The sequence below is a fragment of the Microbacterium sp. WCS2018Hpa-9 genome (assembly GCF_031843745.1).
Lineage (GTDB): Bacteria > Actinomycetota > Actinomycetes > Actinomycetales > Microbacteriaceae > Microbacterium.
The window spans coordinates 1-57,671 of the sequence record NZ_JAVTIY010000002.1; the positions used below are offsets into that span (position 1 = coordinate 1).

General features: G+C 68.9%; 47 protein-coding genes (1 of these 47 running past the window's edge). 12 read left to right on the forward strand and 35 right to left on the reverse strand.

Translation table 11 applies throughout. The annotated features are described in order from the left end of the window. Positions 1-395: 395 nt before the first annotated feature. The 8 genes from rocD to RQG82_RS03850 all read right to left on the reverse strand — a co-directional run bounded on the left by rocD (position 396) and on the right by RQG82_RS03850 (position 10,087). Positions 396-1,607, reverse strand: coding sequence for an ornithine--oxo-acid transaminase (rocD, locus tag RQG82_RS03815; protein ID WP_311257806.1), 1,212 nt, complete (start codon positions 1,605-1,607; stop codon positions 396-398). Further along, positions 1,604-2,491 carry a dimethylargininase gene (ddaH, locus tag RQG82_RS03820; protein ID WP_311257807.1) on the reverse strand — a complete coding sequence of 296 codons (888 nt, stop codon included), beginning with the start codon at positions 2,489-2,491 and terminating at the stop codon, positions 1,604-1,606. The genes rocD and ddaH overlap by 4 nt, the downstream gene beginning before the upstream one ends. 162 nt (positions 2,492-2,653) lie before the next feature. Then, complete coding sequence (locus tag RQG82_RS03825; RefSeq protein ID WP_311257808.1) at positions 2,654-3,700, reverse strand: NAD(P)-dependent alcohol dehydrogenase; 1,047 nt, start codon at positions 3,698-3,700, stop codon at positions 2,654-2,656. Between the two features lies 1 nt (position 3,701). Beyond that, the gene (locus RQG82_RS03830) at positions 3,702-3,932 is read right to left on the reverse strand and encodes a helix-turn-helix transcriptional regulator (protein ID WP_042541438.1); all 231 of its coding nucleotides are present in this window, start codon (positions 3,930-3,932) and stop codon (positions 3,702-3,704) included. Further along, positions 3,932-4,378: a hypothetical protein gene (locus RQG82_RS03835; protein ID WP_311257809.1), complete on the reverse strand. Its 447-nt coding sequence runs from the start codon at positions 4,376-4,378 to the stop codon at positions 3,932-3,934. The genes RQG82_RS03830 and RQG82_RS03835 overlap by 1 nt, the downstream gene beginning before the upstream one ends. 480 nt (positions 4,379-4,858) lie before the next feature. Further along, positions 4,859-8,566: a bifunctional proline dehydrogenase/L-glutamate gamma-semialdehyde dehydrogenase gene (locus RQG82_RS03840; RefSeq protein WP_311257810.1), complete on the reverse strand. Its 3,708-nt coding sequence runs from the start codon at positions 8,564-8,566 to the stop codon at positions 4,859-4,861. Between the two features lie 131 nt (positions 8,567-8,697). Next, positions 8,698-9,522 (reverse strand): hypothetical protein, encoded by an 825-nt coding sequence (locus RQG82_RS03845; RefSeq protein ID WP_311257811.1) that lies wholly within the window; start codon positions 9,520-9,522, stop codon positions 8,698-8,700. A gap of 4 nt (positions 9,523-9,526) precedes the next feature. Continuing rightward, entirely contained in the window at positions 9,527-10,087 is a 561-nt protein-coding gene (locus RQG82_RS03850) for an acyl-CoA thioesterase (protein WP_311257812.1), read from the reverse strand. 130 nt (positions 10,088-10,217) lie between these two features. Here RQG82_RS03850 and RQG82_RS03855 point away from each other — a divergent pair, with 130 nt between their 5' ends. Next, a complete protein-coding gene (locus RQG82_RS03855; protein ID WP_311257813.1) occupies positions 10,218-10,724 on the forward strand; it encodes a GNAT family N-acetyltransferase in 507 nt (168 codons plus the stop codon). 113 nt (positions 10,725-10,837) lie between these two features. Here the strand turns inward: RQG82_RS03855 and RQG82_RS03860 are convergent, their stop codons facing one another. The 3 genes from RQG82_RS03860 to RQG82_RS03870 are packed head-to-tail and all read right to left on the reverse strand — an operon-like array spanning position 10,838 to position 14,257. After that, on the reverse strand, positions 10,838-12,505 hold the full coding sequence (locus tag RQG82_RS03860; protein WP_311257814.1) for a cytochrome b/b6 domain-containing protein: 1,668 nt from the start codon (positions 12,503-12,505) through the stop codon (positions 10,838-10,840). Positions 12,506-12,507: 2 nt separating this feature from the next. Then, entirely contained in the window at positions 12,508-13,479 is a 972-nt protein-coding gene (locus RQG82_RS03865; RefSeq protein ID WP_311257815.1) for an electron transfer flavoprotein subunit alpha/FixB family protein, read from the reverse strand. 1 nt (position 13,480) lies between these two features. Continuing rightward, the gene (locus RQG82_RS03870) at positions 13,481-14,257 is read right to left on the reverse strand and encodes an electron transfer flavoprotein subunit beta/FixA family protein (RefSeq protein ID WP_311257816.1); all 777 of its coding nucleotides are present in this window, start codon (positions 14,255-14,257) and stop codon (positions 13,481-13,483) included. A gap of 131 nt (positions 14,258-14,388) precedes the next feature. Here RQG82_RS03870 and RQG82_RS03875 point away from each other — a divergent pair, with 131 nt between their 5' ends. Next, a complete protein-coding gene (locus RQG82_RS03875; RefSeq protein WP_311257818.1) occupies positions 14,389-14,925 on the forward strand; it encodes a MarR family transcriptional regulator in 537 nt (178 codons plus the stop codon). A gap of 75 nt (positions 14,926-15,000) precedes the next feature. Next, positions 15,001-15,444, forward strand: coding sequence for a YdeI/OmpD-associated family protein (locus RQG82_RS03880; protein ID WP_311257819.1), 444 nt, complete (start codon positions 15,001-15,003; stop codon positions 15,442-15,444). Between the two features lie 28 nt (positions 15,445-15,472). On the opposite strand, the gene RQG82_RS03885 is transcribed toward RQG82_RS03880, so the two are convergent. The 4 genes from RQG82_RS03885 to RQG82_RS03900 form a co-directional block, all read right to left on the reverse strand. Then, on the reverse strand, positions 15,473-16,249 hold the full coding sequence (locus tag RQG82_RS03885) for an enoyl-CoA hydratase (protein ID WP_311257820.1): 777 nt from the start codon (positions 16,247-16,249) through the stop codon (positions 15,473-15,475). A gap of 153 nt (positions 16,250-16,402) precedes the next feature. Beyond that, positions 16,403-17,305: a 3-hydroxyisobutyrate dehydrogenase gene (gene mmsB, locus RQG82_RS03890; protein WP_311257821.1), complete on the reverse strand. Its 903-nt coding sequence runs from the start codon at positions 17,303-17,305 to the stop codon at positions 16,403-16,405. Beyond that, positions 17,302-18,483, reverse strand: coding sequence for an acyl-CoA dehydrogenase family protein (locus RQG82_RS03895; protein WP_311257822.1), 1,182 nt, complete (start codon positions 18,481-18,483; stop codon positions 17,302-17,304). Before RQG82_RS03895 ends, mmsB begins: the two co-directional genes overlap by 4 nt. 31 nt (positions 18,484-18,514) lie before the next feature. Further along, positions 18,515-20,017: a CoA-acylating methylmalonate-semialdehyde dehydrogenase gene (locus tag RQG82_RS03900; protein ID WP_311257823.1), complete on the reverse strand. Its 1,503-nt coding sequence runs from the start codon at positions 20,015-20,017 to the stop codon at positions 18,515-18,517. Between the two features lie 169 nt (positions 20,018-20,186). Between RQG82_RS03900 and RQG82_RS03905 the strand changes: the two genes are divergently transcribed. After that, on the forward strand, positions 20,187-22,217 hold the full coding sequence (locus tag RQG82_RS03905; RefSeq protein WP_311257824.1) for a beta-galactosidase: 2,031 nt from the start codon (positions 20,187-20,189) through the stop codon (positions 22,215-22,217). Positions 22,218-22,299: 82 nt separating this feature from the next. Here RQG82_RS03905 and pulA read toward each other — a convergent pair whose 3' ends face one another. Together pulA and RQG82_RS03915 are read right to left on the reverse strand one after the other, a co-directional pair. After that, positions 22,300-28,308 (reverse strand): pullulanase-type alpha-1,6-glucosidase, encoded by a 6,009-nt coding sequence (gene pulA / locus RQG82_RS03910; protein ID WP_396653566.1) that lies wholly within the window; start codon positions 28,306-28,308, stop codon positions 22,300-22,302. A 539-nt stretch (positions 28,309-28,847) separates the two neighbouring features. Continuing rightward, the gene (locus tag RQG82_RS03915; protein ID WP_311257826.1) at positions 28,848-30,032 is read right to left on the reverse strand and encodes a thiolase family protein; all 1,185 of its coding nucleotides are present in this window, start codon (positions 30,030-30,032) and stop codon (positions 28,848-28,850) included. 201 nt (positions 30,033-30,233) lie between these two features. On the opposite strand from RQG82_RS03915, the gene RQG82_RS03920 reads away from it, so the two are divergent. After that, the gene (locus tag RQG82_RS03920) at positions 30,234-30,821 is read left to right on the forward strand and encodes an antibiotic biosynthesis monooxygenase (RefSeq protein WP_311257827.1); all 588 of its coding nucleotides are present in this window, start codon (positions 30,234-30,236) and stop codon (positions 30,819-30,821) included. A 192-nt stretch (positions 30,822-31,013) separates the two neighbouring features. Here the strand turns inward: RQG82_RS03920 and RQG82_RS03925 are convergent, their stop codons facing one another. Next, a complete protein-coding gene (locus RQG82_RS03925; RefSeq protein WP_311257828.1) occupies positions 31,014-31,913 on the reverse strand; it encodes a LysR family transcriptional regulator in 900 nt (299 codons plus the stop codon). 94 nt (positions 31,914-32,007) lie between these two features. Between RQG82_RS03925 and RQG82_RS03930 the strand changes: the two genes are divergently transcribed. Further along, positions 32,008-32,673 carry a type 1 glutamine amidotransferase domain-containing protein gene (locus RQG82_RS03930; RefSeq protein WP_311257829.1) on the forward strand — a complete coding sequence of 222 codons (666 nt, stop codon included), beginning with the start codon at positions 32,008-32,010 and terminating at the stop codon, positions 32,671-32,673. A 223-nt stretch (positions 32,674-32,896) separates the two neighbouring features. Here RQG82_RS03930 and RQG82_RS03935 read toward each other — a convergent pair whose 3' ends face one another. The 5 genes from RQG82_RS03935 to RQG82_RS03955 form a co-directional block, all read right to left on the reverse strand. Beyond that, positions 32,897-33,859 carry an aldose 1-epimerase family protein gene (locus RQG82_RS03935; RefSeq protein WP_311257831.1) on the reverse strand — a complete coding sequence of 321 codons (963 nt, stop codon included), beginning with the start codon at positions 33,857-33,859 and terminating at the stop codon, positions 32,897-32,899. Beyond that, positions 33,859-35,382, reverse strand: a complete 1,524-nt coding sequence (gene araA, locus RQG82_RS03940; RefSeq protein ID WP_311257832.1) for an L-arabinose isomerase — start codon at positions 35,380-35,382, stop codon at positions 33,859-33,861. Before araA ends, RQG82_RS03935 begins: the two co-directional genes overlap by 1 nt. Before the next feature lie 29 nt (positions 35,383-35,411). Next, the gene (locus tag RQG82_RS03945) at positions 35,412-37,013 is read right to left on the reverse strand and encodes an FGGY-family carbohydrate kinase (RefSeq protein ID WP_311257833.1); all 1,602 of its coding nucleotides are present in this window, start codon (positions 37,011-37,013) and stop codon (positions 35,412-35,414) included. Next, positions 37,010-37,729: an L-ribulose-5-phosphate 4-epimerase gene (locus RQG82_RS03950; RefSeq protein ID WP_311257834.1), complete on the reverse strand. Its 720-nt coding sequence runs from the start codon at positions 37,727-37,729 to the stop codon at positions 37,010-37,012. The genes RQG82_RS03945 and RQG82_RS03950 overlap by 4 nt, the downstream gene beginning before the upstream one ends. A gap of 368 nt (positions 37,730-38,097) precedes the next feature. Further along, entirely contained in the window at positions 38,098-39,111 is a 1,014-nt protein-coding gene (locus tag RQG82_RS03955) for a LacI family DNA-binding transcriptional regulator (protein WP_311257835.1), read from the reverse strand. Between the two features lie 57 nt (positions 39,112-39,168). Here RQG82_RS03955 and RQG82_RS03960 point away from each other — a divergent pair, with 57 nt between their 5' ends. Both RQG82_RS03960 and RQG82_RS03965 read left to right on the forward strand, forming a co-directional pair. Further along, entirely contained in the window at positions 39,169-40,014 is an 846-nt protein-coding gene (locus tag RQG82_RS03960; protein ID WP_311257836.1) for an NAD(P)-dependent oxidoreductase, read from the forward strand. 65 nt (positions 40,015-40,079) lie between these two features. After that, positions 40,080-40,793 (forward strand): hypothetical protein, encoded by a 714-nt coding sequence (locus RQG82_RS03965; protein ID WP_311257837.1) that lies wholly within the window; start codon positions 40,080-40,082, stop codon positions 40,791-40,793. Between the two features lie 39 nt (positions 40,794-40,832). Here the strand turns inward: RQG82_RS03965 and RQG82_RS03970 are convergent, their stop codons facing one another. Next, entirely contained in the window at positions 40,833-41,855 is a 1,023-nt protein-coding gene (locus tag RQG82_RS03970; RefSeq protein WP_311257838.1) for a LacI family DNA-binding transcriptional regulator, read from the reverse strand. Between the two features lie 187 nt (positions 41,856-42,042). On the opposite strand from RQG82_RS03970, the gene RQG82_RS03975 reads away from it, so the two are divergent. The 4 genes from RQG82_RS03975 (at position 42,043) to RQG82_RS03990 (ending at position 47,076) form a co-directional block, all read left to right on the forward strand. Next, positions 42,043-43,338, forward strand: coding sequence for a sugar ABC transporter substrate-binding protein (locus RQG82_RS03975; RefSeq protein WP_311257839.1), 1,296 nt, complete (start codon positions 42,043-42,045; stop codon positions 43,336-43,338). Between the two features lie 71 nt (positions 43,339-43,409). Further along, on the forward strand, positions 43,410-44,315 hold the full coding sequence (locus RQG82_RS03980) for a sugar ABC transporter permease (RefSeq protein WP_311257840.1): 906 nt from the start codon (positions 43,410-43,412) through the stop codon (positions 44,313-44,315). A gap of 5 nt (positions 44,316-44,320) precedes the next feature. Then, positions 44,321-45,211: a carbohydrate ABC transporter permease gene (locus RQG82_RS03985; RefSeq protein ID WP_311257841.1), complete on the forward strand. Its 891-nt coding sequence runs from the start codon at positions 44,321-44,323 to the stop codon at positions 45,209-45,211. Next, positions 45,208-47,076: a glycoside hydrolase family 127 protein gene (locus RQG82_RS03990; RefSeq protein WP_396653552.1), complete on the forward strand. Its 1,869-nt coding sequence runs from the start codon at positions 45,208-45,210 to the stop codon at positions 47,074-47,076. Before RQG82_RS03985 ends, RQG82_RS03990 begins: the two co-directional genes overlap by 4 nt. Before the next feature lie 17 nt (positions 47,077-47,093). On the opposite strand, the gene RQG82_RS03995 is transcribed toward RQG82_RS03990, so the two are convergent. The 11 genes from RQG82_RS03995 to RQG82_RS04045 form a co-directional block, all read right to left on the reverse strand. Then, positions 47,094-47,378: a WXG100 family type VII secretion target gene (locus RQG82_RS03995; protein ID WP_311257843.1), complete on the reverse strand. Its 285-nt coding sequence runs from the start codon at positions 47,376-47,378 to the stop codon at positions 47,094-47,096. Next, positions 47,378-47,773, reverse strand: coding sequence for a hypothetical protein (locus RQG82_RS04000; RefSeq protein WP_311257844.1), 396 nt, complete (start codon positions 47,771-47,773; stop codon positions 47,378-47,380). The genes RQG82_RS03995 and RQG82_RS04000 overlap by 1 nt, the downstream gene beginning before the upstream one ends. A gap of 101 nt (positions 47,774-47,874) precedes the next feature. Next, positions 47,875-49,188: a putative T7SS-secreted protein gene (locus RQG82_RS04005; protein WP_311257845.1), complete on the reverse strand. Its 1,314-nt coding sequence runs from the start codon at positions 49,186-49,188 to the stop codon at positions 47,875-47,877. Then, complete coding sequence (locus RQG82_RS04010) at positions 49,188-49,478, reverse strand: type VII secretion target (protein ID WP_311257846.1); 291 nt, start codon at positions 49,476-49,478, stop codon at positions 49,188-49,190. The genes RQG82_RS04005 and RQG82_RS04010 overlap by 1 nt, the downstream gene beginning before the upstream one ends. Before the next feature lie 217 nt (positions 49,479-49,695). After that, a complete protein-coding gene (locus tag RQG82_RS04015) occupies positions 49,696-50,733 on the reverse strand; it encodes an ABC transporter permease subunit (RefSeq protein WP_311257847.1) in 1,038 nt (345 codons plus the stop codon). Then, positions 50,730-51,797, reverse strand: a complete 1,068-nt coding sequence (locus RQG82_RS04020) for an ABC transporter permease (RefSeq protein ID WP_311257848.1) — start codon at positions 51,795-51,797, stop codon at positions 50,730-50,732. The genes RQG82_RS04015 and RQG82_RS04020 overlap by 4 nt, the downstream gene beginning before the upstream one ends. Continuing rightward, positions 51,794-53,401, reverse strand: a complete 1,608-nt coding sequence (locus RQG82_RS04025) for a sugar ABC transporter ATP-binding protein (protein WP_311257849.1) — start codon at positions 53,399-53,401, stop codon at positions 51,794-51,796. Before RQG82_RS04025 ends, RQG82_RS04020 begins: the two co-directional genes overlap by 4 nt. Positions 53,402-53,496: 95 nt before the next feature. Continuing rightward, complete coding sequence (locus RQG82_RS04030) at positions 53,497-54,498, reverse strand: substrate-binding domain-containing protein (protein ID WP_311257850.1); 1,002 nt, start codon at positions 54,496-54,498, stop codon at positions 53,497-53,499. Between the two features lie 180 nt (positions 54,499-54,678). Continuing rightward, positions 54,679-56,226: a sugar ABC transporter ATP-binding protein gene (locus tag RQG82_RS04035; RefSeq protein WP_311257851.1), complete on the reverse strand. Its 1,548-nt coding sequence runs from the start codon at positions 56,224-56,226 to the stop codon at positions 54,679-54,681. Next, the gene (locus tag RQG82_RS04040) at positions 56,223-57,242 is read right to left on the reverse strand and encodes a LacI family DNA-binding transcriptional regulator (RefSeq protein ID WP_042541402.1); all 1,020 of its coding nucleotides are present in this window, start codon (positions 57,240-57,242) and stop codon (positions 56,223-56,225) included. The genes RQG82_RS04035 and RQG82_RS04040 overlap by 4 nt, the downstream gene beginning before the upstream one ends. Positions 57,243-57,310: 68 nt before the next feature. Next, positions 57,311-57,671, reverse strand: partial view of a D-arabinono-1,4-lactone oxidase gene (locus tag RQG82_RS04045; protein ID WP_311257852.1) — the final stretch only. Its footprint extends 899 nt past the window's final position; only the last 361 of its 1,260 coding nucleotides appear in the window; its start codon lies beyond the right edge, outside the window — the gene reads right to left on this strand; it ends in the stop codon at positions 57,311-57,313.

Genomic DNA, 57,671 nt, shown 5'->3' on the forward strand with positions numbered 1-57,671 from the left:
TGCTCCCACGACCCAGTCATCACAACCAGGCCCGAAGGGCAACTTCTCTATCTTATCTTCGCATTTCAGGCTGTCAAATCGACACGCCGTAATGCTCAGAACCAGATCTGCAGCTCGGGGCTCAAGGCCGCCGAGGCAACTTCACTAGCTTATCCGTTCCGGAGTCGCTGTCAAATCGACCGCTTCTCCGTAGTGGAAGCTCCAGGTCAGACAGAAGTGTGTCTGCGATCTGCTCCGAGGAGCTGATCGAGTGGAGGTGGTTCTCCGCTTGAGGGGGGTGAAGCTCTCGGCCTCTCCGCTTCCCTGTGGGGCGAACAAGTAATAAGTTACGTGGGTTCCGGGGTTCCGGCAAATCCAGGCTGTCCGCCGGGCGTGTCGCCCGGCGGACAGGGGATTCAGGCCCCCAGGACCAGCTTCAGCTGCTCGACTGCCCAGTCGAGCTCGGTCGCCCGGATGACGAGCGGCGGTGCGATGCGGATGGTCTGTCCGTGCGTGTCTTTCACCAGCACCCCGCGGTCGAGGAGCTTCTCGGCGATCTCGCGCCCGGTGCCCTTGGCGGGGTCGATGTCGACGCCCGCCCACAGGCCGGCGATGCGCACCTCGGTGACTCCATGACCCAACAGCGGCTCGAGGCCGGCGGCCAGGTGAGCACCGAGAGCGCGGGCGCGCTCCTGGAACTCCCCCGACTCGAGCATCTCGACCACGCGCAGCCCGACAGCCGCGGCCAGCGGGTTGCCGCCGAACGTCGACCCGTGCTCACCCGGACGGATGACTCCGAGCACATCGGCGTTGCCCACCACAGCGGACACCGGCAGGATGCCACCACCCAGCGCCTTGCCCAGGAGATACAGGTCGGGCACCACACTCTCGCGGTCGCAGGCGAAGGTCTCGCCGACGCGTCCGAGTCCGGACTGGATCTCATCGGCGATGAACAGCACGTTCTTCTCGTCGCAGATCTCGCGGATGCGGCGCAGGTATCCCTCCGGCGGGATCACCACTCCGCCCTCACCCTGGATCGGCTCGATCAGCACGGCGGCGGTGTCTTCGGTGATCGCGGCAGCGACGGCATCCGCATCCCCGTAGGGGACCACGTCGAAGCCCGGCGTGTACGGGCCGAAGTCCGCCCGCGCCTGCTCGTCGTCGCTGAAGCTGACGATCGTGGTGGTGCGGCCGTGGAAGTTCCCGGCGGCGACGATGATCCGCGCCTGACCGTCGGCGATGCCCTTGACCCGGTATCCCCAGGCGCGGGCGACCTTGATGCCCGTCTCGACAGCTTCGGCGCCCGTGTTCATCGGCAGCACCATGTCTTTGCCTGCGAGCTTCGCGAGAGCCGCGGCGAACGGTTCGAGCCGGTCGCTCTGGAACGCCCGGCTGACGAGCGTGACCCGACCGAGCTGCTCGGTGAGCGCCGCGACGAGAGCCGGATGCCGGTGGCCGAAGTTCACCGCCGAGTAGGCGGCGAGCAGATCGAGGTAGCGCTTGCCCTCGACATCCGTCACCCAGGCTCCGTCACCGCGGGCGATGTTGACCGGCAGCGGGTGGTAGTTGTGGGCGACGTGCGGCTCAGCAGTCACCTCGGCACCGGCGCCGGCGTCGACGGCGGTCATGCCTCACCGCGCAGTTCGAGGGTGCAGCACTTGATGCCGCCGCCGCCGAGCAGCAGCTCGGAGAGGTCGACCATGATCGGGTTGTAGCCGCGCTCGCGCAGCTGCTTCTCGAAGCCGAGGGCGCGCGGCGAGATGACCACGTTGTAGCCGTCGCTCGCCGAGTTGAGACCGAACACCGATCCATCCTCGTCGGACACGAGGATCGCATCCGGGAAGCGCTCCTCGAGGATCGCGCGGCTGGCGTCGTCGAAGGCGCCGGGCAGATACGCGATGTTCGCGCGCTCGGGGCCGCCGTTCTCGACGCCCTGCACGGGATCGAGCACCGCGATCGCGGTGTCGAGGTGATAGAAGCGCGGGTCGACGAGGTTGAGAGACACGACCTCACGGCCGAACACCTCTCCGACCTCGCGGTGGCTGTCGCCGGTCGAGCGGAAGCCCGTGCCCGCGAGGATCACGTCGCCGACGAGCAGGAAGTCGCCCTCGCCCTCGTTGACCTCTTCGGGGATGACGGTGTCGTACCCGGCACCGCGGAACCAGTCCGCGAACGCGGGGGACTCACCCTGACGCTCGACGAAGCGGAACTTCGGCACGTAGGCGCGGCCGTCGATCAGGAACCCGCCGTTCGCTGTGTAGACCATGTCGGGGTAGCCGGCGAGAGGCTCGATCAGCTCGACCTCGTGGCCGAGCTCGACGTACAGATCGTGCAGCTTCTGCCACTGCTCGACGGCCCGCGCCGTGTCGGTCGGCTTCGTCGGCTCCATCCACGGGTTGATCGAGTAGTTCACCGTGAAGTGCGACGGCTTGCACATCAGATAGTGACGGTGGTGTGCGGTGCGGACCGGGGTTGCGGTCTCGGATGTCGGCGCAGTGGTTTCGACAGACATGGGGCTCCTCGAACGGATGCGGCGGACGCTGTCCAGGGGCCCGGCGGTCCTTCGACCGCGTCGCTCGGTGAGAGCCGACGCCAGGGGAAGATGCGACTCGGGCACGCCAGCATCCATTCTGTCATCCGCCCCTGAACGCCGCCAGAGCGCGGCCCGGCGCGGTCAGGCTCCGTGCACGACCACCTTGCCCACGGTGTGACCCGCTTCGAGGTGGGCGAGGGCGGCGGATGCCGCGTCGAAGCCGTACTCCCGCTCGATCACTGGCGTGATGCGCCCCTCGGCGGTGAGCTCGAGCAGCTTGGCGAGGATCTCGGGGCGCGGCGTCGCCGCCAGCGGACGGATGCGACGATGCGACCCGATCGACAGGAACACCGCCTTGAGGATGCGCGGAATCGGCCCGAGCACGCGCCCTCCCCCACCCCCCACGAGCACCACCGAGCCGCCGGACACGACGAGTCGCTGCAGCTCGCGAAGGCCCATGCCGCCGACGATGTCGATCACCGCGTCGAAGTGCGCGGCAGGCAGGTCGGCCAGTGGTGAGGTGCGCTGGTCGAGGGTGCGCACGGCGCCGAGGTGCTCGACGAGCCGCGAGTTGCGTTCGCCGCACGTGGCCCAGACCTCGGCGCCGCGCAGCGCTGCGAGCTGCACGACGAACGTGCCGACTCCCCCGGAGGCGCCGATCACGAGGACCCGTGGGACGTGTCCGGCCACACTGCCCTTGGCCGAGCGGAAGCCGATCCCCGCGCGGTCGAGGGCCTGCCAGGCAGTCCCTGCCGAGACCGTCAGGCACGCGGCGGTCTCTGAGGTGACATCGGGCGGGATCGGTACGAGTCGCGCAGCGGGCACCGCGACGTGCGACGCGAGTCCCCCGCCTCCGGTGAGCTCGCCGACGACACGTTCTCCGAGCTCGGCGCCGATCGCGTTCGGGCCTACCGCCACGATGGTTCCGGCGACCTCCATGCCGCGCACCGGATACTTGGGACGCGTCAGTCCGAAGATCGGTCGCACGAGCAGCGGGTCGCCGAGCATGAGGCGGACATCGCCGGCGTGGAGCGCGGTCGCCTCGACTCGCAGCACCACCTCGCCGCGTCGAGGCACGGGAACGGGCACCTGCTCGAGCCGGAAACCGTCGGCCGAGCCGTAGGTCTCGCGACGCCAAGCCGGCATCATCTCGGTCTGGTTCGTCGGGGTCTTGTCGGTCTCGGTCATGTCACACCTCCGTGCTCGTGGGTTGCGGGTACTGGAACAGGTCGTCGAGCCCCACGCCGAAAGCGCGGGCGATCTGGAAAGCGAGCTCGAGCGACGGGGAGTACTTCTCCTGCTCGATCGCGATGAGCGTCTGCCTGGTCACGCCGATGCTGCGGGCGAGTTCGGCCTGGGTCAGTCCGGCCGCTTCGCGGTGGGCGCGGATGCGGTTGGAGACGAGTGTGGGCTTGACCATCAGACGAGTCCCCGTCGGTAGGCGACGACTCGCGCCACGCTGCCGACCATGGCCGAGACGGCGAACCCCGCGAACATGGTGTTGGCGATCCAGAAGACGTCGGCGTTCACCGCGCACAGGGCGATCACGCCGAGACCTGCGATGACGACGAACGCCTGCTCGACCCGGCTGCCCATGCGGCTGATGTCGCGGTCGCGGACATCCGACTTGCCGACCCCATCAGGATCCTTGGCACCGGCGACAATGCCCCAGACGATGCTGAGCACGATCGTGGCCACGATGCCGATACCGATCGTCCACAGCATGAGAGGGAGCCAGTCGACGTCGGTCACCGGTCCGCCGGCGGCCTGCTGCAGCACGAGGACGACGTACGCCGAGATCACGATCGCCCCGACGATGAGACCCGCCCAGGCGTTGCGCTCTTCGTAGACCATGATGCCTCCCATGTAAAAGATTCTTGACACGACAGTACGCCTGCGGCATCCGCTGTGTCAAGAATTCTTTACATGTTCGGCTTGCCGGGCCGCAGCCGGGGTCAAAAGCGCTTCCCTCGTCGCGTGCGGGGTCAGAAAGGCATCCGAATCGCGCCGTGGGGATGCGTTTGTGACCCCGCACAGCGGCGCGACAGGTCAGCTGCTCGGGCGGGGTCAAAACAGCGTCCCGCGCCAGCCGGGGTCAAAAGAGCATCCCAATCGCCTGATTCCGGTGCGTTATCGACCCCGCACGCCGCGGCGGGTGCGTTATCGACCCCGGACAAGAGGATGCCGGAGAAGGGCGACCGGATGCCGGGGCGAGGCTCGAGGAGCGGGACGGGATGCCGAGACGGGGCGAGGCTCGAGGAGCGGGACGGGATGCCGAGGCGAGGCGACGGGATGCTGAAGCGGAGGGGGATACCGGAGGGCGGAGGGGATGCGGAAGCCGGCGCCTCAGATGACCGACGCACTCCAGTCGTCGGGGTTGCCGTAGCGGTGCGCCGTGATCGCGATCGCCTGCTCGTGCACGAAGGGCAGCAGCTCGATGCGCCCGGCAGAGGTGACCTCGCCGTCGTACACCGCGAGGTCGGGATCGCCGTCGACGGCCTCGGCGAGCGCACGATGCAGCGCTGCCACCGAGTCACGCGGGCCCACCAGCCGTGCCCGGCTCGGCCGGAGCTCGTCGTCGCCGAGCGACTCGAGCGCCCCACTCGAGTCGCCGCCGCGCCGGCGCATCCGATCGATCCATTCGTCGTCGGTCTCCATGTAGACGACCGCGCCGAGTTCGCCGAGTGCGTGGCGCACCGCCGGGGGCAGGCCGACCGGGGTCGACAGCACGAATCCGGCTCCCGCGCGCACCGCGGCGACGACGACGCGCAGCAGCTCCTGCCAGCCCGCATCCGCAGTGGCCCTGATCGCCACCGGCACGGGGCGGTAGCGGAAGAGGTTTCGCTCGACGCCCAGGTGCGAGACGTCACGCACCTGCCCGAACTCGCGATCCCAGGCGAGCGCGTCGGACAGGGCGGAGCGGCGCAGCCATTCGAACGCCTCGAAGCCGAGCGAGGGCTGTGCCGACTCGATGAGGTCGGTGATGCGCGAATCGAGCCCGCGCAGATGCAGCGTGCTCGAGACCGTGCCGGATCCGCTCGAGCGCCACGACCCGAGTCCGATCAGGTAGTTCGGTCCGCCCGCCTTGGCGCCGGGGCCCACCGACGAGCGCTTCCACCCGCCGAACGGCTGACGCTGCACGATCGCACCGGTGATGCCGCGGTTCACATAGAGGTTGCCGGCCTGCACCCGATCGAGCCACAGGGCGAGCTCGGCAGGGTTCTGCGTGTGCAGCCCCGCCGTCAGGCCGTAGTCGACCGCGTTCTGCAACTCGATCGCCCGCTCCAGCGTCGGGGCGTGCATGACACCCAGCACCGGTCCGAAGAACTCCTCGGTGTGGAACCGCGACCCCGGCTGCACCCCGACGCGGATGCCCGGTCGCCACAGCCGACCGGTGGAGTCTTCGTCCGAGGGGGCGGGTTTGATGAGCCACTGCTCGTCACCCTCCAGTTCGGTGAGCGCCCAGGCGAGCTTGCCCTCAGGGCGTTCGATCACGGGTCCGACCTCGGCCAGCGGGTCGGTCGGCCAGCCGACATGCAGCGAGCGTGTGGCATCGGCCAGCTGCCGGGCGAATCTCTTCGACCGCCCGACCGGGCCGACGAGGATCGCGAGCGACGCTGCCGAGCACTTCTGCCCCGCATGCCCGAAGGCGCTGCGCACCAGATCGGCGACCGCGAGATCGAGATCCGCCGATGGGGTGATGATCATCGCGTTCTTGCCGCTCGTCTCGGCGAGCAGCGGCAGGTCGGGTCGCCACGAACGGAACAGCGCCGCTGTCTGCCACGAACCGGAGAGGATGACGCGGTCGACCGACTCGTGCGAGATCAGCTCGCGACCGAGGTCGCCCTCCTCGATGTCGACGAGTGCGAGCACGTCGCGCGGAACACCGACCTCCCACAGCGTCTCGGCGATGACCGCGGCGCAGCGGCGCGATTGCGGGGCGGGCTTGAAGACGACTCCCGAGCCTGCGGCGAGCGCGGCGAGCACTCCCCCGGCCGGAATGGCGAGGGGGAAGTTCCACGGTGGGGTGACGACGGTGACGCGCGCCGGTTCGAATGCGGCGCCGGCGACGGCATCCAGCTCTCTGGCCTTGGCCGCGTAGTAGCGGGCGAAATCGACGGCCTCGCTGACCTCGACGTCGGCCTCGACGAAGACCTTGCCGGTCTCGGAGGCGGCGACTTCGATGAGGTCTCCGCGTCGACCCTCGAGCGCGGCCGCCGCGCGCAGCAGCACCTCGGCGCGTTCCGTGGCGGGTCGCGCGCCCCACAGGGCTGCGGCATCACGCACTCCGGCGATCGTGCTCTCGAGGGTGGCTGCATCGTCGACACGGGCCGCGTCGATCGTCGAGACGCCGAGGGTCGACTCGGCGATGCGCGCATGGATCTCGCGCGCCCAGTCACGGTTGGCCGGAAGCGAAGGATCGCTGTCAGGAGTGTTCGTGAAGCCGGGAGCACCGCCGGTCGCCTCGTCGAGCTCGCGCGGCGCGTAGACCGCCGTCTCGAGGAACGGCCCACCCGTGTCATCCGAACCGCGGGAGATGCCGAGCACCGCCTGGGTCAGGCCCTCTTCGGGCGCGGGCGCCACGGGCACAGGACGCATCGATTCGTGCACCGGCGCCAGTCGATCCTGGCTGCGCAGCGCGCCCACCCGCAGCGTCGGCGACGTGGCACGGTCGACGGCGTCGAGGAACCTGTCTCGCTCTCGCGCGAAGAGCGACTCGTCGTCGCCCAGCCGGAACGCGGCGGAGAGGAAGTTGTCGCTCGACGCGTTCTCTTCGAGCCGACGGACGAGATAGCTGATGGCGACATCGAACTCGCCGGGGTTCACGACCGGCACGTAGAGCAGCACCTCGCCGACCTCGCGCGACACGGCCTGCACCTGCCCCTGCGCCATGCCGAGCAGCATCTCGAACTCGACCGGCGGCTGGGCGTTCGCGGCCGGAGTCGCGGCCGCGGCGTCGACGGCGCGAACCCCGCGCTCCCCCGCGAGCAGCCAGGCATAGGCGATGCCGAACAGGTTGTGGCCGGCGATGCCCAGACGCACCGCATCGACGTTCTCGGGCCGCAGCGCCCAGTCGAGGCAGCGCAGATAGTTGGCGTCGGTGTCGAGCTTGGTGTCGTAGGTCGCCTGAGCCCATCCGTGCATGCGCGCCTCGACGCGCTCCATCGCGAGGTTGGCTCCCTTGACGAGCCGCACCTTGATGGGGGCGCCGCCGTGATCGACCCGCTCGCGCGCCCAGGCGGTGAGCTGCTGCAGTGCAGGCAGCGCGTCGGGCAGATACGCCTGCAGCACGATGCCCGCCTCGAGACCTTCGAGGCGCGGATCCTCGAGGATGCGGGTGAACACCGCGATCGTCAGATCGAGATCGCGATACTCCTCCATATCGAGGTTGATGAAGGTGCGATCCGAGGCGGCCGTCAGATACAGCGGAAGCAGTCGCTCGACGACCGACTCGACCACCTCGTCGAACGCCCACATCGAGATGTGGCTGACGATCGCCGACACCTTGACCGAGACGTAGTCGACATCGGGGCGACGGATCAGCTCATGGATGCCGTCGAGCCGCCGCTGCGCCTCGTCCTCACCCAGCACCGCCTCACCGAGCAGATTGAGGTTGAGTCGAGCGCCCGATTCGCGGATCTTCGCGATCGCGGGTCCGAGCTTCGCGGGGCGAGCGTCGACCACCAGGTGGCCGACCATGTCGCGCAGCACCCGACGCGCGATGGGCACCACGGGTGTCGGCAGCATCTGCGCCACGCCGCCGCCGATCCGCACGGCCGACCGCAGGTACCAGGGCAGGAAGTCGGGAACGATCGGAGCGATGCGGTGCAGTTGGGATGCCGCGGCGCTCAGGCTCTCGGGACGCATGACGCCGTCGACGAAGCCGAGCGTGAACGGCAGCCCGTTGGCATCCTGCAGCACACCGGCGAGGCGCTCTGCCGCCGGGTCGACATCGGCGGCCGCGGCCTCGATCACCCAGCGGCGGGCGAGCTCGACGGCACGGTCCGCGAGCGAGACGGATTCGGGATCCGTGGTGGGCATCGGGTCGGCCATGACCTCAGCCTAGGACTGCAGTGCCCGCCTGCCCTTGAGCGACGGTCGCGTCGAGTGGTTCCGGTCGCGGTTCGTGCCGTCGAACGAGCGAACGGGCGGCACGAAGTGCGACCGGAACCGAGAGGGAGCGCTCAGAGCGCGGCGATCATCTCGTCGTAGCCCTCGCGGAACGTCGGATACTCGAGATCGCCGAGGAACTCCTGCAGCAGGCGCCCCTCGAGCACTGTCCCGCCACCGACCTCCGGGTCGAGGTGCGGCGGCGGCTCGACCCCGAGGCGAGAGGCGATGTGCGCGATCACGTCTCCGAGCAGCACGGGCTCGCGGTCGACGGCATGGATCAGCGGGGGCGCGGAGTCAGCCCGCAGCATCGCCTCGAGCAGCCGCACGAGATCGGTCTCGTGGATGCGGTTGGTGCGGCGGGTGTGGTCGACCGCTGCGCCCTCGCGCACCCGGCGGATCAGGAAGTCGCGACCGGGTCCGTAGATGCCGGCCGGGCGCACGATGCGCGCACCGAACAGCTCCATCGCCAGATGCTCGCCCTCGACCAGATCGCCGCCCCGCTCGCTCGACACCCGCGGCGCATCGCGCTCGGTCAGCGGCGTCTCGCCGGGGCGTCCCTCGAACACCCGCGTCGACGACACGAACACGACCCGCTCAGGCATCGACGGCAGCGCCTTCGCGAGCCCGCGCAGCGCCGGCGGATAGATCGAGTCGCCCTCGGTGCTCGGCGGCAGAGTGATCACGACCGAGTCGAACTCCGGCAGCTCACGGTCGAGCGAATGCCGCAGATCTGCCTCGATCGTCGGGAACGGCATGTCGCCCGCGCTGCGCCGCATGGCCGTGACCTCTGAGCCCTGTGCGACGAGCCGTTCGCCGAGGCGGATGCCGAGCTTGCCGCATCCGACCAGCAGCACGGCACCCGGTGCGCGCGTGTCTCGACCCCACGGATCCGTCACGGCGTCAGCTCCACACGCTCGGCGCCGAGGTGCGCACGGGAGGCAGAGCGGATGCTGCGGCCCAGTCGTGCACCCAGGAGTCGATCTCGGGCACACCCTCGGGCTTGCCGACGGCGGCGAACAGCTCTTCGTTGCTGACCGTGCCGCCGGTGCGGCGCAGCATCCTCGATCGCACGATGACGCGAGCGTAGATCTCGCCCCCGACGACCGCCCTGTGCTCGAGGAACACCGCCTTGTCGTCATGACCGATGAAGCGCGACTGCACCTCGAACCGCTGCCACAGCTGCAGCGACTTGCGGAACGTCACGGTCTCGCTCGAGACGACGGCATACCAGCCGCGTTCGTTCATGGCGTCGAACAGCCCTGTGCGGATCAGCAGATCCCACCGACCGAGGTCGAAGAGCGACAGGTATCGGCCGTTGTTCATGTGACGGAGGATGTCGATGTCGGTCGGCAGCGTCGTCAGCCGGATGCTGCTGACCGATGCTGCGTCGAGGGTCTTGCCTCGCCGCACGCGGCGACGGGCGGAGAGGATGACGAGGAGAGTGCGCCAGATCACGTTCACGAGGACTGATCGTAGCCATCGACGAACGAATCACGAACATCATTGTGCGATCCCTCCAGCCGCTCATCCGCGGTCTGGGAACGCTCCCGCTCGATTTCCGGTTCGCGGAGGCCGCGCGTAGAGTCGCGCTATGAGCGCCGAAGCCCAGCCTGAAGTCATCGTCCGTCCGGTCCGTGATGTGGATGCGGAAGCCCTGGGTCGCGTGCACGCGCAGTGCTGGCACGAGACCTACGACCACCTGATCAGCAAGGCAGCCCTCGAGAAGGTCTCGCCCCGTCGCATGGCCGAGCTGTGGACGCACTGGGCCGCTCAGGGCCCCGAGTTCACGATGCGCGCCGCCCTCGTCGACGGCGAGATCGTCGGCTTCGTCGGCTCCGGTCCTGCCCGCGACAAGGACGCCCCCGCGTTCCGCGAGCTGTACTTCATCTACCTGCTCGACGCGTACCACTCGACCGGCATCGGCCAGAAGCTCTTCGATGCGGCCGTCGAGAAGGACGAGCCCCTCTACCTCTGGGTCGCGGACGACAACCCCCGCGCCCACCGCTTCTACACGCGCAACGGCTTCGCGCTCGACGGCGCCACCCACACCGAGCCTTTCCTCGGCGAGACGCTGACCGAGGTGCGCTTCGTGCGCTGATCTCTGCGTCTCGTGACCACCGCGTTCACGATGCAGCACGACACGGCCCCCGCCCATCGGCGGGGGCCGTCTCTGTGTGCCCGGCGGCGGTCTGCGCTGAATACGGAACCGGGTCAGCGACCCGACACGGTGCCGAAGAGCTTCGCGATCGGGGCGATGACCAGCGGGCGGGCGGCGACCCAGCCGAGGGCGATCACCACGAGGGAGGCCACGAAGACCCAGAAGCCCGTCCAGCCGACGGCATCCGACGAGGCGTACATGTGGTTGAGGTTGCGCAGGAACCCGGTGAGGAACACCAGCGCGACGTGACCGATGATGAACACCACGAAGTAGATCATCACCGGGAAGTGCAGCGCACGGGCCCACTCGATCGGGTAGGCCTTCGACAGCCGCTCGGCCTTCTTGGGCCACATGCCCGACATGCGGAATCCGGTCGCCGCGGCCAGAGGTGCCGCGATGAACACAGTGACGAAGTAGGCCAGCTGCTGCAGGCTGTTGTAGTTCACCCAGCCGTGCTCGGTCGGCCAGTCGAACGAGACGTACTGCAGCGCCGCCGACAGCGCGTTGGGGATGACCTCCCAGCTGGTCGGTACGATGCGCGCCCAGTGTCCGGTGACGAACAGCAGCACGACGAAGATCACGCCGTTGACGAGCCACAGGATGTCGAGCGCCTGGTGGAACCAGATCGTCAGACTGACCTTGCCCTTGGGGTCGCCCCGCGGGGTCCAGAAGGCGGTCGGCCGCTTCTCGTTGCGAATGCGCAGGCCCGACCGGATGATCAGCACCATCAGGAACACATTGAAGAAGTGCGCCCAGTTGGTCCACGGCGCGAACCCGGGCTCGACGGCGACGGCCGGCTCGTACTCGCCGGGGAAGGCTGCGAGGAAGTCCTGCATGAAGGGGAAGCTCAACAGCGCCCGCACGAAGGCCACGGCTGCCGCAGCGAGGATGCCCAGGGCTGCAGCCCCGAGCAGACCGGCGATCGCCTGGGTCCAGGGGGGCCGAGGACGGGCGGATGCCGGAGCAGTCGCCGTGACATGCCGCGGTGCACTGCCGTTCCAGACCGTGCGCGGAGACGGCAGCGGAATCGACGGGTCGCCGAGAGCGGGCGCCGTGCGGGTGGCGACGGCAGCCGAAGCATCCGCCCGGTCGTCGACCGAGGCCAGCGCGGCATCCTCCCGGTCGCCGACCGAGGACGGCGAAGCCGACTGAGACGATACGCGCTCCGCTACCACGGTGCCGGCGGGCGGCCAGGGCTCGCCTCCCGGTGTGCGCGGAAGACCGCGACGCACGGATGCCGCAGCCGAGGCGTGGGGCGGGTCGTCTCGTCGCTCCGCTCCTCGCTCGACGATCGGGGAGGCGACAGCCGCCGTGACGACTGCGGATGCGTTCTCCTGCTCGTTGAGCGAGGACGGCGCAGTCGACCGAGACGCAACGCCCTCCCCCACCGGCGTCACACCCGCGGGCGGCCAGGGCTCTCCGCCCGGCGTGCGCGGAAGACCGCGACGCACGGATGCCGTGGCGGTGGCGACACTCGCAGCGTGGTGCGTTTCGTCTCGTCGCTCCGATCCTCGTTCAACGGCGGGGGAGGCGACAGCCGACTCGACGACCGGCGAAGCACCCTCCCGCTGGGTGACGACCGCGGACGGAATCTCCCGCGCGTCGAGCGAGGACGACGAAGGCGACACGTCGTCTTCACCGACGTCGACCGCGAGCCCGGGAGGCCACGGCTCGCCGCCGGGCACGCGCGGGAGCCCGCGCCTGAGCATTCGCGTCGCCATGACTACTTCTTCCGCGCCTCGAGGCCCGCGATCACCTGCGGGACGATCGTGAACAGGTCACCGACGATGCCGAAGTCGGCGACGTCGAAGATCGGCGCCTCGCCGTCTTTGTTGATCGCGACGATGTTCTTCGCCGTCTGCATGCCCGCGCGGTGCTGAATCGCACCCGAGATGCCGAGGGCGACGTACAGCTGGGGCGACACCGAGACACCGGTCTGACCGACCTGGTGCGACTGCGGGATGTATCCGGCATCCACTGCGGCCCGGGATGCGCCGACGGCCGCGCCGAGCGCATCGGCGAGCTCTTCGACGAGCACGAACTTCTCTTTCGACGCGAGTCCGCGGCCACCCGAGACGACCCGGGTCGCGCCGCGCAGCTCGGGGCGGGATGACGTGGCCTCGACCGCTTCGACAGGGCCCACCGTGGCGGCAGGCGAGCCGGAAGCCACGACGGTCAGGGCCTCGACGGTCGGCGAGGCGACCGCTTCTGCTCGAGCATCGACAGCTCCCTGGCGCACGGTGATCACCGGGGCGCCGAAGGTGGGGGCCGAGTTGGTGAGGTAGGCGCCTCCGTAGACGGAGTGGTTCGCCACGATGCCCTCGTCATCGCGTGAGACGCCCACGGCATCGACCGACAGCGCCAGCTTCGCGCGCACCGCGAACCGGCCGGCGACGTCGCGCCCCCCGATCGAATTCGAGATGAGCACGGCATCCGGTCGCACCTGCTCGAAGGCGGCATGCAGCGCATCGACGATCGGCACGGTGAGGATCGTCTCGTCGGCGTCGGCCGTCAGCACCACGGATGCTCCAGCCTCGGCCACCTTCGATGCGGCATCCGCGGATCCGCCGACGACGAGCGCGACCGGTGCGCCGACGGTCGAGGCGGCGCCGATCAGCGCCGCCGTGCTGCTGGCGGGGTTGCCTGCCGGGTCGAGGTCGACCACGACGAGGATCGGGTTCTCGGGGTAGGTCATGTCACACCAGCCTGTTCTGCACGAGGTATTCGACCAGCTTCTCGGCGGCATCGCCCTCATCGACGATCTTCACGCCGGCCGCGCGCGGCGGCTTCTCGGCGACCGAGGTCAAGATCGTGCGGGGCGCCGCAGATGGGTCGGCCGAGACACCGAGATCGTCGAGGGTCAGGACCTCGAGCGGCTTCTTCTTCGCCGCCATGATGCCCTTGAAATTCGGGAAGCGCGCGTCGGGCAGCGCTTCGGTGATCGAGATGACGGCGGGGAGGGATGCCGAGATCGGCTGCGCGCCGGCATCCGCCCCTCGTGTGCCCGTGATGCCGTCGACCGTGATCTCGACCGCAGCGAGCGCGGTCGCATGCGCCCAGCCGAGGTGCTCGGCGAGCATGGCGGGCATGACGCCGCCGGAGCCGTCGGTCGACAGGTTGCCGGTGATCACCAGGTCGGGTGCGCCGCGGCGGATCGCCGCGGCGAGGACCTCGGCGGTGAGCCCGAGATCGGCCCCCGCGAGCTGCTCGTCGGCGATGTGCACGGCCGATCCTGCGCCGATCGCGAGCGCCCTCCGCACCGACGCCGTCGACCCACCGGGAGCCATCGTGAGCGCGACGACCTCGGTGCCCTCGTTCTTGTCGGCATGGCTCAGCGCGACCTCGAGCGCACGCTCGGTGATCTCATCGAGAACGACGTCGCCGGCACCGCGCTCGGCGAGCCCCGTCTCGAGATTCAGCTTGCGGTCGCCGTAGGTGTCGGGCACCTCTTTGACCAGGACGAAGATCTTCATCGATTGCTCCTCACGACTGCGTCGATTCTAGCCCCTTGATACTGAGTCCCACCCGATGAGCGACTGAGAACCAGCCGCCGTCCCGGCGGGCACATCCCCGGAGTCCGGGCCCGATGCCCTACCGTAGAACCGTGGTCCGACCCCGTCCTCTGCCTGTCGATCCGCTCGCTGAGGCGAAGCGGCAATGGCTCGCGCACGGCTGGTCGGATGCCGCCGACGGCATGACCGTCGTCACCTCGGTGATGCGGGCCCAGCAACTGCTGCTCGCCAGGGTGGATGCCGCGCTCAAGCCGTTCGCGCTCAGCTTCGCCCGCTACGAGATGCTGCGCCTGCTGGCGTTCAGCCGCTCCGGTCGCCTGCCCCTGTCGAGCGTGGTCGCCCGGCTGCAGGTGCATGCGACGACCGTCACGAGCACGGCCGAGCGTCTGGTGCGAGACGGGCTGATCGTGCGCGAGCCGCACCCGCACGACGGCCGCGCGGCTCTGCTCGCCCTGACCGACACGGGCCGCGAACTCGTCGAGCGCGCCACCTCGGCGCTCAACGCCGATGTCTTCGCCGACCCCGGCGTCAGCAAGGAAGACGCGACCGAACTCGTCGCGATCGTCGCGCGCATGCGCAAGGCGGCCGGCGACTTCAGCGACCCGAAGCCGCAGCCGGACGCGCTCTGACGTGTCGGAGTTCGTGCTCGAGCGCGTGATCGCCGCGGAGTCCGAAGCCGAGGGGCGCGGGCGTACACTGCCCGCATGAGCGAACTGCGCCTGCATACGATCCTCGAAGGCCGTGGCCCTGCCGCCGCGATCATCCTCACCGACGAGCAGGTCGCCTCGTTCGGGGCGGGGAAGACATTCCCGGTCGCCGTCACGATCGGAGCACGCACCGCACGCCTGCGCCTGGCCCGCATGGGCGGGGCGAACATGATCGGCTTCAGCAAAGCCGTGCGCACCGACCTCGGGGTGGAGATCGACCAGGAGGTCGACGCCGTCATCCGTCTGGATGCCGCCGAGCGCGAGGTCGAGATCCCGCCGGCCCTCGCACAGGCCCTTGACGCCGACCCTGCGCTGCGGTCTGCGTTCGACGCCCTCTCGTACTCGGTGCGCAAGGAGCGCGCCCGCACGGTGGCCGAGGCGAAGCAGGACGCGACCCGCGACCGCCGCGTCGAGAAGATCGTCGAGGCGCTGCGCGGCTGAACCCCGCGGCGCCGCTCCGCGGCGGAACTCAGCGGTTCTGGAAGTCGGGCGCACGCTTCTCCCGGAAGGCCGACATGCCCTCCTTCTGATCTTCGGTGTCGAACAGCTCGGCGAACGCCCGCTTCTCGTGGGCCAGACCATCGGCGAGCGTCGTCTCCATGGCGGCGTCGAGCGCGGCCTTGGCAGCGTAGACCGACGGCAGCGACTTCGACGCGATCGTCTCGGCCAGCTTCGTGGCCTCTGCCAGCAGCTCGGATGCCGGCACGACCCGTGAGACGAGGCCGGAGCGCTCCGCCTCTTCGGCGCCCATGAACCGGCCGGACAGCACCAGCTCAGCCGCCTTGTAATACCCCACCGCGCGGATCAGGCGCTGCGTGCCGCCCATGCCGGGGATGACGCCGAGGTTGATCTCGGGCTGACCGAACTTGGCGGTGTCGGCGGCGAGGATGATGTCGCACATCATCGCGAGCTCGCATCCTCCCCCGAGTGCGAAGCCCGAGACGGCGGCGATCACCGGAGTGCGCACCGCCGCGAACTCGTGCCAGACGCCGAAGTGGTCGGTCCCGAGCATCTCGGCGGCCGACATCGACTCCATCTCCTTGATGTCAGCACCCGCGGCGAACGCCTTCTCCGACCCCGTGACGACGATCGCGCCCACGCCGTCGTCGCCGTCGAACGCCACAGCCGCGGCCGTGACCTCCTCGGCGAGGCGGCTGTTCAGCGCGTTGAGGGCCTCGGGGCGGTTGAGGGTGATCCACCCGACGCGTCCGCGCTGCTCGACCAGGATCGTCTCGTACTCGGTCATCGTGAAGGCCTCTCCGTCGTGGTCATCTCAGTATGTCGCGGGCCCGGGCGCCGCGTTTCGACACCTGCAGGTTCAGATCACACCTGCAGGCTCAGATTCGCCCTCTCGGCCTGCATCGGTGATCTGAGCATGCATATGTGTCGACACAGTCGCTCACACGGAGCCGTCGCGGATGTCGGTGATGATGCCCGAGAAGTCGCGGGTCGCACCCTCGCCCGCGGCGAAGGCGGCGTAGAGCTGCTGCGCGAGCCGCCCCATCTGCGCGTCGGTCGACGTCTGCTCGATCGCCTGCAGCGCGAGACCGAGATCCTTCGCCATCAGGGCGCCGGCGAATCCGGGCTGGTAGTCGCGGTTCGCCGGGCTCGTCGGCACCGGCCCCGGCACGGGGCAGTTCGTCGTGATCGACCAGCACTGACCGGATGCCTGCGACACGACGTCGAACAGCGCCTGGTGCTCGAGCCCCAGCCGCTCGCCGAGCACGAACGCCTCGGCGACCGCGATCTGCGACACCGCGAGCACCATGTTGTTGCAGACCTTCGCGGCCTGCCCGAGACCGGGGCCACCGCAGTGCACGATGCGCTTTCCCATGACCTCGAGCAGCGGCTGCGCGGCCTCGAAGTCCTCGTCCGAGCCGCCGACCATGAACGCGAGCGTGCCGTTCTCGGCTCCTACGACACCGCCCGACACGGGGGCGTCGACGTTGCGATGCCCGGCGGCGAGCGCCAGCGCGTGGGCGGCACGGGCTTCGTCGACCGCGATCGTCGACGACTCGATGAACAGCGTGTTCGGTCGCGCGGCGGCCAGCAGCTCGGTGCGGTAGGCGTCGATCACATGCCTTCCGGCGGGGAACATCGTGATCACCACGTCGGCCTCGCGCACGGCATCCGCTCCGCTGGCCGCGATCGGGATGCCGGCGGTCTGCGCCGCCTCGACCGCGGCAGGCACCAGATCGAAGCCGTGCACCTCGTGCCCCGCCGCGACCAGATTCTTCGCCATCGGCAGGCCCATGTGGCCGAGCCCGAGGAACGCGATCCGCACCTTCGTCGACTCGCTCATGACGCACTCCGCATCGACGCTGAGCCCGCAGGGCGGAGCATCTCGCGCCCGACGATCAGGCGCATGATCTCGTTGGTGCCCTCGAGGATCTGGTGCACCCGCAGATCACGCACGACCCTCTCGATGCCGTAATCCTGCAGGTAGCCGTAGCCGCCGTGCAGCTGCAGCGCGCGGTTGGCGACGTCGAATCCGGCATCCGTCGCGAACCGCTTGGCCATGGCGCAGCGCATCGTCGCATCCGGCGCCTGCTCGTCGACGGCCAGCGCGCCGTCTCTGACCATGAGGCGAGCGGCCTGCAGATCGGTGCGCATGTCGGCGATCGCGAACATGATCGACTGCTTCTCGGCCAGCGGCTCGCCGAATGCGACGCGCTCGTGCACGTACTGCACCGCACGGTCGAGCGCCCACTGGGCGCCGCCGAGCGAGCAGGCCGCGATGTTGAGGCGGCCCCCGTTGAGCGCCGACATCGCGATCGCGAAGCCACGCCCCTCGTCGCCGAGCATTCCGGATGCCGGGATGCGCACGCCGTCGAGGATCACCTGGCGAGTGGGCTGCGCATGCCAGCCCATCTTCTTCTCGGGCGCGCCGAAGCTGAGGCCCTCGGCGTCTCCGGGAACCAGGAAGGCGCTGATGCCGCGGGCACCCGGCTCGCCGGTCCGCGCCATGACGACGTAGACCGCGGCCTCGCCGGCGCCCGAGATGAACTGCTTCACGCCCGTGAGCAGGTAGTCGTCTCCGTCGCGCACCGCGCTCGTGGCGACGTTCGCGGCATCCGATCCGACGCCCGGCTCGGTCAGGCAGTAGCCCCCGAACTCCTGCATCGCGGTGAGTGCGGGCAGCCACCGGCCGCGCTGCGCATCGTCGCCGTAGGTGTCGATCATCCAGACCACCATGTTGTGGATCGAGATGTAGGCCGCGACCGCGGGGTCGCCCTTGGCGAGCTCCTCGAAGATCGCTACCGTGTCGGAGCGGCTGAGGCCCGTGCCACCGAAATCCTCGCGCACATAGATGCCGCCGAGCCCGAGCTCGCCCGCCTTGCCGAGTGACTCCCGGGGGAAGATGTGCTTCTCGTCGCGCTCGGCCGCGAACGGTGCGAGCTCGGTGTCGGCGAACTCGCGGACGGCGTCGAGAATGGCCTCGCGCTCTTCGGCGGTGGTGGTGACGGTGGTCATGGTCATGTCGATTCCTTGTGGGAGGTCAGCACGGGGATCAGTGCATGGTGGGGATCACGAAACTCGCACCGTCGCGGATTCCCGCCGAGGGCCAGCGACTCGTGACGGTCTTGGTCTTCGTGTAGAAGCGGAAGGCGTCGGCGCCGTGCTGGTTGAGGTCGCCGAACCCGCTGCGCTTCCAGCCACCGAACGTGTAATAGGCGATCGGCACCGGAATCGGCACGTTCACGCCGACCATGCCGACCTCGACACGGGCGGCGAAGTCGCGGGCGGCGTCGCCGTCGCGGGTGAAGATCGCGACACCGTTGCCGTATTCGTGCTCGGATGCCATGCGCAGCGCTTCTTCATAATCGGCGGCCCGCGCGATGACGAGCACCGGGCCGAAGATCTCCTCGCGGTAGATCGCCATGTCTGTCGTGACGTGGTCGAACAGCGTCGGGCCGAGGTAGAAGCCCTGCTCGTGCCCCGGCACCGTGAAGCCGCGACCGTCGGCGAGGAGGGTCGCTCCCTCGTCGATGCCCTGCTGGATGTAGCCCTCGACCCGCTCGACGGCAGCGCGTGTGACCAGGGGGCCGTAGTCGACGTCGGCCGCGAGAGACGGGCCGATCCGCAGCTGCGCGACGCGCTCGGTGAGCTTGGCCGCGAGAGCATTCGCCGTCTCCTGCCCCACCGGAACCGCGACCGAGATCGCCATGCAGCGCTCGCCCGCCGAGCCGTAGCCCGAGCCGATCAGCGCATCTACCGCCTGGTCGAGGTCGGCGTCCGGCATCACGATCATGTGGTTCTTGGCACCGCCGAAGCACTGGGCGCGCTTGCCGTGCGCCGCGGCCGTGGAGTAGATGTACTCGGCGATCGGGGTCGAGCCGACGAATCCGACAGCCCGGATGCGGTCGTCGGTGAGCAGCGCATCGACGGCCTCCTTGTCTCCGTGCACGACGTTGAGGACGCCCGCGGGAAGTCCCGCCTCGAGGAACAGCTCGGCGATGCGCACCGGCACCGAGGGATCGCGCTCGCTGGGCTTGAGCACCACGGCGTTGCCGGCGGCGAGCGCGGGGCCGGCCTTCCACAGCGGGATCATGGCGGGGAAGTTGAAGGGGGTGATCGCGGCGACCACTCCGAGGGGCTGCCGCATCGAGTACACGTCGATGCCCGCACCCGCGCCGGTGGAGTATTCGCCCTTGAGCAGGTGCGGAGCGCCCGCGGAGAACTCGATGACCTCGAGACCTCGCTGGATGTCGCCCTTCGCATCGTCGATGGTCTTGCCGTGCTCGCTCGCGAGCAGCTCGGCGAGCGAGGTCATCTCGCGCTGCGCCAGATCGAGGAATCGCAGCAGCACACGCGCCCGCTTCTGGGGATTGGTCGCCGCCCACGCGACCTGCGCGGCCTCGGCGTTCGCGACCACGTCGGCGACCTCAGCAGCGGATGCCAGCGGCACGCGCGCCTGGACCGACCCGGTGCTCGGATCGAACACGTCGGCGAAGCGGCCGTCCTCGGGGGTGAGGTGCTTTCCGCCTACGAAGTGGGGAATGGTACGAGTCATTGTGCGATGTCCCTTCGCGCCGTCATTGGCACTATGACGATGGTACTTCGGCATCCTGAGATTTACTAGGGCGTCCTTGCATTATGAGGACAACGGATCGAGCTTCCTAGGAAAGCGCTTCCCCAGTAGGGTCGTCAGGACCGGTCATCGACCTCGACCCAGGAGACCCATGCACTACGGCGCCGACTACAACCCCGAGCAGTGGCCACGAGAGGTGTGGCCCGAAGACGTCAGGCTCATGCGCGAGGCAGGGGTCACGATGGTGAGCCTCGGCATCTTCTCGTGGTCGCGCATCCAACCGGCCGAGGGCGAATTCGACTGGGAGTGGCTCGACGAGATCATCGGGCTCCTGCACGAGGGCGGCATCCAGGTCGACCTCGCCACCGCCACCGCATCCCCTCCGCCGTGGGCCACGGCCGCCTACCCCGAGATGCTGCCGCAGGATGCCGACGGCACGACCTTCTGGCCGGGCAGCCGACAGGCGTTCGCCCCCTCGTCTCCGGTCTACCGCCGCCTCGCCGCCGAGCTGGTCACTGCCCTCGCCGAGCGCTATGCACAGCATCCGGCCGTCGTGCTCTGGCACGTCAACAACGAGTACGGCTGCCACCTGCACTACGACTACTCCGACTCGGCGCGCGACGCCTTCCGACTCTGGCTGCAGCGCAGGTACGAGACGATCGACGCCCTCAACCATGCGTGGGGCACCGATTTCTGGTCGCAGCGCTACACCGCGTTCGAGCAGATCGTGCCGCCGCGCAAGGCGCCGTACAGCATCAATCCGACCAGCGTGCTCGACTTCAAGCGGTTCACCTCTGACACCCTGCTCGAGCTGTACGTGATGGAGCGCGACATCATCCGCGCCTCGGGTGCCACCCAGCCGATCACCACGAACTTCATGGGTGCGTTCCCGCCGGCCGACTACTGGAAGTGGGCGGCAGAGGTCGACGTGATCAGCGACGACAACTACCCCGACCCCAACGACCCCGAGTCTTTCCGCGGCGCGGCGTTCGCGCGCGAGCTGATGCGCGGCCTGAAGCCCGGCGTGCCGTGGATCCTCACCGAGCAGTCGACGAACGCCCTGAACTGGCGTCCCACCAACCCGCCGAAGGCGCCGGGACAGATGGCGGCGATAAGCGCCCAGGCGGTCGGCCGGGGCGCCGACGGCATCATGTTCTTCCAGTGGCGGCAGTCGCGCCGCGGCAGCGAGAAGTTCCACTCGGCGATGGTGCCGCAGGCGGGGCTCGACACCCGCACCTGGCGCGAGGTCGTCGAACTCGGGGGTCAGCTCGCCCAGCTGCCCGACCTGCCGGATGTCGCGTCGGGGGCGAAGATCGCCCTCGTCTTCGACTGGGAGAACTGGTGGGCCATCGACGGTCGCGACCATCCGATCGCACTCGACTACCTCACCCTCGCGCACCGCTGGCATGCGGCGCTGCACCGACAGAACCTCGCGGTCGACATCGTGAACACCACCAGCGACCTCAGCGCCTATTCGCTCGTCGTGGCACCGCAGCAGTACCTGCTCGGCGACGAGGGCGCGGCGAACCTCTCTTCTTATGTGCGGCAGGGCGGCAACCTGTTCGTCTCGGCGTTCAGCGACGTGGTCGACCAGGACGACGCGTTCCGCGACGGCGGGTTCATCGTCTCGCTGCGGGATGTTCTCGGGGTCGCGCTCGAGGACTTCGGGGCACTCGTTCCCCCCGAGTCCGTGCGCTCGGCCGACTCGGCCGGAGAGGTCGCGAGCCACGCCGTGCCCGACGGTCCCGGTCAGTCGGAGGCCCCGCTCGACGGGCCGGCCGGCCGCATCGTCGGGCAGTACTTCGCCGAGGAGCTGCTCGTGCAGGATGCCGAGGTGATCGGCCGCTTCACCGATGGCCGCACCGCAGGGCGCGCAGCGTTCACCCGCAAGCGGGCCGGTGCCGGGCACGGCTACTACCTCGCGACGATTCCGGACGACGCGGGCATGACCGCCGTGCTGGGCTGGCTCGCGGCGGAGGCCGGAGTGGCGGCCGAGATCCCCGGGCTGCCCGAGCACGTCGAGATCGCGCGCCGCGGCGGCATCCTCACCGTCATCAACCACAGCGCCGAGCCGATCGACATCGACGTGATCGGCACCGATGTGCTCACCGGGTCGACCGACGCGCGACGCGAGCTCGGCGCATTCGGGTGGGCGTTCATCGACACGAGCGCGGCGGTGTGACGACGCGGTGGTCCCGAGTCGGTGATCACTGGTCGCCGACGGCCGGATCGAGGGGTGCGGCGCACCGCCGCCCCCCTCGATCTCAGTAGACGATCACGGGCAGACTGCGCGAACCGCGCGAGTCCTGCCACGGTTCCGTGCCTTCAAATCGCACCGTGAGCAGGTGAATGCCACGACTGAGCTTGGGCACCGAGACCGTGACCTTGCCCTTGTCCGACGGCGTCAGCTCGACCGTTGCGACGACCTTTCCGCGGTCGTGCACCGTCACGGTGCCCACCGGGGTGCTGTCGTCGTCGGCGGTGACCGTCACCTTCACGGAGGCGCTCTTGCCCGCCTTCACGAGAATGTCCGACGTGGCACGAACCCGGGTGTCGATCGGCTGCACCTGGTCGTCGACGAGCACGGCGACCGAGCGAGCGGGGATCGTCACGGTGCCGGTCGCGGCATCCCACGTCGTGGTCTTGACCACGGCATCCGCTCCGTTCGCCTGGGCCGGCGTCAGCGCGAACGATCGCCCGGCCAGGCCCGCCACCGTCTGCGTGACCGGCGAGGGTGAGGAGTTGAACGCGACGAGTGCTCCGTCGAGCTCTGCGTCGGCATCCTGCCCGACCAGGTCGTCGATCTGCATGAGGATCACGCCCGGCGCCGCGGCTGCTCCGCCGTTCGGGAAGGTGACCTTCTGCTGGATCAGCTCGGCGGACCCGAGACGCAGCAGGTCGACCTCTTCGCGCACCCGCAGCAGATCGAGAGCGGATGCCTCGGCTGCCGCCATGTCGGCAGCGGCCGGCTTGAGCGCGGGGTCGGCGAGCAGCGGCGCCATGATCGGCCACTTCTCTTCATTGTCGGCCGCGGTCGGGAGTCCGGAGCCGAACGTCGACTCCTGCCCCGTCCAGTCGATGCGGTTGAACCAGTCGCCCGAGTTGTAGCTGTTGCGGTCGAGGGACTTCGACCGCAGCAGCTCGGTGCCCGCGTGCCAGAACGAGGGCGACTGCGAGAGCGTCACGGTCGCGAGCGCGAGGGTGTTCATGCGCACACGGTCGGCCATCGGGGTGTCCACCGGCAGCTTGAGCACTGAGAGGTCGTAGAGCGTCTCGTTGTCGTGCGCGTCGACGTAGTTGATCACCTCGTCCGGCTGGTCGGCATAGCCCGCCGCCGAGCCGCGGTAGTCGATGCCGTCGCCTGCGGTCACCGCGCCGTCGCTCGTCGTGAACGAGAAGTCGCGCAGGTTGCCCGCGAGCCCGAGCTTGACCAGGTCGGTCTCGTGCCCGAGGTCGGCGAGCGCCTGCTCGTCGGTGCCGTTGATCGGATCGCCGTTCGGATCGGTGCCGAGACCGGTGCCGAAGCCCTGGCGGAACGTCGACGAGGAGTCGACCGGGCTGCCGCCGTGCACGGCATCGCGCAGCCGGTCGTTGAACGTCCCGATGCCGGTGCCCCCGAGCTGACCCTGCGCGGCCTGCTCGAACAGGGCGTTGTCGGCGACCTCGCCGAAGTTCCAGCCCTCGCCGTACAGGTGGATCGCCGAACCGTCGACGCCGTCCTTCTTGAGCGTGAGTGCGTCGAGCGCGTCGCGGATCGCCTGCATGTTCGTCGTCGAGTGGTGCCCCATGAGGTCGAACCGGAAGCCGTCGACCTTGTAGTCGCGCGCCCACGTCACGATCGAGTCGACCATGAGCTTCTGCGCGGCGAGGTGCTCTGTCGCCACGTTCTGGCAGCACGTCGAGGTCTCGACGCCGCCCGCGGCATTGAGCCGGTGGTAGTAGCCCGGAACCACCTGGTCGAGCACCGACTTCTCGGCCTGACCGGATGCCGCCGTGTGGTTGAACACCTCGTCGAGCACGACCTGCAGATCCATGTCGTGCAGCGCACCGACCATCGACCGGAACTCGCTCACCCGTGCGCCGCCCTCGGCGTTCACCGCGTACGAGCCCTCGGGCGTCGAGTAGTGGTACGGGTCGTAGCCCCAGTTGAATCCGTCGGCGTCGGCGACGGCCTGGATGCACGCCTGCTGCGCCGAATCGGCGGGGCCGAACGAGGCGAGGTCGCAGTCGGGCACCGCCTGAGCCGCTCTGTCTTCCTCGATCGACGCGATGTCGAACGAGGGCAGCAGGTGCACGGTGTTGATGCCGGCATCCGCGAGCTGCTTCAGCTGGTCGGTGCCCGCGCTGTCGCGGGTGAAGGCCAGGTAGGTGCCGCGCTCCGCGGCCGGAACCGTCTCATCGCTGATCGAGAAGTCTCTGATGTGCAGCTCGTAGATCGCACGGTCGACCGCGCGGTCGACGACCGGCGACTCGGCCTTCTGCCACTGCTTCGGCTGCCAGGCCTTGTCGTCGAGATCGATGGCGACCGAACGCTGCGAGTTCAGCGTGAGGGCGGTCGAGTAGGGGTCGGTGACCTGGTTGGTCTCGATCACGCCGGTGGTCGGGGCATAGACGACGACCTCCCAGAGGAATTCGTCACCCTTGAGGTCCTTCGTGCCCGCGACCGACCACACACCGGAGGCCGCATCCCACGTGGCCTCGTGGCGCACGGGGTCGCCCTCAGCGCCCTCGTTCCAGGTGAGCAGCGTCGCGCTCTGCGCGGTCGGCGCCCACAGCCGGAACGTCGGCTTCTTGCCTGAGAACGTCACGCCGAGGTCGACATCGTCGAGCGCGGCGGCATAGAGGTCGTCGAGGACGCCCGCGATCTGCACACCGGTGAACGCCGTGAGCGCGCCCGCCTCGTCACGCTGGGCGACCGCGAGCTGCGTGCGCAGCAGCGCCGCAGCATCGGCATCCGTCACTCGCAGGGCGAGGTAGCCGTCGAGTGCTGGGAATCGGGCGAGCTGCTCATCGGTCAGGCCGCCCTCGATCACCTCGAGCGCGATCGGCTCGGCGCCGGCGATGTCGCCGTCGACCACCGTGAGTGAGGCGTCGGACGAGGAGTACAGCTGGTAGGCCGCCTTGTCGACGGGCCCGAGGGTCGCCGGCCAGGCGATCGTCTCGGCATCGACCCACTGCGCGCGCTGCTCCCCCGTGCCGGGGAGCTGCGGGGTGTCGCTGCCCACCTCGAGGACGTGCGTCGCCAGCGTGTAGCGGAACGACGTCACCGTGCCCTCGGTGGCACTGAACGAGATGTTCGCGCCGCCCGGCACTCCGTCGGCGCCGTAGTTCTCGGCCCAGCTCAGACCGTGCGCGACCTTGAGCTCATACGCGCCGGTGGGCAGATCCGCCGTCGAAAACTCGTAGACGCCGTCACGGTCACCATCGGCCATCAGTGTGCCGAGGCAGTCGGGCGACCAGTCGGCCGCGCAGCCGAGCTCGTCTTGCAGGGAGCCGGGCAGCGTCACGATGGGGCCGTCGGCCGTGGACTGCACGATGTTCGTGCGCGGGTCGAAATAGAAGGTGATCGGCCCGCCTGCATGGGTGAGCGTGACGTTCGCGCCGTCGGGCACACCGTTCGCTCCGTAGTTGATCGCCCAGCTGCCGTTCACCGCGGCCTTGTACTCGTAGTCGCCGGCCGGCAGGTCGAACGTTCCGGCCCACACCCCGTCGGCGCGCAGGGTCAGCTTGGCCTTCTCGCACGCCGGGTCCCAGTCGCCCGCACAGCCCAACTCGGAGTTGAGGCTGCCTGGCACGGTCACCATGTCGATGGGCGACTCGGGTTCCTCGCCCACTTCGAGCGTCACGGCGTTGCCGACCGACGCGTAGGTCGAGGCGGCGGCGTGATTGCCAGCGGCATCCGTGGTCACCGCCCGATACTCGACGAGCGTGCCGTTCGCGAGATCGCGGATGTCGTGGAAGACGCGCGGATCCGTGTCCTCTGCCGTACCGAGGGCCTGCCACTCGTCAGAGCCGACGACACGCCAGGCGAAGCTGGTCTGCGCCCACTGGTCGGCGATGTCGGCCTGCACGGCCGACTGTCCGGAGACGCCGGCACCGGCGGCCGGCGCGGACACCGAGACGGATGCCGCCTCGGTCGGCGCCGTGACGGTGGAGTCGGCCTTCCACACCACGGCCGACAGTGCCGGCACCGTGATCGAGGCGGCCGCACCGGCATCCGTGGTGAGCGGTGAGGCATCACCGTAGAGCACCTCGTACGAGGCGTCGGCGGTCAGCGTCGCGAGGTCGACCGTCTGTGCGGTCGCCGCGTTGTTCACCGCGACCAGGTATTCGACCTTGTCGTCGGCATCCACCCGCGAGAAGGCGTAGACGCCGGCGCCGGATGCCGCGTAGCGCTCGATCTGGGCACCCTCACCGAGCGCCGGGTTCGACTCACGGAGGTCAGACAGCGCGGCGATGTGCTCGTAGAGCGCGGCATCCGTCGCGAAGCGATCGACGGAGCCTGCCTGCTCGCCGGTGATGAGATTCTGGTCGGCGTACTCGGCAACCTGGGTGGCGAACAGCGACTGCCTGGCGTTCTTGTCGCCGCCGGCGCCCGTGAAGCCCTGCTCGTCGCCGTAGTAGACGACGGGCTGGCCGCGGGTGAGGAACATGAGCTCGTGCGCCAGTTCGTCGCGCGCCAGCGGAGCATCCGTCGACTGCAGGAAGGACCCGACCCTGCCCATGTCGTGGTTGCCCAGGAAGGTGGGAAGCGCCGTGGCCGACGAATCGGGCGTCGTATAGCGGTCGTCGCCCGCGAACAGCGACTGCAGGCCCTTGGCCGAATTGCCAGATGCATAGCTGACGGCGGAGGACTGGAACGTGAAGTCGAGGATCGAGTTCATGTCGGTGTCCCGCACGTACGGGGCGAGCTTCACCGGGTCGGCGTCGTAGACCTCGCCGAACATGAAGAAGTCGTCGTTGCCCTGCTCATGCGCGTAGTCGAGGACATCGGCGGTCCACTTCTCCCAGAACTCGAAGTTCACGTGCTTGACGGTGTCGATGCGGAATCCGTCGATGCCGAGGTCGATCCACTTGTCGTACACCTCGACGAAGCCGTTGACGACCGTCGGGTGCTCGGTCATCAGGTCGTCGAGTCCGTCGAAGTCGCCATAGGTCACAGACTCACCCGACCAGGTCGAGTTGCCACGGTTGTGATAGAGCGAGGGGTTGTTCAGCCAGGCGGGCACCTTGACGTCGGTCTCGCTGTCGGCGACCACCGGCGTGTAGGGGAAGCTCGTCGCGGGGTCGAGCTCGGGGAAGCCGTCGGTGCCCGCGTGGTCGGCCGGGTCGAACGCCGTGCCCGCAGCATCGGTGTAGGGGCTCGTCGTCTGATCGATGTAGGAGTACTGGCCCTCGGTGTAGTCGATCACGTCGGCCGTGTGGTTCGTGATGATGTCGAAGTACACCTTGATGCCGCGGGCGTGCGCGTCGGCGATCAGCGCCTGCAGCTCCTCATTGGTGCCGAGGTGCGGGTCGATGCGCGTGAAGTCGGTGATCCAGTAGCCGTGGTACCCGGCCGAGGCGTTCGCCCCCTCGCCCTGCACCGGCTTGTTGGCGAAGCTCGGCGTCAGCCAGATCGCCGACGTACCGAGGCCTTCGATGTAGTCGAGGTTGTCGCGGATGCCGGCGATGTCGCCACCCTGATAGAAGCCCTTGTCGGTGGGGTCGAACCCGGTCGTGAGCCGGTCACCCTCGAGACCGCCGGTGTCGTTCGTGGTGTCGCCGTTCGCGAAGCGATCCGTCATCACGAAGTAGAACTGCTCGCCCGCTCCTGCCTGGCGTGCCGGGCTCTTGATGAGTGCGTCGTCGTCTGCGGTGTAGCCGCCGCGCAGGTCGGTCGCCTCGAGGCCGACGCGCTTGAGCGTGTCGTCGAACGTGAAGCGGAGGGTCGTGGGGCCGGCCACCGTCAGCGGGATGTCGTCGGCGCCGCCGTCGAGGCCATACGCCTCGTCCCAACCGTCGTTCACGGCGACCTTGTACTGCCAGGTGCCCGCCGGCACCTCGAACTCGGCGGAGTAGATGCCTTCGGCGCCCGTGGGCTCGAGCTCGGTCTCGGCGCAGTCAGGAGCCCAGTCCGCCGCGCAACCGAGCTCGGACTGCAGCGAGCCCACGAGGGCCACGGTTCGATCGGCGGCGGAGGCGGGCGAGCCGCCGAGAGCACCGGCTGCGCCGAACCCCGAGACGACGAGCGCGGTGGCGGCGAGAAGGGCGAGCGGACGTGAGGCGGTCATCTTCGACCGAGCCGGCTTGAACAAGTGATGCTCCCTGGGTGGCGGGCGGACACGACGACGTGTCCGAAGGCTTGCGAGTGAAGCTAGCAGGGTGAGATCGCGGACTGCAAGCGCTTGCAGGAATGCTCTGGCGAAAAGTCAGGGGCTCGCGAGACACCGCTGGCCGAAAGTCGCAAGCGCTTCCATCGCGGTGAATCCTTGACGATGAGGATTTCTCGCCGCGTTCACCGCCCGGACACCTTCGCCGACTACAACTGCACATGCGCGGACACAGACTCAGACCGGATCGGGTAGTCACGTCATCCGCGCATACGGTGAGCGTCTGCTCCCGAAGAGACCCCCGCCGAATCGGGTCGGCGGGGGTCTTCTCTGTCTTGTCTGTCTCCGTGCGGGCGCTTGGCAAGTCCGTGTGCGCTTCGCAAGTCCGAATTCTCCGGATCTGGACTTCGCTGGCTCGCATCGACTCGCCAAGCGTGCGGCGGAGGCCGGATGCGGCGGATGCCAGGCCGGAGAGGGGAGCGACGGGGCGGATGCGGGAGCTACAGTCGTTCGATGATCGTGGCGTTCGCCATGCCGCCGCCCTCGCACATGGCCTGCAGGCCGAATCGCCCTCCGACCGCGTCGAGCTGATCGATGAGGGTTCCGAGCAGGCGGGTGCCCGACGATCCGAGAGCGTGCCCGAGGGCGATCGCTCCCCCTCGGGGGTTGAGTTTCGCGGCATCCGCCCCGAGTTCGGCGGCCCACGCGAGCGGCACCGACGCGAATGCCTCGTTGACCTCGTAGGCGTCGAGGTCGTCGATCGTGAGTCCGGTGCGCTCGAGGATGCGCCGCGTGGCGGGGATGGGCCCTGTGAGCATCATCAGCGGGTCGTCGCCGACCACCGTGAACGCGTGGAACCTCGCGCGCGGGGCGAGGCCCAGCTGTTCGGCCCGCTCGGCGCTCATCAGCAGAGCGGCGGATGCCCCGTCGGTGAGCGGTGAGGAGTTGCCGGGGGTGATGCGCCAGTCGACCTCGGGGAAGCGGGCGGCGAGCGCGTCGGTGCGGAACGCCGGGTTCAGCCCCGCGAGCCCCTCTGCCGTGGTGCCCGGGCGGACGGTCTCGTCGGCAACGGCATCCGGTGCCTCCGCGACCGGGATGATCGTGCGGTCGAAGAAGCCGCCCGCCCAGGCGTCCGCGGCGCGGCGATGCGACTCCGCCGCGTACTCATCGAGGGCGGCACGATCGAGGCCCCAGCGCTGGGCGATGAGCTCGGCCGAGACGCCCTGGTTGACGAGCCCCTCGGGGTAGCGCTCCCGCAGTCGGGGCGACATCGGGCTTCCACCGGCCGCGGACGACCCGAGCGGCACTCGGCTCATCGACTCGACGCCGCCGACGATGACCGCGTCGTAGGCTCCGGCGATGATGCCCTGCGCGGCGAAGTGCACCGCCTGCTGGCTCGACCCGCACTGACGGTCGATCGTCGTGGCGGGGATCGACTCGTCGAAGCCCGCGGCGAGCACCGCCTGTCGGGCGATGTTCGACGACTGGTCGCCCACTTGGCTCACACAGCCGAGAAGCACGTCGTCGATCTGCCGCGAGTCGAGACCGCTGCGCTCGAGGATCGCGGCGAGCGCGCCCGCTGCGAGATCGACGGGATGCACGCCCGACAGGGCACCACCCGGCTTGCCCCGCCCGACGGGGGTGCGGACGACATCGATCAGGACGGCTTCGCTGCGCGTGCTCATGCGTCCTATTCTCACCCTGTCGCGGGGTCGAGTCGCGGAGACGGCGACATCGGGTGGCGGGATGCCGTCTTCGCGCGCCGCGAAAACAGGCGGTGACCCCCGGCATCCGAAATACAATCGTTGATGCGCCCGCACCCTGGCGCATCCCCCCACCGTCGAGGCGCCCGTGATCCGGGCGACCGCACTCTCCGAGGACCCACCATGTCCAGCGAACCCATCACCGTCTCCATCCGCCGCGAGCTCGACCCCGAGCATGTGGCCGAGGCCACTGCCTGGGTGCAGACCGGCGTGAATCTCGCCCACCGATACCCGGGGTTCCTCGGATCCGGATGGGTGCGCGACGGCGAGGATTCGCACGTCTGGCACATGCTCTACCGGTTCTCCGACGAGAAGTCGCTGGTCGCCTGGGAGCAGTCCGGCGAGCGCGAGTGGTGGAAGTCGACCGGCGAGCAGTTCGTGCGCAGCGAGCGCGTGCGGCGCCGCAGCGGCATCGAGGGCTGGTTCGACGAGCCGACCACAGACACCATCACCCTCCCCCGGGCCGACGGCTCGACGACCACCGTCGCGATGGTCAGCACTCCCCCGCGCTGGAAGCAGGCCGTGTCGATCTGGCTCGGGTTCTTCCCCCTGAACCTCGCGTTCACCTATGCGATGAGCCCGATCCCCGGCTGGAACGAGCTGCCGATCTGGCTGCGCGTGCTCGCCACGACGGTCGTGCTGACGCCGATCATGACCTACTGGGTGCTGCCGTGGGTCACTCGTTCGCTGCGCCACTGGCTCAACCGCTGAGGCTCGGCTGACAGCCGCGTCTGCCCCCGCACCAGATGCCGGGTGCGAACCCGCCCCTGCACGGCGGCAGAGCATCCGCCGTGCGGGGTCGACTACGCACCGGAATCGGACGTTTCGGATGCGCTATTGACCCCGCACGAGCGGGCGAATGCAGAACTGACCCCGCACGGATCGAGCATCCCCGAGACGGGGTCAGAGGGCGGCGACGGCGGCGCGCAGCGCCTGTTCGACGACCGCGACCCCCTCGGCCAGCGGCCCCGGTCGTCGCACCAGATGCAGAGTGTTGATCGGCGGGTCCTCGGTCGGACGCAGGTCGACGAGCCTCCCGTCGGCGAGCTCGTCGGCGATCAGGTAGGTCGGCAGCACGGTGACGCCTGCGCCGGCGACGGCAGCGGCGGCGAGCGCACGCAGATCGGGGAAGACGAGCGCGGGCTCCCGGTCGAGACGGATGCCGAAGACATGCCGCCAGTACCGGCGCAGGATCGGCACGTCGCGGTCGTAGGCCAGCAGAGGCGTGTCGGTGAGAGCGTCCGGCGCGAGGACAGGTGCACGCGCGATGGCCAGCGCTCGCGCGGCGACGAGTGCGAACTCCTCGTCGAAGAACGGCACGGTCGGCAGTCCGCGCCCTCGTGGACGCACCGCCGAGATCACGAGGTCTAGGCTGCCGACCTTGAGCTGCTCGAGCAGGTCGTCGGCCAGGCCGGTGGTCACCGCGAGCCGCAGCCCATCGGCGACAGCGGGGGCGAGTGCGGGCGCGGCGACGCTTGCCAGGAACTCGGCGGCGCCACCCAGGCGCACGATCGGCGGTTCGGCGGCGGGGCGGGTGCCGAGAGCATCCGCCAGCGCGTCGAGAGGACCCGAGAGTCGGGCGGCCAGCTCGTCGGCGCGGGGCGTCGGACGGATGCCGCGAGCGTGACGCACGAACAGCGGCTCGCCGACGCTCGCCTCCAGCGACTGCAGCTGCGTCGTCACTGACGACTGCGCGAGCCCCAGTGTTCGGGCCGTCGCTGATACCGATCCCGACCGATGCGCCGCGAGAAAGGTGCGCCACAGTCCGAGGTCCTGCAGCCCATCGGGATTCCGATTGCTCATATCGGGAATCTATCGGAATCAGGCCCCTGTGCTCACGGTTGTCCCGGATATCGCATCCGCACGGCATCCGCCGTCCGATCCATTGGGAGCAACCATGTCATCCGTCCTCTTCGTCGTCACCGGCGCCCGCACCTGGACCCTGTCCGACGGCACCGAGCACCCCACCGGCTACTGGGCCGAAGAACTGCTCGCCCCCTATCGCCTGCTCACCGCAGCGGGGCACGACGTCGTCTTCGCAACTCCCGGAGGTGTCGAGCCGGTGGCCGACGCGGCCAGCCTGAGCGAAGGCGATGCGGCTGCGCTCGCGCAGATCTCGGGGCTCACCACTCCCCTGGTGCTCGCCGACGTCGACAGCGCCGACTACGCGGCGGTCTACTACCCCGGCGGCCACGGCCCCATGCAGGACCTCGCGGTCGATGCCGACTCGGCGGCGCTCATCTCGGCGACCGTCGCCGCAGGCCGCCCGTTGGCCGCCGTCTGCCACGGTCTCGCCGCACTGCTGCCCGCGCTCGATTCCGCTGGTGAGCCGATCGTCGCCGGACGCCGCATCACCGGCTTCTCCGACGAGGAGGAGCGCATCGGCGGGCTCGCGGACCGCGCGCCCTTCCTGCTCGAGACCTCGCTGCGGTCGCTCGGCGCGGACGTCGAGGTCACCGATCCCTGGAGCGATCACACGATCGTCGACGGACTGCTCATCACCGGACAGAACCCGCAGTCATCGGCATCCGCCGCCCAGGCCCTGGTCGCAGCTCTCGCCTGACGGGTCGTCGGCGCGGCTCTTCGCGCCCACGCCCTGGCGGGCTGGTGCGGGGTCAGTTGCGCACCGGGCTTTCGGTGCGGGGTCAGTTCCGCACCGCACGCACCCACGCGGGGTCAGTTACGCACCGGAAACGTCCGATTCCGGTGCGAAACTGACCCCGCACCGGACCCCGGGTGCGAAATTGGCCCCGCACCGCATCACACGACACCCACCGCGGCGCGAGTCAGACGGCGGAGATCCGCCAGGATGCGGCGTGCGTGGCGCCGGGTTCGAGCACGACGAGGTCGGTTCCCGAGTTGAAGGCATCGGGCGGGCAGGTCATCGGCTCGACCGCAAGGCCGATGCGATGGATCGCGTCGATCCCGGGGTTGTCTGCCGTGTGCACCTGCACCCACGGGCAGCGGCCGTCGAACGACATCGCGACGCCGGTTCCGGCATCCGTCACCAGCCGCACCTCCGCGACCCCTCCATCGCGGGCGAGGCCGGTGAACGCGTGGTCGATGAAGACGTCGCCGATCGGGCGCGCAGCGCGGAAGTCCCACTGCGGATGCTCGGCCACACCCTCGACGGCCACCGGGCTCAGCCGGTCGGGCGTCACGGTCAGCACCTCGGATGCCGGCAGGGTGAGCGTCCAGTCGTCCACCCGCCCGTCGGGGCCGGCGACCAGATACGGATGCGGTCCGGTGCCCCAGGGCGCAGCATCCGCCCCGAGGTTGTGCGCCGTGACGGTCTGATGCAGTCCGTCGGAGTCGATGCGGTACTCGGTCTCGACCTCGACGCGGAACGGGTACCCCGTCTGCGGTTCGATCACGGCCGCGAGCACGACGCGGTCGTCGAGCACGAGGCGATCCTCGAACTCGGCCCACGCGAGCAGACCGTGCAGCGCCTGCCCTCGGGCGGGTTCGGTGAGCGCCAGCTGATGCTCGGTGCCGCCGAACGTGTAGCGACCGTCGACGATGCGGTTAGGCCACGGTGCGAGGGTGGTGCCCCGGTACCCGGGCCTGACCTCGTCGGCCTCGAACGGCACGACCAGATCGCGTCCGTCGAAGGTCAGCACGCGCAGCGATGCGCCGACGCTCGCGATGATGGCCTCATAGCCGTGACCGGCGATGCGCAGCTGTCTCCCTGAGCGCGGCTGCGCCGCTGCGGTCGCGAACTCGGTCACGGCTGCAGAACCCAGCGTCATCACAGCCCCTGCGCGAGTCGGTAGTAGGCCTGGTTCCAGCGCACCTGCTTCTGGAATTCGGGCAGCGTGGTCGCGTCGTCGATCACGAGCAGCTCGACCTCGGCCATCTCGGCGAAGTCGCGGAAGGCCTCGAGCCCGACGGCGGTCGACATGACCGTGTGGTGCGCGGCACCGGCGGTCAGCCACGCGGCGGCCGAGGTGTTGAAGTCGGGCTGGGGCTTCCAGACGGCGCGGCCGACCGGCAGCTTGGGCAGCGACTGGCGCGGCGGCACGTTCTCGACGACGTTCGCGGTGAGGCGGAACCGGTCGCGCATGTCGCTGAGTGCGACGACGATCGCGGGGCCGGGGTCGGCGGTGAAGACCAGGCGCACCGGGTCGTCCTTGCCGCCGATGCCGAGCGGGTGGATCTCGAGGGTCGGCTTCGCCGTGGTGAGAGACGGCGAGACCTCGAGCATGTGCGCGCCCAGGATCAGCTCGTCGCCGGGGGTCATGTCGTAGGTGTAGTCCTCCATGAGGCTCGCTCCACCCGGCAGCCCGGCGCCCATCACGTTGGCGACACGCACCAGGATCGCGGTCTTCCAGTCGCCCTCGGCGCCGAAGCCGTAGCCCTCGGCCATCAGGCGCTGCACCGCGAGACCGGGCAGCTGCTTGAGTGCACCGAGGTCTTCGAACGAGGTGGTGAAGGCGCCGAAGCCGCCCTCCTCGAGGAACGTCCGCAGACCGATCTCGATCGCGGCTCCATCGCGCAGCGACTGGTGGCGCTCACCATCGCGACGCAGCTCGGGCACGACCTCGTAGAGCTCTTCGTACTCGGCCACGAGGGCGTCGATCTCAGAGTCGGATGCCGCGGCGACGGCATCCGCCAGGTCGTTCACGCCCCACGTGTTGACCTGCACGCCGAAGCGCAGCTCTGCCTCGGTCTTGTCGCCCTCGGTCACGGCGACGAAGCGCATGTTGTCGCCGAAACGGGCGAGCTTGAGCGAACGGGATGCCGCGAGGCCGGCCGCCGCGCGCTGCCAGGTGGCGATCTCCTGGCGAACGCGCGGGTCGCTCGCGTGGCCGACCACGGTCTTGCGCGGCACGCCGAGACGCGTCTGGATGTAGCCGAACTCGCGGTCGCCGTGCGCCGCCTGGTTCAGGTTCATGAAGTCGAAGTCGATGTCGGCCCACGGCAGCTCGACGTTCGCCTGCGTGTGCAGGTGGGCGAGCGGCTTCTGCAGCGCGTCGAGACCGGCGATCCACATCTTCGCGGGGCTGAACGTGTGCATCCACGCGATCAGGCCGATGACCCTGTCGTCGGCGTTGGCCTCGAGCGCGGTGCGCTTGATGGCCGCGGCATCCGTCAGCACGGGCTTCCAGACGATCTTCACCGGCACCTCGCCCGCCTCATCGAGGATGCGGGCGATCTGCTGCGACTGCTCGGCGACCTGCGCGAGCGTCTCGGGGCCGTAGAGGTGCTGGCTGCCGGTGAGGAACCAGACCTCGTAGCCGTCGAGCGAGGTGGTGAGCGGGGTGCGGGGCATGAGTGGTCCTTCGGTGTGGCGGGGAGAGTTCAGAGAGAGTCGACGGCGGCAGCCTCGATGGCGAGGCCGGCGCGGTAGCGGTCGAGGTAGGAGGTGAAGCCGGCGACGTCGGCGGGGTCGGGGTCGGCGACCGAGAGGGATGCCGACGCGAACACCTGTTCGTCGAGATACTCGCCCAGGGTCTGCGCATGGGCATGCGCGAGGTACGACGCGAGCACCGCGATGCCCCAGGCGCCGCCCTCGGAGGCGAGCTCGCCCACCGCGACGGGAGCGCCGAGCGCGCCGGCGAGGAAACGCTGCGCGACTCCGGCGGTGCGGAACATGCCACCGTGCGCGAACATGCGATCGAGCTCGACACCCTCGGCGGTGAGCACCTGAATTCCCAGCGCGAGGGTTCCGAAGACGCCGTACAGCTGCGAGCGCATGAAGTTCGCGAGCGTGAAGGCGCTGTCTGGCGTGCGCACGAACAGCGGACGCCCCTCGGTGAGACCGGCGATGGGCTCACCTGCGAGGTGGTTGTAGGCGAGCAGACCGCCGGCATCCGCCTCGCCGTCGAGCGCCTCGCGGAAGAGCACGTCGAAGACCGCGTCGTCGCTCAGCGACTGCCCTGCGGCGGCGGTGAACCGGGTGAAGAGACCCGCCCAGGCGGCGAGCTCGCTGGCACCGTTGTTGCAGTGCACCATGGCGACGGCGTCTCCGGCCGGAGTCGTCACGAGGTCGAGCTCGTGGTGCACCTCGGCGAGCGGGCGCTCGAGCACGACCATGGCGAAGATGCTCGTGCCGGCCGAGACGTTGCCCGTGCGCTGCGACACCGAGTTCGTCGCCACCATGCCCGTGCCGGCGTCACCCTCGGGAGGGCAGAGCGGGATGCCGGGCTGCAGCGCTCCAGTCGGATCGAGGAGCGCTGCGCCCTCGGCGGTGAGCGTTCCGGCGGTGGCCCCGGCGGGAAGGACGGTCGGGAGCAGGTCCTTGGCGCTCGCGGGCAGGCGGCCCGAGGCAAGGGCGTCGTAGGCCTGCAGCATCCGCTCGTCGTAGTCGCCGGTGCTCGAGTCGATCGGGAACATGCCGGATGCATCGCCGACGCCGAGCACTCGCTCACCTGTGAGCCGCTCGTGCACGTACCCGGCGAGGGTCGTGACGAAGTCGAGCTGCGGCACATGCGCCTCACCGTCGAGCACCGCCTGGTGCAGGTGCGCGATCGACCAGCGCAGCGGGATGTTGACGCCGAGCAGGTCGGTCAGCTCGGCGGCGGCCGCGCCCGTGTTGGTGTTGCGCCAGGTGCGGAACGGCACGAGCAGCTCGCCCTGCGCGTCGAACGCGAGGTAGCCGTGCATCATGGCCGAGATGCCGATCGCGCCGAAGGTCTCGGGGCGCACGCCATGACGCTCGTGGGCGTCGGCGACGAGTGCGGCATACGCGGACTGGAGGCCTGCCCAGACTTCGTCGATCGCGTAGGTCCAGAGACCGTCTTCGAGTCGGTTCTCCCAGGCGAACGAGCCGGTGGCGAGCACCTCGGTGGCATCCGACCCGATCAGGCAGGCCTTGATGCGCGTGGACCCGAGCTCGATGCCGAGGCTCGTGCGGGCGGCGAGGATGTCGTCGCGGGCGGCGCTGGTGGTCGTATCGCTCATCGGCGGGCGTCCGAATTCTGTCCGTAGACGTTCTGGTATCGGTGGAAGAGGCTGTCGATCGCCTCCTGCGGAATCGGGATGAGTGGGCCGGCCTCACGTGCGTAGTGCACGGTGCGGGCGACGTCTTCGACCATCACGGCGGCCTTCACTGCATCCTTCGCGTCGACTCCGATCGTGAAGGGGCCGTGGTTCTGCATGAGCACCGCGCGGCTGCGGTGACCGCTGAGGGTCTGCACGATGCCGCGTCCGATCGAGTCGTCGCCGATGATCGCGAAGGGGCCCACCGGAATCGGGCCACCGAACTCGTCGGCCATGGCGGTGATGACGCACGGGATCTCTTCGCCGCGCGCTGCCCAGGCCACCGCGAACGTCGAGTGGGTGTGCACGACGCCGCCGACGGTGGGCATGTGGCGGTAGACGTAGGCGTGGGCGGCGGTGTCGCTCGAGGGCGAACGCTCGCTGCCGGGCGAGCCCGGGATGACGGCGCCGTCGAGGTCGCAGAGGATCATGTTGTCGGGGGCGAGGTCGTCGTAGCTCACGCCCGAGGGCTTGATGACGAACAGATCGGCGCCGGGCACGCGGCCCGACACGTTGCCGCCGGTCCAGACGACGAGGCCGTTGCGCACCAGTTCGGCGTGCAGGCGGGCGACATCCTCGCGGACGGCCTGGATCGATGCATCGATCTCGGCGGAGAAGACGGGGGCTTCGTTGCTCACGGGTACCTCAGGGTCGTCGGTGGTCACTGTGACCGGTCACAGAAGTGTGTCACGGGGGCCGTGGGCCGTCAAGATGGGGGTGCCCGCTCGGCGCCCCGCACCTCTTCGCCCCGCCCCTGCGGCACGCGGGGTCGCTTTCGCATCCCACGACCCGCCACTGCTGCACGCGGGGTCGCTTTCGCATCCCACGACCCGAACGGGGTCACTTTCGCATCCCACGACCCGAACGGGGTCACTTTCGCATCCCACGCCCCGAACGGGGTCACTTTCGCATCGGAAACGGCGTATTCACGTGCAGAATTGACCCCGCATCGCCCGGCACGTGCGATATCGACCCAGCACCGGGGCGGCGCTCACCGGGGCGGCACTCACCGGGGCGGCGCGATCGACGCCCGGGTCACGAGCACGGGCGCCACGGGAGCGAGGTCGGATGCCGTCGCTCCGTCGCCGCCCGCGAGCACCGCCGCCACCGCGCGGCGCGCCAGCTCGCTGAAGTCCTGCCGCACCGTCGTGAGCTTCGGCCAGTAGTAGGCGGCATCCGGGGTGTCGTCGAAGCCGACCACGCTGATGTCGCCCGGCACCGCGAGTCCGGCCTCGTGCAGACCGCCGAGCAGCCCGAGCGCCATCTGGTCGTTCGCCGCGAACACGGCTGTCACTCCCGATTCCCGCACGGCGTCGACCGCGGCGTAGCCCGAGCCTGCGGTCCAGTCACCCTCGAACACGGGTCCGGCCGCGAGTCCACGTGCAGCGAGCTCGGCGGCGAACCCCTGCGTGCGGGACTCAGCCTCGAGCCAGTCGGCGGGGCCGGCGAGGTGCGCGATGCGCGTGTGTCCGGCATCGGCGAGCGCCGAGACGGCCAGCCTGGCTCCGGCCGCCTGGTCGACCGAGAGGCCGCGGGCTCCCCGGTCGGCCGCATGCAGGGTCACGATCGGCACGTCGATGCGCAGTTCATCGAGGGCGTCGAGCGTGTGGGCGTGCGGGGCGACGACGACGATGCCCTCGACCCCCTGCATCACGAGGTGATCGACCGCGGCGACGACGGATTGCGCATCACCCGCATCCGCGAAAGCCGCACTCAGCCAGTAGCCGACCTCGCGGGCCGACGCCTCGAGCGCGGCGATGCTGCGCGAAGGCCCGTAGTGCAGCGCGTCGGTGGCCAGTACGCCGAGCGTGCGGGAGCGCCGGGTGCCCAGCGCTCTAGCGGCGTTGTTCATGCGGTAGCCGAGCTCGGCCATCGCGGCGAGCACCCGTTCGCGGGTCTCGGCGGCGACCTCGGGGTGGTCGTTCAGCACCCGCGACACCGTCTGCCGAGAGACTCCGGCGAGCACCGCGACATCGCGCACTCCGACGGTGCGGCGGGGCTCGCTGCTCGTGTCACTCACGCCGACGAGTGTATGCCGAGCGGCCCCGGCGCCTCGCCTTCGTGCCACTCTGGTGACATGCGCATCGCACTCACCGGATCATCGGGCAAGCTCGGCAGCGTCGTCGCGCGGGAACTCCGCGCCAACGGATACGAGGTCATCGGCATGGATGTCGCCGGGGTCCGCGGCCCCGACTTCGTGCAGGTCGACCTGACAGATTACGGCCAGGTCGTGGATGCTTTCACGGCCGTCGGCGATCGACACGACGGCATCGATGCCGTGGTGCACCTCGGGGCGATCCCCGCCCCCGGCATCCGCAGCGATGTCGCGACCTTCCACAACAACATGCCCGCGACGTTCAACGTCTTCTGGGCCGCGGTGCGCCTCGGCATCCGTCGCGTGGTCTACGCGTCGAGCGAGACCGTGCTCGGCCTGCCGTTCGACGTGCCGCCGCCCTACGTGCCGGTCGACGAGGACTACCCCGCCCGCCCCGAATCGGTGTACTCACTGGTCAAGACGCTCGAGGAGCAGCTGGCGACCGAGCTCGTGCGCTGGCATCCCGACCTGTCGATCACCGCGCTGCGGTTCTCGAATGTGATGAACTCGGAGGACTACGCCGAGTTCCCCGATTTCGATGCCGACGCTCTGCGCCGCAAGTGGAACCTCTGGGGTTACATCGACGCCCGCGACGGTGCGCAGGCCGTGGAGCGTGCGCTCGAGGTGGCGGCACCCGGGTTCGACAACTTCATCATCGCGGCGGCCGACACGGTGATGTCGCGGCCGAACGCCGAGCTGCTCGCCGAGGTCTTCCCCGACGTGCCGGTCGCGCGGGAGTTCGGCCCGAACGAGACGTTGCTGTCGATCGACAAGGCGCGGCGTGTGTTGGGCTTCGACCCGCAGCACTCCTGGCGCGACCACGCTTGATCCGAGGGCCGCGCCCAGCCCCACCGCATTCCGGTATCTCGCCAAGCCGTGGGTAGTGTCGGCGCATGGAACAGCGCGGTTTCTACAGAATCAGCCTCGCGGCCGTGCCGGCATTGGCACTGCTACTGAGCCCGTGCGCGATGGCGCCAGGAACCCACCCAGCACCGGTATCTGTCGCGCAGGAAGCAACACAATCTGACGCCGCTGAGTTACTCATGTCTCTCGACGTCAGTGCGGTCTCGACCATCGTCTTCCAGAACACCACAGACCTCGGCCAACGCTCCGCGGCTGTGGTTACCGGCACCGTGCACCGCTGGCTCGCGGGAGACAAGGTCACGACCGCCACCGGAACACCCGTCAGTGCAGCCCTCCTCGCCGAAGTCGAGGTCACCGAGGTCACTGCGAAGGACGGGACATCGCTGCAGCCGGGGGACATCGTCTACATCCCCGTGATCTCTCCGTCGTCGGATCCCCGAGAGGTCGCCGATGCGTTGCCCCGAGACCTCGACGTGGTGGCATATCTCGACGACGAGTTGACCCCAGAACAGCTACAGGTGTCCGAGGAGTATCGAGTCGAGCCAGGCGACGCAGAGGCGGCCGGCAAACCCCGATGGCCCCTCCTGAGCCCTCAGGGGTTCATCGTCACCAACCCATCCGACCCTGGCGAACAGATCTGGCCGTTCCTGGGATCGCGCGCAACTGGGGAACTCACCGACGTCCTTCCCGGAGGACGGTTGGATGGTCTGACTGAGGAGCAGCGCAAGCTCATAGTCGGGTGAGCGACGGCACGGCCGGACCCGACAACGACGGGGCGCCCCTCAGCGCCGGGCGATCGTCGATCCGCGGATCACGAGGCGCACCGGCAGGTGGTGCGCACCCTCGCCGATGTCGATCCCGTCGATCGCGTCGAACACCCGCAGTGCGGCCTGACGGCCGAGCTGCTGAAGGTTCGCGTCGATGCTGGTGAGCTCGGGCCGCGCGTTGGTCGCGAGAACCTCCCAGTTGTCGTAGCCGATCACCGCGAGGTCGTCTGGCACGGTGCGTCCGAGATCGCGGGCCGAGTCGAGCACTCCGCGAGCGATCTGATCTGAACCGCAGAACACGGCGTCGATGTCGGGATGCCGCTGCAGCAGCATCGCGGCGGCATCCCGGCCCCAGTGCTCGGTCCACTCGGAGAACATGGGCTCGCCGACCAGTTCGAGCCCTGCTTCGCCGAGCGCGGCCCTGGCCCCCGCGAGACGGTCCTGCGCCGCGGCGTATGCGGGGTCGCCCGAGACGTGGGCGATCCGGCGGCGTCCGCAGGCCAGCAGGTGCTCGATCGCGAGGCGCCCGCCGGCGTAGTTGTCGGGCGTCAGCGACAGGTCGCGAGGGTCGTCGGACGGCGCGTACGCGTAGACCACCGGCACGGGAAGCTCCTGCCCGAGCGACGGTCGCGGATCTGTCTGCCGACCGACGACGATGATGCCGTCGACCCGGCGGCTCAGCAGCTCCTTGAGATGGTGCTGCTCGCGGATCGCGTCGCCGCGCGCGTCGCACAGGAACACGTTGATGCGGCCGGCGCCGAAAGCGTCCTCGGCCCCCATCAGGATCGGGAGCATGAACCGACCCTCGAGGTCGCTCGTGAGCAGACCGACGGTGCCCGTGCGCCCGGCGAGCAGGCCTCGGGCCATGGCGTTCGGCGTGAAGGACAGCTCGTCCGCGATCGCCCGCACCTTGGCCCGGGTCGCGGCCGAGACATCGCCGCGGTCGTTCAGCGCCTTGGACGCCGTCGAGATCGACACTCCGGCGCGCGCGGCGACATCACCGAGGGTCACCGCCCGTGCTGCAGTCGCGTCGCTCATCCCACTCCCTGTTGCTGAAAGGTTATCGGAACGAGGGTTGACGCCCCCGCCGAATCCACGCTATACCTTTTCGAAAGGGTTTTCGTAGATTTCGAAAGCTCGATCTCCACACCACCTCCACACCGGCGCTGCACGGTCGAAGCGCCACCCGCATCCGCTCGAAGACGAGCCAGAGGAGTCCCCCACCATGATCACCACCCGCACTCACGCCGTGCGCCGAGCGTCCGCCGCGGTCATCGCGGCCGGCCTGCTCGTCGGCGGCCTCGCCGCCTGCGCGCCCGCCGCAGACACCGCCGCAGACGTACCGATCCCCGCCGAGGGAACCGACGACGGCACGACGCTCACGCTGTGGACACGCGCTCCGATCGAGCGCCAGGCCAAGCTGCTCGTCGACGCCTACAACGCGAGCCATGAGAACCAGGTCGAGCTCACCGTCGTCCCCAACGACGACTACGTCGCGAAGGTCGGCGCCGCCGCCGGGTCGGACGGCCTGCCCGATCTGTTCGCGGCCGACATCGTCTACGTGCCCAACTGGGCGCAGCAGGGCCTGTTCCAGGACATGTCCGAGCAGATCGACGGTCTCGACTTCAAAGACGAGATCAACCCCGGCCATCTCTCTGCCGGCACGGTCGACGACGCCGAGTACGTGCTGCCCTTCGCGCTCGACCTGTCGATGCTGTTCTGGAACAAGGAGCTGTTCGCCGAAGCGGGCCTCGACCCCGAGAAGGCGCCGGCCACGCTCGAGGAGTTCGCCGAGGCGGCCATGGCCGTGCAGGCGCTGAACAAGCCGGACACCTACGGCACCGCGACGGGCCTCAACTGCGGCGGATGCCTGGTGTTCACCTGGTTCCCCTCGATCTGGGCGTCTGGTGACGAGGTCATGAGCGACGACGGCACCGAATCGCTGCTCGACGGCGACTCGGCGCAGGCCGTCTACGACACGTGGGCCGAGCTGCAGGACGCCGGAGCGATCCTCCCCTCCTCCACCGACGAGGCCGGCCCCACCTGGACCGCCGCGTTCAGCGAGGGCAAGGTCGGCGTGATGCCGTTCCCCGCCACGCTTCTCCCCTCCCTCGAGTTCGACGCCGGCGTCGCCGGCATCCCCGGTGTCGACGGCGGAGCCTCGACGTTCGTCGGCGGTGACGGCATCGGCATCTCGAAGGACTCGACGAAGGCGGCGCAGGCCTGGAACTTCCTCAACTGGATGATGTCGGAGGAGGCGCAGGTCGAGGTGCTCGCCAAGGACGGCAACGCCGTCTCGCGCGGAGACCTCGCCGACAACGAGTACGCGGCCGCCGACCCTCGGCTGATCACGATCAACGAGGTCGCCGCTCAAGGCGACACCCCGGTGGCGCTCAACTTCCAGCAGGCGTTCAACGCGCCGGGCAGCCCGTGGCTGACGCTGGTGCGCAACGCGGTGCTGAACGGCGAGGATGCCGTGCCGACCGACAACGAGGAGATCACCGCGATCCTGTCGCAGTGATCCGCCGCGGGGGCGGCGCCGCACGCCGCCCCCGCATCGACCTCGTCAGTCCCCGATCGAAAGAGAACGAGATGACCTCGACCGCACCCCCGCTGCGTCGCCGCAGGCCGCGCACCGCGTTCGACGGCCCGGTGCAGGGCTGGCTCTACGCCGCCCCGACGGCGATCTTCGTCGCCCTGCTGTTCATCGTCCCGCTGGTGCTCGTGGTTCAGATGTCAGCATCCGACTGGCCGCTGCTGAGCGGCAACCAGGGCATCAACTTCCCCGAGAACTACACGGATGCGGTGACCCACCGCCTCTTCTGGGACTCGATCCGCTTCACCCTTCTCTACACGCTCATCACGACCGTCATCCTGATCGGCCTGGGGCTCGGCCTCGCCCTGCTCGTGCAGGAGTCGACGCGGTGGAAGGGCTTTCTGCGCACTGCGTTCCTGATCCCGAGCGCCCTCGGCCTGGCATCCGCATCTCTGCTGTTCTACGTTCTGTACTCGCCCATCGCCGGTCCGTTCGCGAACCTGATGAAGTCGTGGGGAATCACCTTCCTCGGCACTCCCGAAGGGGCGTTGTGGTCGACGATCTTCCTGATCGTCTGGCGCTACGCGGGCTTCTACATGCTGCTGATGCTGGTGGGCCTGCAGGGCATCCCCGACGACGTCTACGAGGCCGCCCGCATCGATGGCGCGAACCGCTGGCAGACGTTCCGCGACATCACGGTGCCGCTGCTCAAGCCGACCTTCGCGCTCACGACCGTGATGTGCGTGACCGGGTCGCTGCTCGCGTTCGAGCAGTTCTACATCCTCACCAAGGGCGGTCCCGACAACAGCACCATGACGGTCGTGCAGCTGATCTACAACGTGGCCTTCCAGGGCCAGAACAGCCTCGGCATCGCCGGTGCGCTATCGGTGATCGTGCTGCTCGCCCTCGTCGTCATCAACGTCTTCCAGCTGCGCGCGTTCCGCCGCACGGATGAGAGCTGAGAATCATGTCCCAGACCCTGACCCGCACCATCGTCGCGCCGAACCATCAGCCCACCGCGCCGCGGTACCGCTCGAAGGCCGCCCGCGTCGTCTTGGGCATCCCCTACTGGGTGTTCACGACCGCCCTCGCGGTGATCTTCCTCTATCCCCTGATCTGGACAGGCGTCTCGTCGGTGAGCCCGATGGCCGGCACCAGCCAGACCGACGGCTGGGGATTCGGCAACTACGCCGCCCTCGGCGAGTACCAGGCCGGCATCTGGGTGTACCTCGGCAACTCGCTGTTCGTCTCGGTGCTGACGGTGGCTCTGACGCTGTTCATCTCGCTGCTCGGCGGCTATGCGTTCGCACGGTTCTCGTTCCCCGGCAAGAACGCGCTGTTCCTGCTGACCCTCGCGATCCTGATGGTGCCGTATGCGACGCTGCTGATCCCGCTCTACGTGATCCTCAACTCGGTGGGCCTGCAGAATTCACTCGTCGGCGTCGCGCTCGTGATCACGATGTTCCAGCTGCCGTTCTCGATGTTCATGATGCGCATCTCGTTCGAGTCGATCCCGAGAGAGATGGACGAAGCGGCGATGGTCGACGGATGCTCCAGCTGGGGCGCCCTGTGGCGGGTGCTGCTTCCGGCGGTCAAGCCGGGGCTCGTCACGGTCGGGCTCTTCGCGTTCCTCACGGCGTGGAACGACTTCATGGCCCCGCTGATCCTCATCAACGACACGAACCGCATGACGCTTCCGCTCGCGGTGGCCAACCTCCGAGGGCAGGTGCAGGGCGTCGTCGACTACGGCGCCACCGAGGCGGGGGTCGTCGTGCTGGCGCTCCCCTGCATCCTGCTCTTCCTGATCCTGCAACGACACTACGTGCGCGGCTTCATGTCCGGCGCCTTCAAGGGATGACCATGTTCGACACCACTTCACCGGCCGCCCCCGTGGTTCCCACGCACGGTCGCCTGCGCCCTCTCGGACTCGACGAGGTGCGGATCCTCGGAGGATTCTGGGGCGAACGCCAGACCGTGAACGGCTCTGCCACGCTCACGCACATCGAGTCGCGACTCGAGTCCGAGGGGTGGCTGCCCAACTTCGACCTCGCCGCCGCCGGCACGCTGCCGGACGGGCGCCGCGGGCGCGAGTTCGCGGACTCCGAGATCTACAAGTTCCTCGAGGCGATGGCGTGGGAGATCGGACGCACGGATGCCGCGGCCGACGGCGAACTCGAGCAGCGGTTCCGCCGGGTGGTCGACCGGGTCGCCGCCGCGCAGGAGCCGGACGGCTATCTCAACACCATGTTCGGGCGCGCCGGTCAGCGCGAGCGCTGGTCGGACCTCGAGTGGGGGCACGAGCTCTACTGCCTCGGGCATCTGTTCCAGGCGGCCGTCGCCCGGGTGCGCACGAAACCCGACGCCGACGACGGCCTCATCGCCGTCGCCCGCCGCGCCGCCGACCTCGTGTGCCAGGAGTTCGGCGCCGACGGGCGCGAGGCGATCTGCGGGCACGCCGAGGTCGAGGTGGGACTGGCCGAACTCGGTCGCGCTCTCGGCGAGCCGCGCTACGTCGATCAGGCTGCGCTGTTCGTCGAGCGTCACGGCCGAGGATCGCTGGGCGAGATCGAATGGGGGCAGGAGTACTTCCAAGACGACGTGCCCGTGCGCGATGCCGAGGCGCTGCGCGGCCACGCGGTGCGCGCCAACTACCTCGCCTCCGGAGCGACCGACGTGGCGATGGAGAAGTCGGATGCCGAGCTGCTCGACGCCCTGCGAGGTCAGTGGGATCGCACGGTCGAGCGCCGCACCTATGTGACCGGTGGCCAGGGATCGCACCACCAGGACGAAGCGTTCGGCGACGACTGGGAGCTGCCACCCGACCGCGCCTACTCCGAGACCTGCGCCGGGATCGGATCGATCATGTTCTCGTGGCGTCTGCTGCTCGCGACCGGTGACGTCAGGCATGCCGACCTCATCGAACGCACCCTCTTCAACGTGGTAGCGACGTCTCCGGCCGACGACGGCCGCGCGTTCTTCTACGCCAACACGCTGCATCAGCGCACGCCGGGAACGCCGGCGGATCCGGATGCCACGTCGCCGCGCGCCTCGTCGTCGCTGCGCGCCCCGTGGTTCGAGGTGTCGTGCTGCCCGCCGAACGTGGCCCGCACCTTCGCGAGCCTCGGTGCGTATGTCGCCACAGCCGACCACGACGGCGTGCAGCTGCAGCAGTACGCGCCGTCATCCGTGCGGACCGTTCTGCCCGACGGGCGGATCGTGGCCTTCGACGTGTCGACGAACTACCCCGCCGACGGCGATGTGCGGGTCACGATCGCCGAGGATGCCGAGTTCACGCTCACGCTGCGAGTGCCCTCGTGGGCCGACGGCGCCGTCGTGCGGGTGCGCTCGGGCGACGAGGAGTCATCGGAGCCCGCCTCGGTGGGTTCCGTGTGGGTGACGCGATCGTTCCGCGCCGGCGACGTCGTCGAGCTCAGCCTGCCGATCGCCGCGAGGGCCACATCACCGCATCCGATGGTGGATGCCGTGCGCGGCAGCGTCGCGATCGAGCGCGGCCCCGAGGTGCTGGTCGTGGAATCGATCGATCTCGGAGCGGATGTCGGCGATGTGGTCGTCGCCGGGAACCCGATCGAGCGAGACGGCAGGGTCGTGCTGCCCGTGCGACGCCGCTCGACCGATGAGGTCAGCGAGGTTGCTCTCGTCCCGTACCACGACTGGGCTCAGCGCGGTCCGTCGACCATGCGCGTGTGGATCCCGCCGACCTGATGACCTCAGGGGGAGGCTCAGCTCCAGAGGCTCGCGACGTGGGCTTCGGCGTCACGGGTGCGGGCTTGAGCACGGGCAGCGGCGGTCGCGGCGCTGGTGAGCGCGGTCTGCATGGCGTCGGCGCACTCGGTCCATTCGCGTTGAGCGCGGGAGTACGACTCTTGGGCGTGCCCGGTCCACAGCTGTCTCAGCCCGGAGGCCTCCGAGTCGAGTTCGTCGAGAAGACCGCGAATCCGATCTGCGGTGCCAGCGAGAACCGCGATCGACTCGGCGAGCGGTTCGTGCTCTACGCGGATGCGCATCAGCTGACGCCTGCGTCGGATTCGGGTTTCGGCCAGCTCAGGTCGAGTTCTCGAAGCTCGTAGGGCTGAGAGACCTCGTCGGTGAGGAAGTACGTGTAGAAGACGACGGCTGCTTCGTCAGCCGTGAAGACCTCGTGCGGGTAGACGGTGGTGAAGTATCGACCATTGTCGAAATGGATCACTTCGGTGGGCTCGCCTGCGAGGTCACCGCCGGGCTTGCCGATCGCGTATTGGTGGGCGTTACCGTCAGGGTCGAGGCGACGCACCTCGAGGGCCAGTGCCTCGGCGGTGCCGGCGCACTGCATGTACTCCTCGCTGAGAGGGATGCTGTCGAGCAGGTCAGCGCCCTCCGGCGCCCGCCAGAGGCTCCAGGCCCAGAATGACGACCCGTTCATCCGATTCAATGAGAATCGGATCTGATCCGGGTAGGGGCGGACATAGTCGATTAGCGCACCACGGGAGGACCCGTTCATCTGACTGATATGCGTTGGCTTCGTCACTTCACTTCTCTCAATAGCACTTTGGTGATCTGAATCTTCTCGCCGTTGTAGACGACGGTAGCGGGGCGTTCGGGACTGACCGTGCTGTCAAATCCTCGCTGGGCTGCATCGCGGGTCCCGGTGCCGCCCTTGACCTCGATGCCTGTGTAGGTGCCGTCGGGATTCTTGAAGAAGCCGTCGTAGTACCTGACCTGATCTGAGGTCGCTCCGGGCTTGTAGTGATACCCCTCGATGCTTGCGCGGACCTTGGTGCTGATGACGTCAGCACCGGTCTCCTCGGCGACTCGATCCAACCCGGTCTTCTCGGTGTCGACCCAGGGGCGTTGGCCGTCGCCGTTCCAGTGGCCCTTGATGTCGCGACCCCCGTGTTCGGGGTGCGGTGGCGGACGCTCCACGATGCGGTTGGCATCGTCACCGGTCGCCTCGTTCATCCAGCGGGTACTGGCGTGCCCGGCCGCTGCGAGGCCCGCTCCGGCGACCCCCACCCCGGCCCACGCGACGCCGCCACCGGGTGCAGCGCCCACCCCGGTGAGGGCGAGGGCGCCTCCGCCGCCGATCATGGTGCCGCCGCCGACGACGAGGGCGACTCCGCCGAGGAGTTCGAGAAGGATGTCGGGGTGGTTGATGAGCGCGTTGCTCATCGAGGCGATGAAGTTCAGCTGGTCGATCGCCGGGTTGAGGACGGCGGTCTCGAACATGACCGTGCCGATCGCCCCCGCGACCGCCCAGTTCTTCGTGCTCTCCGCCTGCTTCGGCGTCTCCAGGGGCGCCGCGTCCGCCGCCTCGTGGATCGCGTTCGCGGCATCCACGGCGTAGCGATCCAGCACGCCCCGCGCGTTGGTCAAGACCTCCACGGCCTGCGCGCGCAGGTCCGCCCCGCCATCGACGAACGGGACATCGAGCTCGACGTGCCGCAGGCCGAGGTCGCGCTCCAGCTCCCGCACCTTCACCCGGTGCTCCTGGTGCGAGGCGACCGTTGCGGTCTCCGCCTGCCCCCACAGGTCGATCGCCCGCGCGGCCTCCTCCTGCGCCCACCGCAGCGCATCCCCATAGGCCGACAGAGCAGCGGCACCGCTCATCAGGTGCTCGCCGCACTTCTGCGATGACGACCGCACGTACTCGGCTCGCTCGAGGTACTTCTCGTATGGGTACCCCGTCCACGCGGAATCGACCTCAAGGCCCCGCAACCCGTCCCGAAGGGCGGTGGCAGCCTCTGACCGAGACCGCCACGCCGACGCGACCGTGTGCGCCGCGGCATACGAGCCCGGAATCAGTGCGATCGGGTCGTTCGTCATCCCCAACTCGGGCATCAGTAGTCGCTCTCGGCCCAGATCATCTGGTCGAGTTCGCTGCTCGATGCCTCGTCACCCTGATCGAACACCTCGGCCGTCTGCCGCAGGTTCTCCGCCAACATGTCGACATCCCCGAGGCGCCGCCCCAGCGCGGTCGTCCAGGTGTCGCCGAATCGGGCCACCGCCGCATCGACCCAGTCCTCGCCCAGACCCGACGACTGCGCGACCACCGCCGAACCGAAATCTCCCCGAACAGCCGCTGCCTTCGTCGCGAAAGCTCGGAGCTCGTCCGTCTCCACATCTGCCATCGCACCCCCGGTAGGTCCCGAATGACGACTTTACGTCTTCATACGGGGCGCATTAGAGACGAAGAATGCTACATACCGGTGTTCAGGGATGCTGCGCGATCGAAGCTCCCAGCTGCCCGAGATCCCCCGCCGGACCGCGGTCGTCTACCGCTCCCCCGATCACGCGAATGACCCCCCATCCACCGGACAGGGGGTCATTCACGCGATGCGAACGGCGCTACTCCCGTTTTCGGGTGACCGCCCGCTGCAGCAGCACGAACACGAGCAGGATGCCGCCGGTGATGATGGTCGTCATCTCGGGAGGGATGCCCCCGTCGCGCGTGATCAGCACGTTCATGAGTCCGAGCACCAGGGCCCCGATGACCGACCCGAGCACGTAGCCGTAGGCACCGGTCAGCACGGTGCCGCCGATCACCGCTGCGGCGATCGCGTCGAGCTCCCACCCGATGCCGGTGATGTTCTGCGCGGTTCCGAGTCGTGCGGTGTACAGCACAGCCGCCAGTCCGGCCAGGCCACCGCTGATCACGTACACCAGCACCTTGGTGCGCTGCACGGGAAGCCCCATCAGCAGAGCGGAGCTCTCGGAGCCGCCGATCGCATAGACCGTGCGCCCCGTGCGGGTGCGGTGCAGCACGAAGAACGCGGCGGCCACGACGATCACGGCGACGAGCACCGCAGGGGTGATCACGAGGTCGTTCACCTTGGGGCCGTCGATGATCTTCAGCTGCGTGCCGATCCAGCGGATCGGCGATTCCTCACCGACCCGCTCGGGCTTGGTGCTGAGCAGCGACGCGAGGCCGCGCCCGAGGAACATCATCGCCAGCGTCGCGATGAACGGCTGCACGTCGAAGTATCTGATCAGCACGCCCGAGACGATGCCGAAGAGCACACCGATGCCGATCATCGCGATGATCACGGCGAACGCGTTCCATCCGGCGTTCGAGAGCATCACTCCGGCGACCGACGAGACGGCGATGATCGAACCCACCGAGAGGTCGATGCCGCCGGTGAGGATCACGAAGGTCAGCGCGACGGCCAGCACGATGAGGTGCGCGTTGTTGATCAGCAGGTTCGACAGCGTGTTGAACTGCAGGATGCGGCCGTAGGCCACCTCGCCGAAGATCACCATACCGGCGAAGATGACGACCGAGGCGATCGTCGGCAGCACAGACGGATTCGCCGTGATCATGCGTCGCACGCGGTCGACGATGGTCTCGGTCGTCTGCGGAGCGGGGGTGGCGGTCACGACGCTCATGCGGACACCTCTTCCTTGGCGATGATCTGTTCGACCGGCCGGGGCTTGCGACGCGAGCGGAACCAGTTGCGCACCCGCTGCGACTGCAACAGGCACAGCACGACGATCACGATGGCCTTGAATGCCGGCGTCGCAGACGACGAGACCCCGAGGTAGAGCACGGTCTTGTCGAGCGTGGCGATGAGCAGCGCTCCGACGAACGCGCCGCTGAGCGAGAACTTTCCGCCGGCCAGTGATGCGCCGCCGATGACGACCGCGAGGATCGCGTCGAGCTCGAGCTGATACCCGGTGCGCGAGATGTCGACCGTCATGACGCTGCCGACCGACATGATCCCCGCGATTCCCGCCAGGATGCCGCTCATGATGTAGGCCGTGAGCAGCAGGCCCTTCGGCTTGATGCCGGCCATGCGGCTGGCCCGGGGGTTGATGCCGATCGCCTCGATCATGAGCCCCAGTGCGCTGCGCCTGACGACCCAGCCGACGGCGATCACGATGAGCACGGCGAGGATGAACACCACGGGGATGCCGATCACGAAGCCGTTGGCGATCCACCGGAACGCATCGTTCGACGCCGTGGTGTTCTGTCCGCCCGTGATCACCTTGGCGATGCCTCGGCCCGCGAGCATGAGCACGAGGGTGGCGATGAACGGTTGCAGCCCGACGTAGGCGACGAGCAGACCGTTGACCGCCCCGAGGATGCCGGTGATCACCAGCGCGAGTCCGACCGCGGCGAGCGCGGCACCGAAGGAGTCGCCGGCGGCGCTGAGGAACTCCATCGACACAGCCCCGGCGACGGCCATCAGCGAGCCGACCGAGAGGTCGATGCCACCGGTGGCGATCACGAGCGACATCCCGATCGCGATCATCATGATCGGCGCCGCCTGGCGCAGGATGTCGATCAGGTTGCCGACGAGGTTGCCGTTGTTGGGGTTGATCGAGAGCGCGAGGTAGGTCGGGTCCTTGATCACGTTCAGGGCGAGCAGCGCGAGGATCGCGACGATGCCCCAGAAGAACGGCTTGTGGATCAGGTCCCGCCAGATGGTGGTGCCGGCTGACGCGGTCATCGCGCTGCCTCCTTGTCGGTCGTGGGGGCGATGCTATCGGGCACGGCGCCGTCGGTGTCGTCGAGCGTCTCGGCAGCGGCCTCCACTCCGTGAGCGGCGATCACATCGACGATCACCTGCGCGGTGACGTCGGGGCCGTTCTGGATCTCGCCGATCTTGCGGTGGTCCTTCAGCACGACGATCCGCTCCGACAGACGCACGACCTCTTCGAGCTCGGATGAGATGAACACCACGGCGACGCCGTCTTCGGCGAGCTCGGCCACCGCCTCCTGGATCTCAGCCTTGGCTCCGACGTCGATTCCGCGCGTCGGCTCGTCGAGGATCAGCAGCTCGGGCTTCGTGGCGAGCCAGCGACCGAGCAGCACCTTCTGCTGGTTGCCTCCCGAGAGGTTCTTGATCATGCGGTCGGGGTCGGCAGGGCGCACGTTGAACTGCTCGATGTAGCGGTCGACGATCGCATCCTGCTCCTTGCGGCTCATGGGCCGCGCCCATCCGCGCTCGGCCTGCACCGCGAGGATGATGTTCTCGCGCACGGTCAGGTCACCGATGATCCCCTCGTCACGGCGGTTCTCGGTCGAGAAGGCGATGCGCCGAGGCAGCGCGTCGGCGGGCGACTTGAGGTCGACCCGGTCTCCGTGCAGCTCGATCGTGCCCTCGTCGGCACGATCGGCGCCGTAGAGCAGTCGGGCGAGCTCGGTGCGCCCGGATCCCAGCAGACCGGCGAAGCCGATCACCTCGCCGGGGCGGATGTCGAAGTCGGTCGCCTCGACCGCGCCTCGTCGTGCGATTCCGGATGCCGCGAGCAGCGGCTTCTCGTCGGCTTCGCGCGGTGCACGGCGGCGATTGCCCCCGAGCGACTTGAGCGCGTCGAGGTCCTTGCCGATCATCTTCGAGATGAGGGCGTGACGGTCGAGGTCGCGAGTGAGGTACTCGCCCTCGTACAGTCCGTTGCGCAGCACCGTCAGGCGGTCGCTGATCGCATAGACCTGATCGAGGAAGTGCGAGACGAAGAGGATGGCGACGCCCTGGTCGCGCAGAGCCCTGATCACCGTGAAGAGGCCCTCGACCTCGGCGGCGTCGAGGCTGGAGGTCGGCTCGTCGAGGATCAGCACCTTGGCCTTGATCGCCATCGCGCGGCTGATGGCGACGAGCTGCTGCAGCGCGATCGAGAGCGTCGAGAGCGGTCGGCGCGTGTCGAGGTGCCCCAGCCCGAGTCGGGAGAGCGCGTCGGTCGCGGCCCGGTGGGTGGCCGTCCAGTTGATGCCGAACACACCTCGCAGCTCGTGACCGAGCATCACGTTCTCGCCGATCGAGAGGTTGGGCGCGAGGTTGACCTCTTGGTACACCGTCGAGATCCCGGCATCCTGCGCATCGCCGGCGCCGCTGAAACTGCGCTCCTGACCTGCGACGACGATCGACCCCGAGTCGATCCGGTAGACGCCGGTCAGGGCTTTGATCAGAGTCGACTTTCCTGCGCCGTTCTCTCCCATGAGCGCGTGGACCTCGCCCTGGAACAGCCGGAAATCGACCCCGTCGAGGGCTTTCACGCCCGGGAACTCGATTGAGATCCCGCGCATCTCGACGATGGGCAGTGCTTCGTTCATCGCTGTCTCTCCGTCCGCAGAACCCGGGTGGCGCAGTGCTCCTGCCCCACCCGGGCTCGCTGCCGGATCACTCCGGCGTCGGGTTCGGTGCTCGGTCAGTACTTGCGGTCGGCGAGCACGGCCTGGGCCGCCTCCGCCGAGTCGAACGCCTCACTGGGGACGACGATGTACGACTCGACCTCTTCGCCGGCGAGAGCCTTCTCGACGACCTCCATCGCGGTCTCGCCGAACAGCGGGTTGTACTCGTGCACGTAGCTGAGCTGACCGTCGGCGAGCGCCTGCATGGCGTTCTTCGTGCCGTCGATCGTGGCGATCTTGACGTCTTCACCGACGACGAGTCCGGCCTCTTCCGCCGCCTGCGCCGCGCCGAGTCCCATCTCGTCGTTCTGTGCGAACACGAGCTGGATGTCGTTGTTCGACGACTTCAGCATCGTCTCGAAGACGCTCTTGCCCTCTTCCGCCGACCAGTTCGCGGTCTGCGCGTCGAGCTTCGTGAGCGACGAGTCGCCGAGGCCCTCGTCGAAGCCCGTGTTGCGCTCGTTCACGACACCGACACCGGCCGGCCCCTCGAGCACGACGTAGTTGCCGCCGTCGGGGAATGTGGCCGCAGCCCAGGTGCCGACCTCCTTGGCGACCTCGACGTTGTCGGGGGCGATGCGGGTGACATACAGACTGTCGTCGTCGGGCTCGATGCCGCGGTCGAGCAGGATGACGGGGATCTCCGCCTCCTGCGCACGCTTGAGCGAGTCCTCCCAGCCGGAGGCCTCGGTGGCCGACAGCAGGATGACGTCGACACCCTCGTCGACGAACGATGTGAACGCGTCGATCTGCGACTTCTGGTCGAGGTTCGTGGCGGGGGCGTACTTGAGCTCGTATCCGGCTTCCTCCGTGAAGGTGTCCTGGATGTTCTGCTCGTTCGCCTCGCGCCATGCGCCTTCGGGGCCGACGGCCACGAAGCCGACGGTGGTGATCTCCTCTGAGCCTCCGTCGCCGCCGCCGGCACCGGAGTCGCCGGTCGAGCAGGCCGCAAGGCCGATGGTGAGTGCGCCGACTGCTGCCAGGCCGAACGCGACGCGGATGCGCTTCTTCGCGGACATTTCTTCTCCTCTTTGAGATGCCGGTGGTCACTCCGGCAGTGGCGGACCAGTCATGGTCCTGTCGTGATTGCAGGACAGCTGCTTCGCATGTCCTGCGGCGATGTTACCGGGAACAATTTCTGGAACACAAGGGTTCGTTACCAAATCGCGGCGTTCAACGCGGAGAGAAGTTGTTACCGATCACAGTTCCGCGCTGTGGCTCAGCTCGGCGGCGATCATCTCGACCACGGTGTCGACGGTCACACCCGGACCGTTGCTGAGCTCGCCGATCTTCTCGCGGTCCTTGAGCACGATGATGCGATCGCTCAGCCGCACGACCTCTTCGAGCTCCGACGAGATGAACACGACCGCCACTCCGTCTCCGGCGAGCTGGCTGATGCGGCGCTGCACATCGACCTTCGCCGCGATGTCGATCCCCCGGGTGGGCTCGTCGAGGATCAGCACATGCGGGCGCACCGCCAGCGCTCGCGCGAGAAGCACCTTCTGCTGCGTCCCGCCCGACAGGATGCCGACCGGACGGTCGAGATCCGCAGGGTCGAGATGCAGCGCCTCGACGTAGGTCTCGACCAGCCCCCGGGACTCGGCATACGAGAGCGGACGAGTCCATCCGCGCAGCGCCTGCAGCGACAGGATGATGTTCTCGCGTGCCGTGAGCTCGCCGATGATGCCCTGCGTTCCCCGATTCTCGGCCGACAGCGCGATGCGGTGCCGCAGCGCCGCCGACGGGCTGCGCAGCTGCACCCGTTCGCCGTCGACCCAGAGCTCTCCGCTGTCGGTGCGCACCGAACCGCTGAGCAGCGAGGCGAGCTCGGTGCGCCCCGACCCCCGGAGCCCCGCGAGCCCCACGATCTCTCCCCGCTGGATCTCGACGTCCATCCGCTCCAGCTCGCCGCGTCGACCGACACCGGACGCCTGCATCGCGGGTTCTCCGTCGTACGCGTAGTGGTGCGCCTTGCGCTCCGAACCGAGCGCTCTCAGACTGTCGATGTCCTTGCCGAGCATCTTCGAGATCAGGTCGGCTCTGTCGAGGTCGCGCGTCGCATACTCGCCCACGCGTCGCCCGCTGCGCAGCACGGTCATGCGGTCGCTGATCGCGAACGCCTGCTCGAGGAAGTGCGAGATGAACAGGATCGCGACACCCCGTTGCCGCAGACCCCGGATGACCCGCATCAGTGTGGCGACCTCGGCGACGTCGAGACTCGACGTGGGTTCGTCGAGGATGAGCACCCTCGGGTCGTCGACGACCGCGCGAGCGAGTGCGACCAGCTGCTTCTGCGCCGGCGTCAGCATCGACAGCGGCGTCTTCGGATCGAGGTCGTCGAGTCCCAGCCTGGCCAGCGCCTCGGCGGCATCCGCCCTGGTCCTGCGCCAGTCGATGCCGAACCGGCCCCGGCGCTCCCGCCCGAGCATCACGTTCTCCGCGACGCTGAGGTTGGGGCTCAACTGCGCCTCTTGGAACACCGTCGCGATGCCGGCTGCGCGGCTGTCGGCGACCCCCGAGAAGCGACGCGGGTCGCCGTCGACGAACACCACGCCCTCGTCAGGAGAGAGGGTGCCGGTGATCACTGCGACGAGCGTCGATTTGCCCGCGGCGTTCTCACCCATCACGGCGTGCACCTCGCCGGGGAACAGCCGGAAGTCGACGCCGTCGAGCGCACGCGCTCCGGGGAACTCGACCGTGATGCCCTCGAGCCGCACCACCGGCTCGGGACCACGGTCGGGGGTCATCGCACCTCCCTGGGTGCGGCCGACGATCCGCGGGCGACGAGCTCGGTCGGGATCCGGGTGAGTGCGGGGATGTCGCGACCCTCGATGGCCGCGCGCAGCATCTCGACCACCGCGACGCCCAGCGCTCCGAAGTCCTGGCGCACCGTCGTGAGCGGAGGGATGAAGTGCCGCGCGAGCGGGATGTCGTCGAACCCGACCACGCTGAGGTCTCTCGGCACCTCGAAGCCCCTGTCGTGCAAGCCGTGGATCAGACCCATCGCCATGTCGTCGTTGGCGGCGAAGATCGCCGTGTAGTCGGGCAGTCGGGTGAGGCCCTTCGCGAAGTCGTAGGCGAAGTCGGCCGACCAGTCTCCGACGACGATCGGCCGCTCTCGGATGCCCCACGACTTGGCCCTCGTGTGGAACGCGCGCTCTCTCGCTCTCGCATCGAGCCAGTCCAGCGGGCCGGAGAGGTGCAGGATGTCTCGGTGCCCGAGCGCGACGAGGTGGTCGACCACCGACGTCGTGCCGGCGTGCTGGTCGATCGACACCGTGAGGAAGGTCGGGTCGGCGTCGGCCTTGACCACGAGCATGGGCACCGTGATGGCGATGCGCCGCAGAGCCGCCACCGACGACGAGCGGGGCGCGATCACGCACAGCGCGTCGACCCCCTGCGTCACGAGGTGATCGACCGCCTCCTGGGGAGACAGCGCGTCACCCTCGTGCAGAGCGATCGGTGTGACCGAGTATCCGGTGGCACGCGCCGACAGCTCGACGGCCCGCAGGATGCTGGTGGGGCCGTGCGCCACCGCGCTCTCGACGATCACGCCGATGCGTCGGGTGCGCTGGGTGGCGAGCGCCCTGGCGACGAGATTCGGACGGTAGTCGAGCTCTTCGATCGCCTCGAGGACGCGGCGCTTCGTGTCGGGCTTGATGTTCGGGTGATCGTTGAGAACACGCGACACCGTCATGTGCGAGACGCCCGCGATGGTCGCGACCTGACGGATGTTGGGCTTGTCTGAGCCGACGTTCGCCATGCACACCTCCGTCGGCCGAGCCTCGGAGAATGTTACCGAGAACAACCGGGGTGGTGCAATGGATGCCGCTACAGGCCCAGGCGCTCGAGGTACGGGTTCACGAGTCGACGCTCGGGGTCGAATCGCCGCGCGAGGGCGGCGAAGTCATCCCATCGCGAATAGCGCGAGCGCACCTCTGCGGCATCGAGAGTGAACACCTTGCCCCAGTGCGGGCGGGCGGTGGCCGGCAGCAGCGCCTCGAGCGTCGGCAGGAACTCGCGCACCGCCGCCTCGTCGGGCTTCCAGGTGAAGTGGATGCCGACGGCCTCCGTGCCCTGCGACGAGCTCAGCCAGAGGTAGTCGGGGGCGACCGTGCGGATCTCGTTCACCAGCAGCAGCGGCGCGATCTGACCCGCGAGGGTCCGCACCGCTTGGATGGCGGCGACGGCG

Bases quoted from the DNA above. Each gene is read 5' to 3' on its own strand.
- araA (WP_311257832.1), bottom strand. From the start codon at position 35,382: ATGCCCCGCACCCCGCTCACCACCTCGCTCGACGGCTACGAGGTCTGG.
- RQG82_RS04040 (WP_042541402.1), bottom strand. From the start codon at position 57,242: ATGGCGAACGTCGGCTCAGACAAGCCCAACATCCGTCAGGTCGCGACC.
- RQG82_RS04000 (WP_311257844.1), bottom strand. From the start codon at position 47,773: ATGAACGGGTCGTCATTCTGGGCCTGGAGCCTCTGGCGGGCGCCGGAG.
- RQG82_RS04035 (WP_311257851.1), bottom strand. From the start codon at position 56,226: ATGACCCCCGACCGTGGTCCCGAGCCGGTGGTGCGGCTCGAGGGCATC.
- RQG82_RS03880 (WP_311257819.1), top strand. From the start codon at position 15,001: ATGAGCGAACTGCGCCTGCATACGATCCTCGAAGGCCGTGGCCCTGCC.
- RQG82_RS03895 (WP_311257822.1), bottom strand. From the start codon at position 18,483: ATGACCATGACCACCGTCACCACCACCGCCGAAGAGCGCGAGGCCATT.
- RQG82_RS03900 (WP_311257823.1), bottom strand. From the start codon at position 20,017: ATGACTCGTACCATTCCCCACTTCGTAGGCGGAAAGCACCTCACCCCC.
- RQG82_RS03840 (WP_311257810.1), bottom strand. From the start codon at position 8,566: ATGGCCGACCCGATGCCCACCACGGATCCCGAATCCGTCTCGCTCGCG.
- RQG82_RS04015 (WP_311257847.1), bottom strand. From the start codon at position 50,733: ATGAGCGTCGTGACCGCCACCCCCGCTCCGCAGACGACCGAGACCATC.
- pulA (WP_396653566.1), bottom strand. From the start codon at position 28,308: ATGACCGCCTCACGTCCGCTCGCCCTTCTCGCCGCCACCGCGCTCGTC.
- RQG82_RS04030 (WP_311257850.1), bottom strand. From the start codon at position 54,498: ATGTCCGCGAAGAAGCGCATCCGCGTCGCGTTCGGCCTGGCAGCAGTC.
- ddaH (WP_311257807.1), bottom strand. From the start codon at position 2,491: ATGTCTGTCGAAACCACTGCGCCGACATCCGAGACCGCAACCCCGGTC.
- RQG82_RS03945 (WP_311257833.1), bottom strand. From the start codon at position 37,013: ATGAGCGATACGACCACCAGCGCCGCCCGCGACGACATCCTCGCCGCC.
- RQG82_RS03930 (WP_311257829.1), top strand. From the start codon at position 32,008: ATGTCATCCGTCCTCTTCGTCGTCACCGGCGCCCGCACCTGGACCCTG.
- RQG82_RS03935 (WP_311257831.1), bottom strand. From the start codon at position 33,859: ATGACGCTGGGTTCTGCAGCCGTGACCGAGTTCGCGACCGCAGCGGCG.
- RQG82_RS04005 (WP_311257845.1), bottom strand. From the start codon at position 49,188: ATGCCCGAGTTGGGGATGACGAACGACCCGATCGCACTGATTCCGGGC.
- mmsB (WP_311257821.1), bottom strand. From the start codon at position 17,305: ATGAGCGAGTCGACGAAGGTGCGGATCGCGTTCCTCGGGCTCGGCCAC.
- RQG82_RS03860 (WP_311257814.1), bottom strand. From the start codon at position 12,505: ATGGCGACGCGAATGCTCAGGCGCGGGCTCCCGCGCGTGCCCGGCGGC.
- RQG82_RS03985 (WP_311257841.1), top strand. From the start codon at position 44,321: ATGTCCCAGACCCTGACCCGCACCATCGTCGCGCCGAACCATCAGCCC.
- RQG82_RS04020 (WP_311257848.1), bottom strand. From the start codon at position 51,797: ATGACCGCGTCAGCCGGCACCACCATCTGGCGGGACCTGATCCACAAG.
- RQG82_RS03920 (WP_311257827.1), top strand. From the start codon at position 30,234: ATGTCCAGCGAACCCATCACCGTCTCCATCCGCCGCGAGCTCGACCCC.
- RQG82_RS03970 (WP_311257838.1), bottom strand. From the start codon at position 41,855: ATGAGCGACGCGACTGCAGCACGGGCGGTGACCCTCGGTGATGTCGCC.
- RQG82_RS03980 (WP_311257840.1), top strand. From the start codon at position 43,410: ATGACCTCGACCGCACCCCCGCTGCGTCGCCGCAGGCCGCGCACCGCG.
- RQG82_RS03830 (WP_042541438.1), bottom strand. From the start codon at position 3,932: ATGGTCAAGCCCACACTCGTCTCCAACCGCATCCGCGCCCACCGCGAA.
- RQG82_RS03925 (WP_311257828.1), bottom strand. From the start codon at position 31,913: ATGAGCAATCGGAATCCCGATGGGCTGCAGGACCTCGGACTGTGGCGC.
- RQG82_RS03915 (WP_311257826.1), bottom strand. From the start codon at position 30,032: ATGAGCACGCGCAGCGAAGCCGTCCTGATCGATGTCGTCCGCACCCCC.
- RQG82_RS03885 (WP_311257820.1), bottom strand. From the start codon at position 16,249: ATGACCGAGTACGAGACGATCCTGGTCGAGCAGCGCGGACGCGTCGGG.
- RQG82_RS03960 (WP_311257836.1), top strand. From the start codon at position 39,169: ATGCGCATCGCACTCACCGGATCATCGGGCAAGCTCGGCAGCGTCGTC.
- RQG82_RS03905 (WP_311257824.1), top strand. From the start codon at position 20,187: ATGCACTACGGCGCCGACTACAACCCCGAGCAGTGGCCACGAGAGGTG.
- RQG82_RS04010 (WP_311257846.1), bottom strand. From the start codon at position 49,478: ATGGCAGATGTGGAGACGGACGAGCTCCGAGCTTTCGCGACGAAGGCA.
- RQG82_RS03855 (WP_311257813.1), top strand. From the start codon at position 10,218: ATGAGCGCCGAAGCCCAGCCTGAAGTCATCGTCCGTCCGGTCCGTGAT.
- RQG82_RS03965 (WP_311257837.1), top strand. From the start codon at position 40,080: ATGGAACAGCGCGGTTTCTACAGAATCAGCCTCGCGGCCGTGCCGGCA.
- RQG82_RS03865 (WP_311257815.1), bottom strand. From the start codon at position 13,479: ATGACCTACCCCGAGAACCCGATCCTCGTCGTGGTCGACCTCGACCCG.
- RQG82_RS03825 (WP_311257808.1), bottom strand. From the start codon at position 3,700: ATGACCGAGACCGACAAGACCCCGACGAACCAGACCGAGATGATGCCG.
- RQG82_RS03870 (WP_311257816.1), bottom strand. From the start codon at position 14,257: ATGAAGATCTTCGTCCTGGTCAAAGAGGTGCCCGACACCTACGGCGAC.
- RQG82_RS03835 (WP_311257809.1), bottom strand. From the start codon at position 4,378: ATGGGAGGCATCATGGTCTACGAAGAGCGCAACGCCTGGGCGGGTCTC.
- RQG82_RS03975 (WP_311257839.1), top strand. From the start codon at position 42,043: ATGATCACCACCCGCACTCACGCCGTGCGCCGAGCGTCCGCCGCGGTC.
- RQG82_RS03995 (WP_311257843.1), bottom strand. From the start codon at position 47,378: ATGCGCATCCGCGTAGAGCACGAACCGCTCGCCGAGTCGATCGCGGTT.
- RQG82_RS03990 (WP_396653552.1), top strand. From the start codon at position 45,208: ATGACCATGTTCGACACCACTTCACCGGCCGCCCCCGTGGTTCCCACG.
- rocD (WP_311257806.1), bottom strand. From the start codon at position 1,607: ATGACCGCCGTCGACGCCGGCGCCGGTGCCGAGGTGACTGCTGAGCCG.
- RQG82_RS04025 (WP_311257849.1), bottom strand. From the start codon at position 53,401: ATGAACGAAGCACTGCCCATCGTCGAGATGCGCGGGATCTCAATCGAG.